Genomic DNA, 55,265 nt, shown 5'->3' with positions numbered 1-55,265 from the left:
TCGCTGGGCAAGTGAGACCGTAGCAACCAGAAACGCTGATGGGCGCTCCTCCGCCAGGGGGGCGCCCATCAGCGTTGTCGGGGTTACTTCCAGGCGTGCAGACGCGAGATGAGTCGCTCGTTCACCTCCGGCCAGTCCTCCGCGATGATCGAGAACATGACGTCGTCGCGGACGGTGCCGTCAGCACGCCGGTAGTGGCGTCGCAACGCCCCCTCGTACCGGGCGCCGAGACGCGCAATGGCCTGCTGCGAGCGATGGTTTCGGGTGTCGGTCTTGAGCTGGACCCGCCCGGCCTGCAGCGTCTCGAACGCGTGCCGGAGCAGCAGCCACTTGGCCTCGGGGTTCACCGCGGTGCCCCACACCTCGGGCGTGTACAGCGTGGCGCCGATCTCAAGCCGTGCATCGCGGACGTTCACGCCGAGGTACGACGTCATGCCGACGATCGAACCCGCCGGCAGGTCCCCGTGATCGCGCTGCAGCCGCACGGTCCAGGCGTGCCAGTCCAGACTCTCGGACCAGGCGGCGAGCATCTGTGACATCTCGTCGATCGTGGTCGCTCTGAAGGGGAGGTGCGCCCAGACGATGTCGTGATCGAGTTGCCGGAACAGGTCGGGGGCGTCTGACGCCGGATCGGCGGGCGTCAGGCACACGACGTCGCCGCTGAGCTCGGTGCGTGCGGGGATCGGCCAGTCCAGCTCCGGCCAGGGCACGTCGTTCGGTCGTGGATCCGACACGGGCTCAAAGCGATCCAGGTCGTCGATCGGTGTCATGCTGGAAGCATAGATGCAGCGGCGGGCGGACCCCGGTGCGGCACAGTGGTCTTGCGCATCGGGGTCCGCCCGTCGGCGGTGGATCAGATCAGCTGATCGAGCAGGTCGCGGTGTCGATGTTGCGGACCCCGCCGTTGCCGGTCACCGACAGGGTGCCGTCGCCTTCCGGGGTGAGGATGCGCTCGGCGGGGGAGACATCGGCCCGGCACACCTCTCCGCCGCCGTTCGAGATGACGACCTGGGCCGTGCCGCCGTCACTGGTCAGCTTGGCGCTCAAGTCCTTGCCGAGGGCGACCGCGGTGTCGGCGGGTTCGGTCGCCACCGGTGGCTCGGTGGTGGTGGTCGGTTCCGGAACTGTGGTGGTCGTCTCCGGAGTCACGGGCTTCGGGGCCTCGGTGGTCGTGGTGGCAGGGCTCGTGGGCGCGGCGGTCGTCGTGGCGGGGGCCGAGTCGTCCTCGGCGGTTCCTGTGGGAGCGATGGGTTGCGCCGCAGACTGACCGGACTGTGTGGGAACCGACTTGTCGGCGCCGGTGGTGGCCGGCGCACTCAGCGACCGGGCTTGCTCGGCGGGGCCTGACACCTTGGCCGACATCGCCTGAGCCTCCCCGGCAGTGGCATTGTTGGCCGTGGTGTTCGGCGGCGCATCTGTGCCGCTTTGTTGACCATCGGAGCAGTTGGTCCGGTACACCGTCGGCTGGTTCAGCTTCCAGCCGATCCAGTTGCTGGAGAACTCCTTGGTGACCCGGTTCACCGAGTAGATCCTGACAGTGAAGTCCCACCCGGTGTGCCGGCCGACATTGTTGCCGCTGACGGGGGTGAAGTACAGGCGGTCGCCGACGTTGAACGCGCTCGCGTCCTTCATGTCCTGCAGCGCGACCGTTCCGTCTTTCTGCACCACGAACATCTTGTAGTCGAACGCCTTGTTGACGTGTTGGATGCTGACCTGGGAGTCGTAGTTGGCAACCGCCAGATAGGTGCCGTTCTTGTAGGTGTCGCACCAGGCCGTATCCGATGCCGGCAGCACGTTCGCGGCCGCGGCGAGCGACCCCGAGGTCGCGGTGACGGCGTCGGTCGACGCCGCGCTGGTCCCGATCGCCTGGCCGGCGCCCAGGGCGGTGACGGCGACGGCACCTGCCGCCAGTAGTGCGCGCAGGCGGAAACGCCTCGACGGATCAGACATGGCTGTTCTCCTGTGCTTCCGAAAGCTCTTCGGCCGCAATGTCCTCGGCCTGGACGAGTGTTGGGGTTTTCTTGGTGGGTCGGTTCGGACCGAAGGCGAGCATCAACAGGGCCCCCGTGAGTGCGCCGCCGAGAAAGACCGCCGTCCCGCTCGACAGCCACGCGACGGCGTATCCCAGACCGGGCACGTGAAACAGAACCCGCTTGGCCTCGGTGATCGAATACGGCAGCGGATCGGACACTCGGTTGGCGTCGCCCTTGAGGGTGACCTGGGCGCCCCCACCGGTGGTCGGCTCGATCGCCACGACACGGTGGGTGATCGACGTGCCCCGGTCGTTCTCGACGCTGATGACGTCTCCGACGCGAATCTCCGAGGCCGGCACGGTCTTTGCCATGGCGAGTGCGCCGGTGCCGATCGCGGGTGCCATCGAGCCGGAGCGGAACACCAGCGGGGTGATCCCGAAGAGGAACGAGGCGGCCGCGGCGAGGATGCAGACGACCCCCGCCGCCGCCCCGACATTCAGTGCCACCTCACGCCACCGCGGCCACGGTTGCCTACGGCCCGCCTGAGTCGCCTCCGCAGTCGGCGTGTCTGTTGCTGCTCGCGACATCGTCAGGCCCCGATGGCGGCGAACTGGATGACGGCGCCAGACGACTTGCCCGACGCCGCCTTGGTCACCGCGTTGGACACCGCGACCTGGACACACACGGTCTCCTTGCCGGTGCTCGCCGGGAGCGGGCGGCCAGTGGTGATAAGGGGCTTCGACGTGCCGACCTGCAAAGTGGTCGAGCCGATCTTCGTACCGCCGGAACAGGTCTTGGCATTGCCCGATCCTGCTACCGTCGCGCCGCTGAACGCAGTCACCGTGAGGAAGGGTGCCAGGGTCGAGTCACCGGACGCGTTAGCCGACGCCGTGTAGGTGAACGCAGCGTCGCCGGTGTTCTGCACCTCGAGGGTCGCCGCTGTGGAATCCAGCGGCATCATGCCCGATGCGGTCAGCGAGGTGAACGAGTAGCTGGGACGTTGGCCACTCACCTTCATCTCGACGTTCTTCGCCGGAGCCGCAATCGTGAACGTGCCGGTGGTTGCGGTCGCGGTGTCGGACCACGCGGCGAGCGTGCCGATGGCGCCGAGGCCGAGGATCATCCCGAGGGACAGGACCGCACGAGTGCGGGTCCATCCGCTGCCGCCGGCCCGCGCCTTGCTGCGCTTTTCCTGCTGTTGAGACATCTGTGCTGCCCTACTTCGTTTCGGTGGTTTCTGCGGGCCCCACGGGCGAGGAGAAGTCCGTGTCGGCAGGGATCCGGTTGTCACGGTGACCGTCACAGTCGCTGTCACGCGAGCGTCGTGATCGGTCTCGGAAGCCGCCGGCGATCATCCACACTGCATAGATGGCCAAACCGCCACCGGCGAACTTGATCAGCGTCGCTCGTGAATCCGCCCCGCTGAAAAGGAGATTCACCCGTCCCAGGTAAGGCACCGCGTACCAGACGCGGCCCCGGATCTGCCCGGGCTCGAGTGCCCACGGGTCGCGCACGTTGTTGGCGTCGCCGCGGGTGTAGATGCGCCGCTCACCCTGTCCGTTGTAGAAGATGCCGTCGATCCGGTGGGTCACCACCTCGGCGTCACCCGACTGTGGCTGGAAGGTGATCACCTGGCCGGTCTGGAGCTGGTCCGCGGGTGTCGGCTTGACCACGATCAGCGTGCCCGGCGGCATCGTCGGCTCCATGGACCCGGTGAGCACCGTGAACGCGGTCGACCCGCTCAACCGCGGGACGACCACCATGGCCGCGAGCACGCCGACCATGACGGCGAGCAGCATCCACGAGGCGATGGTGCGGACCCACCACCACACGGTGGTCTGGTCGTCGTCTTCGGACGACTGCGCGCTCTTGCTGTGGCGACCCACGGCGGTGCTCATCGGTCGACCGCCGCCTGGAACGTGAACGTCGCGGTGCCCGACTGCCCGGCCGGGGCGTTCTGCGGCGCGGTCGCCTTGAGGCACAGCACCTGCGAGGCGCCCGGATCCACGTGCCGCGCCGCGAACGACGCCTGGGCCATGGTCCCGCTGTAGAGCTGGGTGCCCGGATCACCCGATGCGGCGCAGTCGGACTGCGATCCGACGACGGCGACCCGCAGATTCAGTGCCGGTGCGTTCGCGCCGTTGAGGGCCACCTGCTGGAGCTGGTAGCTCATCCCGACGTTGCCGGAGTTGTAGACGGGGAGTGCCTTTTGGACGCTGTCGCCGGGAGCCATGTTCGTCATCCCGAAGCCCGACAGGTCGAAGGCCTTGACGCCCTCGACACCCGCCGAGATGTCCAGCTTGCCGGCGGTCAGGGTGGCGCCCGGAAGGTTCGCGTCGGAACGCCACAGGGCGCCGGTCTGCTGGACGGAGGCGAACCCCACGGCCAGGACCGACGCCGCTGCAAGCGCCCACTTGTATTGGGACTTCACGGGTTCTCTTACTGAACCTGCTGAAGGGTCACCGTCGTGCCGGCGAGTGACGCCGACTTGCCGGCGCCGTCGGTGTTGCCGGTGTCGGACTTGAAGGTGATCGTCGCGCCTGCGTTGACGACCTGGTTGTTGTTGGCCGCGGTCAGGTTCGACAGGTCCACGTTCGAGGCCGGGGTCACATCGAGGTAGGTCCCGAGATCGCCGGAGAGTGCGCCACCGGTCGCGGTGATCTTGGCCTTGAGGTTGGTGCCCGACAGGCCCAGCTTGTACGAGCCGGTGTAGGTCACCGAGTCGCCCGGCACCAGCGTCACGGCGCCGATGTCCGGAATCGCGGCGCCCGGCGCGGCCGCAGTGCCCCACTTCCAGGTGCCGGCATCCTGCTGGGTGATCGACAGGCTACCGGCGGTCACCGAGCCGCCGCCCAGTGAGGGGCCGCTGCCCGTCCACGCGGCCATGGTGCCGGCGCCGCCGGCGAGGAGAACAGCAGCAGCACCGGCGGCGAGGGCGCCCTTGGTCGTCTTCTTCATTCTCGAACTCGTCTTTCGTCGTGGCCCACAGTTGGGTCAGGTAGGGGATCGGACTGCATCAGGTGCGCCCTCGGCGTGCGGGCTCGGTTACGTGACATCCGGGGATGAGCCGCGCCGGTGCGGAGGTGGCCAGAGACTGGTCAGACCGTCTGCCCGTGCGGTGCGCTCATATCTATCACCCGCGAGGCGTCGAGCCGAAGGGATTAGGACACATGTCCAGATGAATTAATCCTTTTGAACGACACCGGGTCTTCGGTGGGGAAGGCGTCCGAGGTGTCGACGGCCGCGCAGCCGTGCAGCGACGAGATCGTTACAGGCCGTGAGGCGTTTCTGTGGTGATTCACGGATGATGTGGGACCTGAGACAATTGCACGACCGTTCCAGATCCTCGTGCGCGTCGGAGCCGGTAGCTTCGCGCATCCGCGGAACGGCGCCGGTACCGTCCGGCCGCTCCGTTGTCCTGTCCGGTGTCGCCTCCCCGGTGCCGACCGGTTCAGCCCTGCTCGTACATCCCGTCGAACACCGAGGCGAAGTTCGCCGCCACCACCTTGCGCTTGATCTTCATCGTCGGCGTCAGCTCGCCGTCCTCCTGCGACAGTTCGCGCCCGGCGATCGCGAACTTCTTGACCTGTTCGGGCGGTGCGAGTTTCGCATTGGCGGCGTCGACCGCCTGCTGCACCAGCGTGCGCACCTCCGGATGCGTCGACAGTTCTGCAATCGAGTCGGGCAACCCTCGTTCGGCCGCCCACGGAAGTACCCGCTCGGGATCGAGCGTGACGAGGACGACCGGGTAGGGGCGGCGATCGCCGTACATGATCGCTTGGCTGATCCACGGCGAGAGCTTGAGGTCGTTCTCGAGGTTCGCCGGCGTCAAATTCTTGCCGCCGGAGGTGACGATGATGTCCTTCTTGCGTCCGATGATCGAGACGTACCCGTCCTCGTCGATAGCGGCGAGGTCGCCGGTGCGCAACCAGCCGTCCGCGACAGCGCCGAACGACTCGTCCTGCATCTTGTAGTAGCCGTGGAAGATGTTGGCGCCCTTCAACAGCAACTCGCCGTCATCGGCGAGCCGGGCTTGGACGCCGGGCAGCGGCCGGCCGACCGTGCCGAAGCGATGATGCTTGACGGTGTTCACCGTTGCGCCGGTGGAGGTCTCGGTCATGCCGAAACCCTCCATCAGCGGCACACCGCAGCCGTAGAAGAACTCGAGGATCTCACGCGCGATCGGGGCGGCGCCGGTGACGGCGAGATCGAGATTGCCGCCGAACAGATCTCGAACTGGTTGGAAAAGAACGGTATCCGCGGCATCGAACTGCGTCCGGACCTCGTCGCGAACCGTCTCGCTGGCCGCGTCCATGTCGCGCACCCGCACGCCGAGCTTCGCCGCAGCCAGGATCCGCTCACGCTCCGCATCCGGCTTCGACCCGACCGCGAGCGAATAGATCTTCTCGAACACCCGCGGTACGGAGGGCAGATGGGTGGGGTGGGTCTGCAGCACCTCGGTGATGATGCGCGCCGTGTCGCCGCCCCAGTATGCGATGGCGCCGCCGTGGTCGAACGTGTTCAGCTGGAACAGCAGCGCGAACGCGTGGGCGAGTGGCAGATACAGGTACAGGACGACGTCCTTGCCAGATGCAGATCCCTCCAACTCCTGAAGCTCGTTGTCCGAGTGCATCATCGCGCGGTAGTTCGCGTGGGTGAGCACGCAGCCCTTGGGCGGTCCGGTGGTGCCGGAGGTGTACATGAACACATACGGATCGGCCGGGTCGACGGCCAAGCTGCGCCGCCGTAGCTCCTCGGCACCGCGCGCCTTGCCCCGCCGGCGGATCTCCACGGCAGGGACGGCGCCGTCGGCAGTGCCGTCGAGGACGACGACCCATTCGAGCGCCGGCAACCGGTCGCGCACCGCGGCGATCTTCGCGACCTGCGCGGCGTTCTCGCAGACGATCCCGCGCGCCTCCGAGTTGCCGACCACCCACGCGCATTCGTCGGGCGCATTGGTCGGGTAGACGGACACGTGCACACCGCCGGCGGCGACGATCGCCAGGTGCGCGACCGACCATTCCGGCCGGGTACCGGCGAGGACGGCGACCCGGTCCCCGACGTCGAGACCCAGGTCGATCAGTCCGGCGCCGAATGCGTCCACCTGCTCTGCGAGTTCGCGGTAGGTCATCGTTTCCCACCGGTCGGGTTCACGCTGCCAGCGGGCGGCCGCCCGGTCTCCGTACGCCTCGGCCGCGCGGAAGGCGAGATCGGCGATCGTCTCGCCGGCAACTGTCTGGTTCATCCGCCGCTCCGTTGTGCCGGGCGACCGGTGTGCTCGCCCCGGCCGCGGTGCCGCGATGCTACGCCCGGCTGGACGACTCCGCGGCCGGAACGGCTGGTCGGAGGACTAGACGGCGCAGAACTCGTTGCCCTCGGGATCGCGCATGACCCACCAATGACCGGCGGGACCCTTGTCGATCTCGGCGACCCGCGTCGCCCCCAGGCCTTCGAGACGGGACACCAGCGCGTCGAGTCCGCCCGGCTCACCGTGGATGTCGAGGTGCAGGCGGTTCTTGCCGGACTTGGCCTCGGGCACGTCCTGGAACAGCAGGCGGCGCCCACGCCCGACACCGCTGTGCTGATCGAACGGGTCATCGGGATGCCGGATCGCCGCATAGCCGCGGAAGTTCTTGCACCCCCGATGTTCGGCGACGGCCTGCTCGGGGAGCTGTCCGGCGGCGAGCAACTGCTCGATCAGCGCACTGGGGTCCTCCACCTCGTAGTCGAGTGCGGCCGCCCAGAAGTCCGCGAGCGCGGCCGCATTCGCGGTGTCGATGACCAGCTTCCAGCTCAGAGCCATGCGACAGTCATAGCGAATCCTCCGGCGCGCTGCAGGGTGAGAGTTCCCGTACCGACACAACCCGTACCGCCTGGACCGGCTTCGGCTTGGCGCCGCAACTGACCGGACGCGGTGGCAGGGCCTCGGACTTCACATTCACTTCCCAGCGCCGGCCGTCACGGTGGGTGACGACGGGAATCGCGCCCGATTCGTCGACGACGAGGTCATCGATGCGCGACGAAACCCTCTCGCGCACAGTCATCTCCGCGACCTGACCCGATGGTGTCCAGCAACTTCGCCCGCGCAAGCCCTCGGCCGCCACCTCGCCGCGGCGCGCGGCCTCGACCGCCCGTGCACTGCCGGCGGTGTCGAGTCGTCCGTACGTGTACCCGGAGGGCAGCAGGATCAGCGACGGCGCGAACCGGTGACCACCGGTGTGCGAGCACTCCCACACGTCGGCCTCCAGGCCGGCCAGGTGCGCCGCGACCGGACGGCCCAGCACTGCGCAGCACTTGTCCCGCTTGCCGTGGGCGCACACCAGTGTCAACGGATCGGTGACTGTCTGGCCCAACCGCGGTGCGCCGCCGCGGATGCGATGAAGATCCAGATCCAGCAGCTCGGCCGGGTCGCCGACCTCCAGGCGCTCGCACCACGAGTTCTCGGGGTGCGAGTGGGCGAGGAACACGGTCCGCCGGCGCGGGGTGGTGTCGCCCCGTCCGGGGCGGCGAATGAGCATCAGCCGCACTCCCGCCCGCTTGGTGCGCACGGTCAGTTCTTCGGAGAGGTTTTCGCCCAACGCTTTTCCGTCGAGCACGTCGTGGCCCCACGCGCCGGGGTGTTCGAGCAGCACCCAGCCCGTCACGTGCGCGGCGGTGCCCGGCAGCGGCTCGTCGGCCGCGGAGAAGGCGGAGCAGGTCTGCGTCGGATCCACCGTCACAGGAAGCACTGACCTTCGCCGCGGTACGTCGGCACCGCGTCGATCACGTCGCCGCCGCGAACCAGGTGAACCTGGTTGAAACGCTCGAACAACTCGCCGGACTTCGCGTGCCGCAACCACACCCGGTCACCGATCTGCAACCGGGCGGCGGCGTCCCCGTGCAGTGGGGTCTGCACCTCGCCGGCGCCCTCCTCCTTGTCGAAGCGCAGTCCGGCCGGCAGCGCCGGGGTCGGCACCCGATCCGCGCCGGGGATGCCGCTGGCGATGTAGCCGCCGCCGAGCAGCGTGGCCATCGACGGCATCGGCTTTCGGACCACCGGCATCGCGAACGCGCACGCCGGTTCCAGCTGGAGCGACCGGTAGTTGTCGAACAACCTCGGGTCGAACAACCCTGAGCCGGCGGCCAATTCGGTCACGGCGCCGACCGCGGAAGTGCGCTGAAGGCTGCCGGTGCCGCCGCCGTTGATCAGCTCCAACGGGGGCTCGCCGTGCGCCGCGAGGGTCGATTGGACCGCGGCGATCACCGCCGGGAAGCGCTGCGCGATCTCCTTCATCGACGCGGCCTGCATCAGTCGCACCGCCAACTGGCGCAGCGGACGCCCGGGAACGATGTCGCCGACACCGGCGATGTGACCCTCGTAGCCGAGCATCGAGGTCAGCCGGACACCGTCGGTGCGGCAGACGAGTTCGGCCAATTCCGCTGCCTGGCGGGGTTCTCGGACCGGGGAGCGCTTCGGCCCGATCTTGGCCACGGTGCCCCCGAGTGGCCACCACCCAAGGTCCACCTCCAGGCACACCGGCACGACCGCACCGACGGATGCCGCTGCGGCGCCGATCAATTCGACGTGAGCAGGGTCGTCGACCAGCAGCCGGATGGTGGCGGACGAGGCCGCCACCTTCGCGAGGGCCGCGGTGTCCACGCTCGGGTAGGCGACGAGGATGTCGTCGATGCCGTGCTCGGCCAGGTGCAGCGCCTCGGCCGGGGTGAACGCCAGCACGCCCGCGAACCCCGGGTTGTTGTCGAGCACGTGCCGGATCAGTGCCGTGCAGCGGATCGACTTGGAGGCCAACCGGATCGGGAATCCGCCGGCGGCCTCCACCAGGAACCGTGCGTTCGCGTCGAGCGCGTCGAGGTCGACCGCGGCCAGCGGGGCCGGGTGCGCCGCCAGCGCCGCATCCAGCCGCCGCAGGCTCGAGGAGGTGCGCATGTCAGCCCTTCGCCACGTCGGGCAGGGCGTCGGCGGCTACGACCACCACGCCGTCGGGGTCGCTGAAGACGATCTCGCCCGGGTTGAACGTGACGCCTCCGAAGCTGACCGGGACGTTCTTCTCGCCGGAGCCGGTCTGGGTGCTCTTGCGCGGGTTGGTCCCCAGCGCCTTGATGCCGATGGCGAGGGTGCGCAGGATCGCCGAGTCGCGAACACCGCCGTTGATGATCACCCCGGACCATCCGTTGTTCACGCCGCGTCCGGCGATGACATCTCCGACCAGTGCGGTGTGCACGCTCGCGTCACCGTCGACGACCAGCACGCCGCCGTTGCCGGGCTCGCCGAGGGTCTGCTTGACCAGCAGGTTGTCCTGGAAGCACTTGATCGTGGTGACGGGGCCGGAGAACGCGGCCCGGGCGCCGAACTGGATGAACTGGGTGTCGCAGCTGCGGATGGACGGGCCGATCTCGTCGGCGAGGTCGGCGGTGGCCACGGTGGCGTCAGACATGAAGATTCCGTTCCTGCTCGCGTGCGGGGGACGTTTGTCAAGCCTAGTCTCGCTCGGTGTTCCGGGCGTGCGCGCCCGGCCGAAGCGTACGGTCGCCGTATGCGGTCGCAGGAGGCGCGCGCCCGGTTCGTGGCGGCCCGAGTGGGCCGTCTGGGGACCGTCGGTGCGGACGGCACCCCGCACCTGGTGCCGGTGGTGTTCGTACAGCTCAGCGATGCGGTGTACACCGCGGTGGACCACAAGCCCAAGACAACGCGGCGACTGCGCAGGCTCGAGGACGTCGCCGCGACCGGACGGGCGGGCCTCGTCGTCGACCACTACGAGGAGGATTGGACGGCGCTGTGGTGGGTGCGCGCCGACGGCGCCGCGGAGGTGATCGAGGCGGAGACGGCCGAGGGCGCGGTCGCGCTCGACGCGCTGGTCGCCAAGTACCCGCAGTACCGGGACCGCCGTCCGGCCGGACCGCTGATCGCTATCCGCGCGCTGCGGTGGAGGTGGTGGTCGGCGGGTTGTCCGGCGCCGGCGCCCGGAATAGCGTGAGATCACCCGGCGGTTGCCGGTCCACGCCCGGGAGGCTGGTCATGGGTCCCTGGTACAAGCTCTACTACCGCGTCGGATTCACCCCGTGGGAGCGTGCCGGTGCCCGCTTCGCCGCGGTGCTCGACGTGTTCCTCGCCCGTGAGGGGCTGACGCCCGGGCGGGCGCTGGACGTCGGGTGCGGGACGGGACGCCACGCGATAGAACTGGCGTCACGAGGATGGCAGGTCACCGGGCTGGACCGGGTTCCGCTGGCCCTCGAGCGGGCGCGGCGTCGCGCGGCCGCAGCGCAGGTCGACGTCACCTTCGTCGAGGCGGATGTGACGAACCTTCCGGCCGGTGTGGGGGACGGGTTCGACCTGGTCATCGACCTCGGCTGCTTCCACGGACTCGGTGTCGCCGAACGCGACGCCTATGGCCGCGGGCTCGACCTCGCCGCCAGTCCCGGCGCGAACCTGCTGATGTTCGCGTTCGCGCCGCAGCGCCTCCCCGGGCTGCTGCCTCGTGGCGTGTCGCGGGCGGACCTGGAGCGGGCGCTGTCGAACTGGACGGTCGCCGGCGAGTCCGCCGCCGACGTGACCTCGCTGCCGGCGATGCTCGGCAGAGCCGATCCGCACTGGTTCCATCTGGTTCACCGATGAACAGACGCGGTCCGGGTCGCGGTGAGCGTTATCCGGGCAGATGTGACAGACTGTAGGCGGTCGTAGTGTTTGTGTTTGTGTTAGCCCACGCTCGCAAATCCTGAATGTTGCGGGCGGATGATTTCTCCTTCACGGGATGTCCTCGCCGCCGAGTGACGCCGGCCCGGACGGTCGAGAACCGTTGACTGTCCGAATCGACGCAAGAACGAGGAGAAATTCCATGGCAGAAGGCACCGTGAAGTGGTTCAACGCTGAAAAGGGCTTCGGCTTCATCGCGCCCGACGACGGCAGCGCGGACGTGTTCGTCCACTACTCGGAGATCAAGACCAACGGCTTCCGCACCCTGGACGAGAACCAGCGGGTGACCTTCGAGGTCGGCCAGGGCACCAAGGGCCCGCAGGCCACCGGCGTCAGCCCGCTCTGATCTGAGCGCCCGCGGCCGGGGAGACCCGGTCGCGGTGCCGTTCGGCCCCGCCCGCGGGGCCGACAGCGATCCAACACGAAGGCCCTCGCTCCAAGGAGCGAGGGCCTTCGTCGTCGTGTGGGTGTCAGCCCGCGGAGTCGGCCTTGCGGGCGGCCTCCGTCGGCGCCTGCTTGCTGCTCGAACGCTGCAGGAAGTTCGGGAACAGCGAGATGAGGAACATCAGCAGCGTCCCGACGATCACCAGCGCGATCACGATGAAAACGACTGCGATGCCGAAACCGGCGCCGATGCTCTCCATGTGCCTTACCTCTCCACTGTCTCCACGATGCTGTGTAGTAGAGGCAGCGTACCGTCCGGGCGATCAGGCGCGGCCGACGGCCCTCACAGATGCGGTCGCGCGTTGGCGACGATCGCGTCGTGCACGTATCGGGCGAGGCCCGGGGCCACGTCGTCGTAGTGGGCGCGGAAGCGTTCGTCCGCCAGATACATCTCGGCCAGGCAGGTCTGCATCTGGTGCGAGCAGTCGTAGAACTGCCCGATCTGCGCGCGATGACGCTCGGCGAGTTCCCCGGCACGCGCGCCGTCCGCCGGTGCGCCGTCGGAGAGTGCGGCCGCGAAGTCGGCCTCGAGGGCGTCGGTCTCGGCCTTGATCCGCTGCCAGTCCGCCTTGGTGAACTTCGCGGTCCGGGACTGCGACTGTGCCCATGCGCCGGTGTCGCCCCAGCGCTCCTGTGCCTCCGCGGCGTACTCCTCGCCCGGCCAGTCGTCGCCGAAGATCTCGCGTTGCTCTTCGGGGGTGAGCTGGATGCCCATCTGTTTCGCCTCCATCATCTTCTCCACGGCCGTGGCCATCTGACGCAAACGATCGATCCGAGCCGTGAGCAGCCCGTGCTGCCGACGCAGGTGTGCCATCGCGTCGACGTCCGGATCGTCGAGGAGTCGTCCGATTTCCTCCAGCGCGAACCCCAATTCGCGGTATGTCAGCACCCGGTGCAACCGCTCGACGGCGGCCGCGTCGTACACCCGGTACCCCGCGCTGGTGCGGTCGCCGGGGGTCACCAGACCGATCTCGTCGTAGTGGTGCAGGGTGCGCACGCTGACGCCGACCAGTTCGGCGGTCGCGCCGACCGTCAGGGTCCTGTCGCTGTCGTTCACGTCTGCCACCGTGCAGCCTCCCGCCGCGTGAGGGTCAAGTATCAGCCGAAAACGAGCATCGCCGGGGACCGGTTCGCGGGGTGTGGATGCGACTACAGTCGGCTTCGAGGCCGATGTCGGGCGTTCGCGGGAGCGGTGGTCCGACGGGCACGACGAACTACCTGTAACCAGTAGTACTGTGTTGTCGACCACGCCTGTAGAGCTAGGGGAATGCCATGCCTGCGCCGTCCGCCGAGACCTTCGCCCGTCTCGCCGAATCGATCGCCATCCCGGAGGCCGCCCAGCGCCCCACCAAGCCCGTGATCGAGGTGTTCACCGGCCGCGAGTTGGCGACCGTTCCGGTCGGCACCGCGCAGGATGCGGTCGACGCGATCGCGCGGGCCCGGGTCGCGCAGCGGCAGTGGGCCCAGCGCACGCCCGCGCAGCGCGCCAAGATCTTCGATCGCTACTACACGTCGGTGCTCGAGAACCGCGATGCGCTGATGGACATGGCACAGGCGGAGACCGGCAAGTCCCGCGCGTCGGCGCTCGAAGAGGTCCTCGACATCGCGATGACCGCCCGTTACTACGCGCGCACGGCGCCGAAGCTGCTCGCCCCGCGGCGGGTCCAGGGCATGCTGCCCGGGCTGACGAAGACGGTGGTGCGACACCAGCCCAAGGGCGTGGTCGGCGTGATCTCGCCGTGGAACTACCCGATGACGCTGGCGGTCTCCGATGCGATCGCGGCGCTGATGGCGGGCAACGCGGTGGTGATCAAGCCGGACAGTCAGACCCCGTACTGCGCGCTGGCCTGCGCGGAACTGCTGTACCAGGCGGGACTGCCGCGCGAGCTGTTCGCGGTGGTGCCCGGTCCGGGTTCGGTGGTCGGCACCGCGATCGTGGAGAACACCGAGTACCTCATGTTCACCGGCTCGACCGCGACCGGCAAGACACTCGCCGAGCAGGCGGGGCGACGGCTGATCGGCTACTCGGCCGAACTCGGCGGCAAGAACCCGATGATCGTCACCGCCGGCGCGAACCTGAAGAAGGTCGCCGAGGCGGCGGTGCGGGCGTGCTTCTCCAACTCCGGCCAGCTGTGCATCTCGATCGAGCGGATCTACGTCGAGAAGTCGGTCGCCGACGAGTTCACCCGGGTGCTCGGCAAGCGGGTCGCGGACATGAAGCTCGGCGCCGGCTACGAGTTCGGCCCCGAGATGGGCAGCCTGATCTCCGTCGCGCAGGTCGAGACCGTCACCAAGCACGTCAACGACGCGGTCACCAAGGGGGCCACCGTCGTCACCGGCGGCAAGGCCCGCCCCGACCTGGGTCCGCTGTTCTTCGAACCGACCCTGCTGACCGGCGTGACCGAGGACATGGAGTGCGCGGCCAACGAGACCTTCGGGCCGCTGGTGTCGATCTATCCGGTCGACAACGTCGAGCAGGCCATCGCCAAGGCGAACGACACCGAGTACGGGCTCAACGCCAGCGTGTGGGCGGCGTCCACGTCCCAGGGCGAGGCGATCGCCGCGCGGATCCATGCCGGCACCGTCAACGTCAACGAGGGTTACGGCCCGACCTGGGGCAGCACCGGCGCGCCGATGGGCGGCATGGGCGTCTCCGGTGTGGGTCGTCGGCACGGCGCCGAGGGCCTGCTCAAATACACCGAGGCGCAGACGGTCGCGACCACGCGCGTGGTGAACCTCGGCGGACCGACCTGGATGCCGAACACGCTCTGGGCCAAGCTGATGCCGCACGCGATCAAGCTGCTGCGGTTCCTTCCCGGTCGCTGACAGGACCGGACTCCGGGCGCGGCCACACGGCAGATCGCCTGTGGCCGCGACCTTTTCGTATTCTCAGTCGCGCCCGCGCCGGCGCAGGATCAGCCAACCGACCACGAGGCCGCCGAGGATCGCCGCGATCACCTTCGGCATGATGTTGCTGTCGGGCGCCTCGTAGTCCTCGTAGGCCGGATGCGGGTGGATCGGCTGCGGCTCCTCCTCGGGCGCGTCCCGGACCGCGTCCGCGGCGTCCGACGCCGCCTCGGCCACGGACTCGGTCGCCTCGCTCGCTGCGCTCTCGACCTCGCGGGTGTTGTCGTCCTGCTCCGCCATGTGTCACTCCTCGCCCGGGTCGCACCCGTGTCTCGTCCCCATCGCCGATCGCGTCCCGTTCCATCATGCGCTGAGCAGGCTCGGATCAGGGCGGCTCGGCGGTGGGCTCGGACCGCGAGTACCGGTGTGTGATCACGCTCACGCGGTCATCCTCCACGTAATCATCCGCAAAGGCGTGTAAGCAGCGGTAAATCGTCCGCGCATGCGAGAGATCGGTTACCGTGTCGCAACGTCGCGGACACGGAGGTGACACGACCGCTTCAGAGGATGCAGAAAACGATCACTCGGCCGAAGGGGATGTGGACGCATGAAGATCCGGAAGTTCGCCACGACATCGGTGCTGCTGGTGGCGGCCATGGGGGCGGCGGCGGGAACCGCGAATGCGGCACCGTCACCGGCGGCCGCGAAGGACGCCGCCAACGTACTGCACTGGAACCTCGCGCGACAGGGCGATCACGTGGTCCTGCGAACCGACTCCGGCTCGTTGACCAGCGAGGACGGTCACCTGGTGGTGCGCAATGCCGCCGGCAATGCCGCCGCGGCGGTGCCGCTGGCGTACGCGGTCATCAGCGAGCCGGGCAAGGTGTTCCCGGTGGCTGCGCGCATCGACGACGACACCGCGACGCTGACGCCGAGCCGGACCGCCGACGCCGGGCTGTCCGCGAAGGTCCCGGGACTGCACCCGGCCGACCTGAACTCGGCGGTCGCGGCGGTCAAGGACCCGATCGGGCTGACCTCGCAGATCGGTGGGTTCGTCGGTGCGGCCGCGGGCATCGTCGGCGGCTGCGTGCTGGGGGCCGCGGCGGCCGGGGTGGTCTCGGCGCCCGCGGTCGAGTTGCTCGGCGCCGGACCACTGGCCGGCTGCGTGGGCGGGGCGCTGTTGCTCGGCACCACCGCGGGCTTGGCCGGCACCGCGATCGGTGGGCTGGGTGGCGTCGCGGCCAACGCGCAGCCGTTCCTGCAGAAGCTGAACGAGCCCGCCAAGCCGGCCAAGTAGCGCCGGCGCGATGGTCGCGAACGCGCGAACAACAGATAACAGACTGGTCAAACCTCGCCACCGGGCCGGGGAACGCGCCTAACGTCGTACCGTCGTTCCCCGGGCGCAACGGCGCCGCGGCGGTAGCCACACCGGTGAGAGGTGAGGCACGTGAGGCAGTCCACGCGTGTGTTGGCGGTGGCGTTCGCGCTGTCCGGCGGCCTGGCCGTCGCGGCATGCGGCAGTGCCGGTCCGTGGACCCCGCCCGCGCACCCCGCCGTGGTGTCGCTGCACCGCGGCGGGGCGGGCGGGTATTTGATCGATGGGGGCGGCAGCCCGCTGTACGTGTTCGCGCGGGACATCAACACGGTCTCGGTCTGCAACTGGACCTGCAGCGCGCGCTGGCTGCCGTTGACCACCGCGGGCTCCCCGGATGCCACCCTCGGTGTCGACGGCGACCTGCTCGGCACGACCGACCGTCAGGACGGCACGACACAGGTCACGTACCGCGGACATCCGCTGTATCGGCTGGTCGGCGACCGGGACCCGGACAGCGCCGCCGGTGCCGGCCGGCTCGAGTTCGGGGGCCGGTGGTGGCTGGTGTCTCCGGCGGGGGACGCCCTGACCGGCGGCGGTCCGGTGCCCCTGCCGCTGCGAGGCGCGTGACGGCGATCGTGGGCGCAGGGTCGGTCGGTCACCCCACGCGCTTGTGATGCCGCTCGGCGATCCGATGGAACTCCCCGGTCACCAGCGGGGACCTGCCGATCACGATCACCCCGGCGACGATCGCGATGATTCCGACGACCTGCCCGACGATCGCGGGAAGACTGGTGTTCACCCGCTCGTCGAACAGCATGATGCCGAGCGCGATCCCGACGACCGGTTCGACGGCGGTCTGCGCCGGCAGTGAGGCGGACAGCGGCGCCGCGGCGAAGGCCATCTGGGTGAAGGTCAGCCCGACGACGCCGAGCCCGATGACCGTGTAGGGGATCCAGCTGGTCAGCAGCGCGCCGATGCCGTGGGTGAGCAGGTGGTCCGCGGCCTGGGTCAGCGTGTCCTGCAGGCCGAACAGCATGCCCGCGGCGGTGGCCAGCAGTGCCGCCTCGGTGAGCGAGCCGAAGCGCTTGAACAGCAACACGATCACCAGCACCACCGCGAGGATCGACCCGAAGGCGGCCGCCCAGCCGATCATGTCGGCCGATTCCGGTGACCCGCCGTCGGGCCGTCCGGCGGCGACGAACAGTGCCAGACCCGCGACGAGGACCACCGCCCCGATCCCGTCGAGCAGTTGCATGCGCCGGCGGTGGTACAGCGCGGTCAACGGAAGCGCGAACAGCAGGGTGCTGGCGAGCAGCGGTTCGACGAGGGCGACGGCGCCCTGCGCGAAGGCGGCGGCGCTGGCGATCAGGCCGCCGATCATCGCGACGATGCCCGTGACCCAGAGCGGCCGCCGGAGCAGGTCGACGAGCAGATAGGGGGAGAAGCGCAGCGCGACCGGTTCCTCCTCGGCGGCGTGCTGTTGCAGCACGAACCCGATGGCGAGCAGTACCGCTGCCGTCAACCCGAGGACGTAGACCACGAACGTATTGTCCGCGCGTTACCCGCAAATGACCATGCACGAACATGGTCACCGGTGTTCGACGTGAGACGGTTCTGTTGGACAGCAAGCCAATACGTCGCGAATATCCGGCAATATGTGACTCACGGTATCAATAGTGTTATGTCGCCGCGCTTTTCGATTCTCGTATAGGCGATGACCTGGGTTTCGGCGTAAACGGTCGGCCGGTTGAAATGGCCACGGCCGGTGTGTAACTGGACGACAGCCCATCTCGATCATGCAATTTCGGACCGCTTGCGATGTTCTCGATTCCGACAACACGCCCAGCGGGGCGACGTAACGTCGTACCTGCCATCCCGAGCGGTTGAGAAGTGCAACATCAGCACCAGCACCCGACACCACAGCCGGAGGAGGGGTATTGGCCGGCACAACTGGTCGATCGATTTTCGTGGCGCGGGACGCCGACCGGTCCCCGTCGCCGCGCGAGCAGCCCGGTGATGAGGGGCTGCGGATCAAGGCGCGCAACGAGAACTTCCCCGTCGCGTCGGTTCTGCTCCCGCGCGCACACCGGCGCCACCTGACCGCGCTGTACGGGTTCGCGCGCACCGTCGACGACATCGGCGACGAGGCGCCCGGCAACCGCATGGCCCTGCTCGACCAGGCCGCCCACCAGCTCGACCGCATCTACTCCGGGCGGCTGACCCCCGAGTCGCCCTACCGTGAGCTCTCCGCCACGATCCGCGAGTGCGATCTGCCCCGCGGGCCCTTCGACCGGCTGATCCAGGCGAACCGTCAGGACCAGGTGGTCACCCGATACGCGACGTACGCGAACCTGCGTTCCTACTGCGCACTGTCCGCCGATCCGGTCGGCGAGCTGGTACTCGGCATCTTCGGCGCCGCGACCCCCGCGCGGATCGCACTCTCCGACCGGGTGTGCACGGCGTTGCAGCTGCTCGAACACGCGCAGGACGTCGGCGAGGACGCGACGGCCGGGCGGATCTACCTGCCCACCGAGGACCTGATGCGCTTCCGCGTCGACGAGGCGGACCTGCTCGCGCCGGCCGCGACCCGCGGCGTGCGGGCGCTGGTCGGGTTCGAGGTGCAGCGCGCGGTCCGCCTGCTGGACGAGGGCACCGCGCTGGTCGCATCGCTGCAGGGCTTCGCCAAGGTCGCCGTCGCCGGCTATGTCGCGGGCGGCCTGGCGACCGCCGAGGCCCTCGCCGCCGCGGAATTCGACGTGTTGGGACGCGATCCCAGGCCGGGCAGGCGCCGCACCGCGACGCTGGCGCTGGGTCTGTGGAGGGGGAGGCGATGAGTGCCGCGACGAGCACGACGAGCAACGTCGAGGAGGCCTATGAGCGCTGTCGGCAGATCACCGCGGCGGAGGCGAAGAACTTCTCGTACGGAATCCGGCTGCTGCCGCCGCCCAAACGCGCCGCCCTGAGCGCTGTGTACGCCTTCGCGCGGCGCATCGACGACATCGGCGACGGCGACCTGCCCGCCCCGCAGAAGCTGGTGGACCTCGAGCTGGCCCAGCAGCAACTGCGCGCGCTCGACGAGCACCCCGAGGATCCGGTGCTCACCGCACTGGCCGACGCGGCCCGCACGCAGGGCCTGCCGCTGGGCGCCTTCGACGAACTGATCGAGGGGTGCCGGGCCGATGTGCTGGGCACGCAGTACCGATCGTTCGCGGAACTGCACCACTACTGCCGGTGTGTGGCGGGGTCGATCGGGCGCCTGTCGTTGGCCGTGTTCGGCAGCCACGACCCCGACGGCGACAGCGATCTCGCCGACGCGCTGGGTGTCGCGCTGCAGCTGACCAACATCCTGCGGGACGTGCTCGAGGACCGGCGGGACGGCAGGATCTACCTGCCGGCCGACGAACTCGCCCAGTTCGGCTGCACCCTCGATCTGGACGATCGGGGCAACCTGTCCGACCCGCCGGAGCGGCTGCTGGCGCTGTTCGAGTACCAGGCCGCCCGCGCCGAGGAGTGGTACACGGTCGGCCTGCGGCTGCTGCCGCAACTGGACGGCCGCAGCCGCGCGTGCTGTGCTGCGATGGCGGGCATCTATCACCGGTTGTTGCGCCACATGGCGATTCGGCCGCACACCATCCTGACCGAACGGACCAGCCTGCCCGACCGCGAGAAGGTCGCGGTGGCGGTCGGCGCATTGGCGGGAGCGATGCGATGAACGGCAAGGTGGTCGTGGTGATCGGCGGCGGGCTCGCGGGCCTGACCGCGGCCTGCGACCTGGCCGACTGCGGCGTGCGGGTGACGCTGGTGGAGGCGCGCGGCCGGCTCGGCGGCGCCACCTTCTCGTTTCACCGCGACGGGCTGACCGTCGACAACGGCCAGCACGTCGTGATGCGTTGCTACAGTGACTATCTGGCGTTGCTGGACAGGATCGGATCGAGCGACGGCATCGCCATGCAGAACCGCTTCCGGATGCCGGTGCTGCTGCCGGACGGCACCAGGACCACGCTGACCCGCACCGGCGGCCCCGCGCCGCTGCACCTCGGGCTGGGGCTGGCCCGCTACCGTGCGCTGAGCATGGCCGACCGCGCCCGCGTGCTGCGCGCGGCGACCGCGCTGCGCCGGCTCTCCCCCGACGATCCGGAACTGGACGGCCGCACCTTCGGCGACTGGCTGCGCGAGCACGGCCAGACCCAGGCGACCTCGGACGCTCTGTGGAACCTGATCTCGGTCGCCGCGCTCAACACGGACGCGGACGAGGCGTCGCTGGCCTCGGCGGTCATGGTGTTCCGCACCGCGCTGCTCGACCGCAGCGACGCCGCGGACATCGGCGTGCCCGTCGTCTCGCTCGACGAACTGCACGTGCGTCCGGCCGCGCGGTATCTGCGGGCGCGCGGCGGCCGGATCCTCACGCACAACGCGGTGCGGCACATCGAACCGTTGGACCGCGGCTATGTCGTGCGGCTCGACGGCGCGGACCTGCACGCCGACGGCGTCGTGGTCGCGACCCCGCCGGAACCGGCGGCGCGGATCTGCCCCGCGCAGACCGGACTGCGCCCGGACGAGCTGGAGCGGCTCGGCAAGAACCCGATCATGAACGTGCACATGGCGTTTCGGCGCAAGGTCACCGACCTCCCGTTCGCGGCGGTGCTCGACTCACCGGTGCAGTGGTTCTTCGACCGCACCGAGACCGCCGGGTACGAGGGCGGCCAGTACCTGACCATCTCGCTGTCCGCCGCGGACCGGTGGATCGGCACGCCCGCGCCGGAACTGCGCGGGATCTTCGAGCGCGAGCTGGTCCGGCTGCTGCCGGGGGCGGCCGACGCCGAACTCGAGCACTTCTTCGTCACCCGCGAGCGCCGCGGCACCTTCCGTCAGGCGCCGGGTACCGCGGGGTTGCGGCCCGACGCGCAGACCCCGCTGCCCGGTCTCGCGCTGGCGGGCGCGTGGACCGCCACCGGCTGGCCGGACACGATGGAGGGCGCGGTGCGCAGCGGGCACCGAGCCGCCGACCTGGTCTTCTCCGACATCTCAGCGCAGGACGCCACCCCGGCCTCGACTCATCCCGCAGGAGGCATCACCTCATGACGACCACACTGCCCGCGCCGGTCGGTGCGGCCCAGGCCCTGGTTCAGCCCGCACTGCGCAAGGCTGTCGCCGAACTGCACCCGTCCATGCGGCGGATCGTCGGCTACCACCTCGGCTGGACCGACGAGCTGGGCCACCCGGCCTCCGACGGCGGCGGCAAGGCGCTGCGGCCGACCCTGGCGTTGCTGTCCGCCCGTGCGGTCGGGGCCGACGCGGACGTGGCGCTGCCCGGTGCGCTGGCCGTCGAACTGGTGCACAACTTCTCGCTCGTCCACGACGACGTGATGGACGGCGACGAGGAGCGCAGGCACCGGCCGACCGTGTGGAAGCTGTACGGCGTGCCGGCGGCGATCCTGGCCGGCGATGCGATGCTGACGCTGGCGGTCGAGGTGCTCGGGCCGGCCGCCGACCCGGCCGCCGTGCGGTGCCTGACCGATGCCGTGCAGGAACTGATCGTCGGCCAGGCCGAGGACATCGAGTTCGAGGAGTGCGGTGCGGTCGACCTGGCGCAGTGCCTGGAGATGGCGGCCGGCAAGACTGGGGCGCTGATGCGCTGCGCCACCGAGATCGGCGCGGTGCTCGGCGGCGGGACCCCCGAGCAGGTGGCCGCGCTGCGCGCGTTCGGTGCGCACCTCGGGCTGGCCTTCCAACTGGTCGACGACCTGCTGGGCATCTGGGGCGCGCCGGCGGTCACCGGCAAGCCGGTGCTCTCGGACCTGCGCAGCCGCAAGAAGTCGGTGCCAGTGGTCGCCGCACTGAACTCGCAGACCCGGGAGGGCGCCGAACTCGCCCTGCTCTATGCGGAACCGGAGCCGAGCGACGAGGCGCAGCTGCGCGAGATGGCGCGACTGGTGGCGGAGTCCGGCGCGCTGGAGTGGACCCGACGTGAGGCGCGTGCGCAGGTGCTGCAGGCGCAGGGCTGCCTCGAACACGTCGGTGCGCCAACGGAAATAGATCTGTCCCTACGTGAATTGGCGGCTTTCATGACGGAGCGTGACCTATGACCGAACTGCGCGAGATCACCGACGATGTCGTCTTCGGCGACGCGGTCCGCGAGGCCACCGAACGGGCCCGGACCCATCTGCTCGGGCTGCAGCACCCCGAGGGGTGGTGGAAGGGCGAACTCGAGACCAACGTGACGATGGACGCCGAGGATCTGATGCTGCGGCAGTTCCTCGGCATCCGGGACGCGCAGCGCAGCGAGGAGTCGGCCCGGTGGATCCGGTCGCAGCAGCGGCAGGACGGCACCTGGGCGAACTTCCGTGGCGGTCCGGCGGACCTGTCCACCACCGTCGAGGCCTACACGGTGCTCAAGATGGTCGGCGACGACCCGGACGCGGCGCACATGGCCCGGGCCCGCGAGTACGTGCTGGCGCACGGCGGCATCGAGGCCACCCGGGTGTTCACCCGGATCTGGCTGGCGCTGTTCGGGGAATGGTCCTGGGACCGACTGCCGGTGCTGCCGCCGGAGATCGCGCTGCTGCCGAAGTGGTTCCCGCTCAACATCTACGACTGGGCCTGCTGGGCGCGCCAGACCGTGGTCCCGCTGACCGTGGTGTGGACGATGCAGCCGCGCCGCGACCTCGGCGTGAGCGTGCGTGAACTGCGCACCGGCACACCGGAACCGCCGCTGGCGTCGTGGCGCAGCTGGGCGGGCGCCTTCCAGCGGTTGGACAAGGTGCTGCACCTGCTCGAGAAGATCCCGAGGACGCCGCTGCGCCGGCTGTCGCTGCGGCGGGCCGAGAAGTGGATCCTGGCCCGGCAGGAGGCGGACGGCGGTTGGGGCGGCATCCAGCCGCCGTGGGTGTACTCGATCATCGCGCTGTATCTGCGCGGGTACGACATGGATCACCCGGTCCAGAACAAGGCGATGGCCGGACTGGACGACTTCACCATCCGGGAACAGACCCCGCACGGCTGGGTACGCCGTCTGGAGGCGTGCCAGTCGCCGGTGTGGGACACCGGGCTCGCGCTGACCGCACTGCTGGACGCCGGCACACCCGACGACGACCCGGCACTGATCCGGGCCGGGAACTGGCTGCTGGACCAGGAGATCAGCGTCAAGGGCGACTGGTCGGTGCGCCGGCCCGACCTCGCGCCGTCCGGTTGGGCGTTCGAGTTCGCCAACGTCAACTACGCGGACACCGACGACACTGCCGAGGTGGTGCTGGCCCTGCGCCGGCTGCGCCACCCCGACCCCGCACGCATCGACTCCGCGGTCGCCCGCGCCACCGCCTGGATCGAGGGCATGCAGTGCCGCGACGGGGGCTGGGGCGCCTTCGACGCCGACAACACCCGCACGCTCTGCGAGAAGTTGCCGTTCTGCGACTTCGGCGCGGTGATCGACCCGCCCTCGGCGGACGTGACCGGCCACATCGTCGAGATGCTCGCGGCCGGCGACGACGCCGACGCCGCGGTCACCCGGCGCGGCGTGCAGTGGCTGCTCGACAATCAGGAGCAGGACGGATCCTGGTTCGGGCGGTGGGGCGCGAACCACGTGTACGGGACCGGCGCGGTGGTGCCGGCGCTCGTCGACGCCGACGTGCCGACCACCCACCCCGCGATCCGGCGGGCGGTGCGCTGGCTCGAGCAGCATCAGAACGAGGACGGCGGTTGGGGCGAGGACCTGCGCTCGTACACCGATCGGAGCTGGATCGGCCGCGGCGAGTCGACCGCGTCGCAGACCGCGTGGGCATTGCTGGCCCTGTTGGCAGCGGGGGAGCGCGGAGTGGTCGTGCAGGCCGGCGTCGGCTGGCTGCTGCGCACCCAACGTGAGGACGGCGGCTGGGACGAGTCCCTGTTCACCGGCACCGGCTTCCCCGGCGACTTCTACATCAACTACCACCTGTACCGCCTGGTCTTCCCGCTCAGCGCGCTGGGCAGGTTCCTCTCCGTCGGTGACCGATGACGACCGCCGGCCCGCGCTCCCTCGTGGTCGCCACCGCGACGGGTGTCGAGGCCGCTGCGACGCGGCCGGGACTGGCCGGTGCGACGCTGGTGCGGGCCGGGGTTCGCGCCCGCCGGGGTGATCGGGTCCGGTCGGCACTGATCGCGAACAGCCCTGCGGCACTGGCGATCACCGGCGTCGCCGGCGCGCTCGTCGACGGCATCGGCGTCGGGGAGGTGGTGGTCGCCGACGAGGTCCGCGCGTCCGCGGGCACGCATCGGCTGGCGGCCGCGCCGCTGCTGGTCACCGCGCTGCGCGAGGCCGGGCTGACGGCGCACCTGGGTCCGATCCGGCAGAGCGGGCACATGGTCGGGCGCGGCGAACACGCCGCGCTGGCCGCGGACGGGTCGATCGCGGTCGACATGGAGTCCGGAGTGCTGCTGCAACTGGCCGACGGGGCGCCGACGGCGGTGCTGCGCGTCGTCTCCGACACCCCGGACCGTCCCCTGTGGTCCCCGTCGACGGTGTCCGGCGGGCTGACCGCGCTGCGTACGCTGCGTACCGTCGGGACGGTGCTGAGCCGGTGGGCAGCCGCGACCGGGGACCGCCGGTTGGTGATGGCCTCGCCGCGCTCGTTCTGCGCCGGGGTCGAGCGTGCGATCCGGATCGTCGACAGCCTGCTGCAGACCCGGCAGGCGCCGGTGTACGTACGCAAGCAGATCGTGCACAACTCGCGGGTGGTGCACGGGCTCGAGGGCAGGGGAGCGGTGTTCGTCGACGAGCTCGCCGAGGTGCCCGACGGTGCCACGGTCGTCTTCTCCGCGCACGGGGTGGCGCCCGCGGTGCGCGCCGATGCGGCGCTGCGCGGGCTGGACGTCGTCGACGCCACCTGCCCGCTGGTGGCGAAGGTGCACACCGAGGCGAAGCGGTTCGTACGGGACGGTCACACGGTGTTGCTGATCGGCCACGCCGGGCACGAGGAGGTCGAGGGCACCCTCGGTGAGGAACCCGCCGACACGGTGCTCGTGCAGAGCGTGCACGACGCCGAGCGGGTGCAGGTACGCGACCCGGAACGGGTCGCCTACCTGATGCAGACCACCTTGGCCGCGGACGAGGCAGCCGATGTGGTAAACGTTCTGCGCGAACGCTTTCCGAGTCTGCGCGGGCCGGATTCCGACGACATCTGCTACGCCACCACCAACCGCCAGCGCGCCGTGCGGGCGGTGGCTCGGCAGTCGGACCTGGTGCTCGTCGCCGGATCGGAGAACTCGTCGAACTCGCGGCGGCTGGTGGAGGTCGCGCAGCGTGAGGGCACCGAGGCGCACCTCGTCGACGACGCCGGACAGGTCTCGCTGGACTGGCTCGCGCGCGCCCGCACGATCGGGATCTCCGCCGGCGCCTCCGCGCCCGCGGAGGTGGTCGACGAGATCGTCGCGGCCCTCGGGGCACTGGGGAGGATACGGATCGACACACACGAAACAACCACGGAGAAAATCAATTTCACATTGCCGAAGGAGGTTCGTCAGCAATGAGTATGCCGTTGTACCAAAGCATGAGGATCGCTCGGTACCTGCTCGAGCAGAAGGTTCGGGGCAACAAGAAGTTTCCGCTGATCGTCGAATTGGAACCGCTGTTCGCGTGCAACCTCGCATGCGCGGGCTGCGGCAAGATCCAGCAGCCGGCCCATCTGCTCAAACAGCGGATGCCCGTGGAGCAGGCCGTGGCCGCGATCGAGGAGTCCGGCGCGCCGATGGTGTCCATCGCCGGCGGCGAGCCGCTGATGCACCCGGAGATCGACAAGATCGTCGCCGAGTTGGTCAAGCGCAAGAAGTTCGTCTTCCTGTGCACCAACGGGGTGTTGCTGCGGAAACGGCTGGAGCGCTTCGACTTCAAGCCGTCCCGCTACTTCGCGTTCGCCGTGCACGTGGACGGTCTGCAGGAGCGGCACGACGCGTCCGTCTGCAAGGAGGGCGTGTTCGACGAGGTGGTCGAGGCGGTGCGCGAGCTGAAGAGCCGCGGCTTCCGGGTCACCACCAACACGACGGTGTTCAACACCGACACCCCGCAGTCGGTCATCGACGTGCTGGACTTCCTCAACGATGACCTGCAGGTCGACCAGATGATGGTCTCGCCGGCGTACGCCTACGAGAAGGCGCCCGACCAGGAGCACTTCCTCGGCGTGCAGGAGACGCGCGAGCTGTTCCGCAAGACGTTCGCCGACGGCCGGCGCAAGAAGTGGCGCCTGAACCATTCTCCGCTGTTCCTCGACTTTCTCGAAGGCAAGGTCGACTTCGACTGCACCGCATGGGGAGTGCCGTCGTACTCGCTGTTGGGCTGGCAGAAGCCGTGCTACCTGATGGCCGACGGCTACGTGAAGACCTACAAAGAGCTGATCGAGACCACCGACTGGGAGAAGTACGGTCGCGGCCGCGATCCGCGCTGCGCCAACTGCATGGCGCACTGCGGGTACGAGCCAACCTCGGTGCTGGCGACGCTGGGTTCGCTCAAGGAGACCATCCGCGCCGCCCGAAGCAGTTAGCGGCGGGTGTACACCGTCTTTCTGGTCGACGATCACGAGGTGGTGCGGCGGGGGCTGACCGACCTGATCGAGGCCGACGAGGAGCTGACGGTGGTCGGCGAGGCCGGCAACTGTTCGCATGCGCTGGCGCGGATCCCGGCGTTGCGGCCGGATGTCGCGGTCCTCGACGTGCGGCTGCCCGACGGCAGCGGGGTGGAACTGTGCCGCGAACTGCGCTCGCGCATGCCGCAATTGCAGTGCCTGATCCTCACGTCGTACACCGATGAGCAGGCCATGGTCGACGCGATCCTCGCCGGCGCGGCCGGATACGTGATCAAGGACATTCGCGGACTCGACCTGACGAAGGCGATCCGCGAGGTCGGGGCGGGCGGGTCGCTGCTCGACGAGCGCGCGACGGCCGCGCTCATGGCGGAGGTGCGTGGCGAGCACGAGCAGCGCGGAGCGCTGGCGAAACTGAGCCCGCAGGAGCAGCGGCTGCTCGACCTGCTCGGTGAGGGACTGACCAACCGGCAGATCGCCGGGCGGATGCACCTGGCGGAGAAGACCGTCAAGAACTACGTGTCGCGACTGCTGGCGAAGCTCGGGGTGGAGCGCCGAACCCAGGCGGCGGTGATGGCGACACGGCTCGGGCGGCGGCACTGATACACGCGGGTCGGTTCGGTAATCGTCACGAGCGTGTCGTGAGATCGGCAGTTTCGCATATCTGTCATGTCATAGTGGGCGCATGCGGTCGACCTGCTCCCTGTACATCGATGTCGGATACCTGCTCGCGTCCGCCGCGACCCGCGTCACCGGCACCTCGCTGCGCAGCGGGATCCATCCCGAGTACGCGAAGCTGATCAGCTCGTTGGTCGACGCGGCCGAGGCGCGGTCGGGCCTGCCGGTGCTGCGGGTGCACTGGTACGACTCGGCGAAGAACGGGGTACCCGACGCGCAGCAGGAGCGGATCGGCGAGATCCCCAAGGTCAAGCTGCGGCTCGGCCGGTTCGGCGTCGACGGCAAACAGAAGGGCGTCGACCTGCGCATCGGGCTCGACCTCGTCGCGCACGCCCGCAACAGCGCGTCCGACGTGTTTTTCCTGGTCTCCGGCGACGACGACCTGACCGAGGCGGTCGAAGAGGCACAGGTGCACGGGGTGCAGGTCGTGCTGCTCGCGGTGCCCAACGCCGACGGCAGGCCGCACGGCGTGAGCCGGTACCTGATCCGGGCGGCCGACGAGATCGACACGGTCGACGGCGCGGCCGTCGACGGTGCGGTGATCAAGGTCGAGCACCCGCCGGTGCGCGAGCCGGCCGCACCGGTGCAGGCGCCTGAGCCGCCTCTGCCGACGGCCGCGGCCGCCGTGCGCCCGACCCCGCGCGACCTCGCCGCCGCGGCCGCGCACTGTCCGACAGCACCGCCTCCGACGAGCGTGCTGGCGTACAGCTCGTCGACCGGCTCTCCGGCGCACCTGCTGCCCGAGTACCAGGAGCAGGAGGAACAGGATCGGTTGCTCGACGAGGTCGTGATGCGGGTGCTGTCGTCGATCCGGACGAGCGCGTCGTCCGAGGAGCAGCAGCAGCTCCAGAGCGCGCGGCCGTCGATCCCCTCCGACATCGACCGCGCCCTGCTGATCGACGCCTCCGACGCGCTGCAGGTGTACGACCTGGACGAAGGGATCCGCTACCGCCTCCGGGCGCGCTTCTGGGAGAAGCACGACGAGAGCTGACGGGCGGGGCGAGTCGAAGCACTCACCGCACCCGGTACACGTCCTCGACCGACCGCCGGGCGGTCTGCCCGACCAGCGGCGGGTGCCGAGGACCGCCGAACCGGATGGCCACCTGCGGGTACCGGCAGGGCGACCCGGCCACCGCGGTCGTGGCCCGCACGATCTCGCGGCTGGCCGGGACTTCGGTCACATGGGTGAGTGGGCAGGTGGCGAGGTGCAGGACGGTGGCCTCGAGCAGCACCGACGACAGTGCTTCGCCGACGTGCAGCCAGTCCCGCGGCGTGTCCGTGCAGGTGCTGAGCACCCCCAGTGCGGCCTGGTCTTCGTCACCGTCCGCCTCGAGGGTGCCGGCAGGGAAGGTGCGGGCGATCTCGACGGCGGGAGGGCCGTCGACCGCCGCGGGCAGCAGGTTGCGGGGGATCCCGTCGTCCCGGCTGTGCCCGCTCCACCACAGCAGTTCGGCCCGGTAGGCGGGGTCGTACCGGTGAAGTGCGGCGCTGGTCCGCGAGGCACGGGCCAGCTCGTCGCGTGCCTCGGGGCCGAGCAGGGTCATGGTGGCGCCGTGCCGCCGCGCGGCGCGATCGAGGTCGTGCAGCGCGACCTCGCTGGGCCGGCGGAACGGGCGGCGGTCGGTGCGGCGGTGTTCGATTGCGAGGAACAGTGCGGCGTCGCGGGGATCGAGGTCCTCGACGCGATCGAACGTGATGTCGGCCAGCAACGACGGATCCGCCGGGTCGGGGAAGCGTCGCACCGTCGGTGCCAAGCCGAAGTGCGGCAAGGCGATCCGCAGATGGTGCAGTGCCGCACCGCAACTGATGATCGCCTGCCGCCCGGTCGGATCGGTCGTGTCGAGCAGGCGGCGCTCGTCGACGTACAGGTGCAGGCCGGCGCTGTCGTAGACGAACCGCCACGGCTGACTGTTGTGCAGCGACGGGGCGCGGCAGGCCCATTCGACGGAGGTGCAGATGAGTTCTTCGCGGGGTGCGAGTGCGGTGGTCATGCTTCGAGAATCACCCCGCCACGCGCGCCGCGGTAGGGGCGGAAGACCCCTGTCCCAGAGGTCCGGTCAGTCGAGCAGTTGCCGCAGCACGTACTGCAGGATCCCGCCGTGCCGGTAGTAGGCGGCCTCGGCGGGGGTGTCGATCCGCACGGTCGCGGTGAACTCCCGGACGTTTCCGCCGTCGTCGGCCGCGCGAACGTTGACGCGCCGAGGGAACGGCCCGTCGGACCCCGCGTGCGCGAGCCCGCTGACCGTGTACTTCTCTCGGCCCGTCAGGCCCAGCGACTCGGCCGACTGCCCGTCGCCGAACTGCAACGGCAGCACGCCCATGCCGATCAGATTGGACCGGTGGATACGTTCGAACGATCGCGCGAGCACCGCCCGCACCCCGAGCAGCAGCGTGCCCTTCGCCGCCCAGTCGCGTGAGGACCCCGAGCCGTACTCGGAGCCGGCGATGATCACCAATGGCACCTTGTCGGCCTGATAGGCGACCGCCGCGTCGAAGATGCTCATCTGTTCACCGTCCGGCAGGTGGACCGTCACCCCGCCCTCGGTGCCGGGCGCCAACTGGTTGCGCAGCCGGATGTTCGCGAAGGTGCCGCGGATCATCACCTCGTGGTTGCCGCGCCGGGACCCGTAGGAGTTGAACGACTTCCGCTCCACCCCATGTTCCTGCAGATAGCTCCCCGCCGGGCTGTCGGTCTTGATCGACCCGGCCGGCGAGATGTGGTCGGTGGTCACCGAGTCGCCGAGCAACGCGAGCACGCGGGCGTCGACGATGTCGGTGAGCGGTTCCGGGTCGCGCTCCATGCCGTCGAAGTACGGCGGGTGACGCACGTACGTCGACTCGTCGTTCCAGTCGAAGTGCTGCCCGCTCGCCACCTCGAGTCCGCGCCACCGTTCGTCGCCGGTGTACACGTCGCGGTAGCCCTCGCGGAACATCTCCGAGCGCAGGTTCGCCGAGACCACCTGCTCGACCTCCTCGCCGCTCGGCCAGATGTCGCGCAGATACACCGGGGTGCCGTCGGGCGCGGTCGCGAGCGGGTCGCGCAGCAGGTTGATCCGCATCGTGCCGGCGAGCGCGTACGCGATCACCAGCGGCGGGGAGGCGAGGAAGTTCATCTTCGCCTCCGGATGAATGCGTCCCTCGAAATTCCGGTTGCCCGACAGCACCGAACACACCGTCAGATCGCCCGCGTCGACGGCGTCGCTGACCTCGGGGATCAGCGGTCCGGAGTTGCCGATGCAGGTCGTGCAGCCGTAGCCGACCAGTGAAAATCCCAGTCGATCAAGGTATTCGGTGAGACCGGCGCGCTCGTAGTAGTCGGTGACCACACGCGATCCCGGTGCCAGTGTGGTCTTGACCCACGGCTTGCGGTCCAGACCGCGCTCGACGGCCTTCTTCGCCAGCAGCGCCGCGCCGACCATCACCGACGGGTTCGAGGTGTTGGTGCACGAGGTGATCGCCGCGATCACCACATCACCGTGGTCGACCTCGGCGGTCGTGCCGTCGGCGAAGGTCACCGCCTGGGCGGACGACGGCCACGCGTGGTCATTGCCGCAGCCGCACGGCTTGTCCGGACCATCCGCCGCGCGGTCGTGACCCACGGCGATCGGATCGCTCGCCGGGAACGATTCCGAGGACGCCTCGTCGAGGCCCGCCTGCAGCGCGCGGCTGCGGGACTGGCCGCACAGCAGCGACGCGACCGCGTGCGGGGCGCCGGCGAGCGGGATGCGGTCCTGCGGGCGCGCGGGTCCGGCGATGGACGGTTCGACGGTGGACAGGTCCAGGTCGATGCGCAGGCTGTAGTCCGGCTCGTGGTCGGGATCGTGCCAGAGGCCCTGCTCTTTCGCGTAGGCCTCGACGACGGCGATGTGCTGGTCGTCGCGGCCGGTCAGTCGCAGATAGTCCAGTGTCACCTGGTCGATCGGGAAGATCGAGCAGGTCGATCCGTATTCGGGGCTCATGTTGCCGATGGTGGCGCGGTTGGCCAGCGGTACGTTCGCGACGCCGGGGCCGTAGAACTCGACGAACTTGCCGACCACGCCGGTTCGCCGCAGCAGCTCGGCCACGGTGAGCACCAGGTCGGTCGCGGTGGTGCCCTCGGGCAGCCGGCCCGACAGCTTGATGCCGACCACCTGCGGGATCAGCATGCTCACGGGCTGCCCGAGCATCGCCGCCTCGGCCTCGATGCCGCCGACGCCCCAGCCGAGCACCCCGAGGCCGTTGACCATCGGAGTGTGCGAGTCGGTGCCGACCAGGGTGTCCGGATAGGCGAGCGGCGGCCCGCCGTCCGGGTCGTCGCGGGTGAAGACGACCCGGGCCAGGTGTTCGAGGTTGACCTGGTGACAGATCCCGGTGTCCGGCGGCACGACGGAGAAGTCGTCGAACGCCTGCTGCGCCCAGCGCAGCAACTGGTATCGCTCGGTGTTGCGGGTGAACTCCAGCTCGGCGTTGGCGGCGAAGGCGTCCGGCCTGCCGAACACGTCCGCGATCACCGAGTGGTCGATGACCAGTTCGGTGGGGATCAGCGGGTTGATCCGGCCCGAGTCCCCGTCGAGCGCGGTCATCGCGTCGCGCATCGCGACCAGGTCGACCACACACGGCACGCCGGTGAAGTCCTGCATCAGCACCCGGGCCGGCCCGTAGGCGACCTCGGTGGTGCTGGTCTGCTCGGGATCCCAGGCGGCCAGGGCCCGCACCTGTTCCGCGGTGACCAGCCGCCCGTCCTCGCGCCGGGCGAGGTTCTCCAGCAGCACCTTGAGGCTGTAGGGCAGCCGGTGCGCGGTCGGGATCTTGTCCAGTCGCCAGATCTGGTACTCCGCGCCGCCGAGGGTGAGTCGGTCCCGGGCGGAGAAGCTGTCGCCGGTCATCGCGCCTCCTGTCGAGACGCCGCCGGCCGTGACGGATTCGCTACGCCGACGGCGCCGGCCTCAAGTCCCCACTCTATGACCGTCCGCAAGTGTCAGGGGTCGTTCGCCGCAGCGCGGGACCTTCGTCACCGGGTACCGCACGGCGCGGGTGGGAGAATGGCGCGATGACGGTCCGGTCCGGTCGTGTCGAGGCGTTGCTGCAGGCGATGCTGGACATCGGTGCCGGTCTGGAGCTGGACGAGACGCTGCGGCGCGTCGTACGGGCCGGGATGCGACTGACCGGGGCGCGTTACGGCGCGCTCGGTGTGCACGGCGCGGGCCAGGTGATGAGCAGGTTCCTCTACGAGGGCATCGACGACGAGACCGTCGCGCAGATCGGCCGGCTCCCCGAATGCCGCGGCGTGGTCGGCTACCTCTACGACCATCCGCAGCCGCTGCGGCTCGACGACCTGCACACGCACCCGGCCTCCGTCGGGTTCCCTGCCCACCATCCGCCGATGCGCACCTTCCTCGGCGTGCCGATCGAGGTGCAGGGCACGGTGTTCGGCACCCTGTACCTCACTGAAAAGGCCGACGCAGCGGTGTTCACCGATGAGGACGAGCGGACCGTGCAGTCACTCGCGGGCGCCGCCGGTGTCGCGATCACCAATGCCCGGATGTTCGAAGAGACACGCGCGCAACGACAGTGGCTGACGGCCATCAACACGATCACCACGGATCTGCTCGCCGGCGGCGACCCCGCCGCGACGCTGCAGCTCGTCGCGGACCGGGCCCGCGAGCTCACCGGTGCGGATCAGACCTTCCTGGCGGTGCCCCTCGACCCGGACGCCGCCCCCGCGGAGGTCGACGAGCTGGTGATCGCGGTGGCGTCGGGGCCGGACTCGACCGCGATGTCCGGCCGGGCGATCCCCGTCGACGGATCCAGTTCCGGGGACGCGTTCCGCAGCGGCGCGCCACGCCGCCACGACCGTCTCGCACGAGACCCACTGGGGGACAACGGTGGCAGATACGGACCGGCGCTGGTGCTGCCGCTGCGGGCGCCGCGGGCGATCACCGGGGTGCTGGTGACCCTGCGGTTGCGCGGTACGCTCGCCTTCGACGAGGACGAGTTGCGCGTGATGACCTCCTTCGCGGATCAGGCCGCGCTGGTGCTGGAACTGGCCGAGGCGCAGCACGAACGGCAGGAACTCACCGTGCTGACCGACCGCGACCGCATCGCCCGGGACCTGCACGACCGGGTGATCCAACGACTGTTCGCGGTGGGCCTCGCGTTGCAGGGCACCGTGGCGCGGGCGCATTCCCCGGAGATCCGGGGCCGCATCGACGAGTCGGTCGACGACCTGCAGACGGTGATCGAGGACATTCGCATCGCGATCTTCGACCTGCACGGTGGTGGGATCACCGGCGCGGCCGGACTGCGGCGGCGCATCCACCAGGCCGTCGCGGACCTGACGGCCGGCACCACCGTGCACACGACACTGCACCTGACCGGACCGCTGGCCGCGGTGCGCGCGCCGCTCGCCGACCACACCGAGGCGGTCGTGCGGGAGGCTGTGGCCAACGCGGTCTGGCATTCCGGAGCCGCGGCCTTGACGATCGAACTCGTCGTCGCAGAAGACCTCTCGATCACCGTCACCGACGACGGCTGCGGGATCGGGACGCCGGCCCGGCGCAGCGGATTGGACAACCTGGTCGCACGGGCGCGCGAGTGTCGCGGCACCTTCACCGTGACCGAGCCCGACGGCGGCGGCACCCGGCTGCACTGGGCCGCACCGCTGCCCGCGTGATCTGCAGGATCAGGGGCCGAAAGGCCCTACCCCGACCGCGCGGTGGGGACCACTCTCGGAGGTTAGCAGGACGGCTTTCGAGGAGGCGTGGTGATGAGGATTCTCGTAACGGCTGCAGCACGATACGGTTCGTCGTCCGAGATCGCCGAGCGGCTCGGCGCCGCGCTCCGCGTGCAACTGTCCGGTACGCGGGCCACCGTCGACGTCCGCAGGCTCGACGAGGTGCACGGCCTGGACGGATACGACGCGGTGATCCTCGGCAGCGCCGTCTACATGGGCAGGTGGACGCGCTCGGCGCGGACCTTCGTCGCCGCAAACGCCGACACCCTGGACACCGTCCCGACGTGGCTGTTCTCCTGCGGCTCCGGCGACGACATCCCCACGCCCGCAAGCAGGTGCGCGGACGGCGAACGGATCCGCGACATGATCGGTGCGCGCGATCACCGGGTCTTCACCGGACGGCTCGACGCGCCGCGTGCGTACCGACGCGAACGGCTGCTCGCCGCGATGTCCCACGGCCGCCGGGTCGAAGACGGCACCGTCGCGAGGGTGGACACCTGGGCGGTGTCGATCGCTTGGCAGCTGTCGCGGCTGGAAACGTCCGGCGACGCGGCCGTCGCCCGCTGAACTCGGCGCCGGTCGCGGCGGCTGTCGGAGCCGGCTCGGACCCGGTCCGGAGCCCTTCTCAGAACCCCCCCGCGACGCGCACGACCGCGCGGCCGGTGTGCCGCCCGCCCCGGATGTCGTCGAGCACCGCGGGGGTGTCGACGGCCGCGACCTCCGAGATGACGTCCGAAAGATGCTGCGGCCGAAGATCGGTGCCGAGTCGGACCCACAGCGCGCGGCGGCTCGCGATGTCGAGCTGAACGGAGTCGATTCCCAGCAGCGAGATGCCGCGCAGGATGAACGGCAGCACGGTCGTCGGCAGCGCCGCACCGCCGGTGAGGCCGCTGGCCGCCACCGCACCGCCGTAGTCGATGGTGGACAGCACGTACGCCAGCGTCGTACCGCCGACGCAGTCGACCGCGGCGGCCCACTGCTGCTTGCCCATCGGCCGGATCTTGGCGTCGGGATCCTCCGGCAGCCGACCGATCACCCGCGCCGCGCCCAGCCCCGTCAGCAACTCGGTGGCCTGCGGCTTCCCGGTCGACGCGACGACCTCGAACCCGGCCGCCGCGAGCAGGTCGACGGCGACACTGCCGACCCCGCCGCTGGCACCGGTCACCAGCACCGGACCCGAATCGGGGGTCAGGCCGCGGCTCAGCAGCGCCTGCACGCTCATCGCCGCGGTGAACCCGGCAGTGCCGAGCGCCATCGCGTCGCGGGCGCTGAGGTCGCCGAGCGCAACCACCTGCTCGGCGGGCACCCGGGTCGACTCCGCGTAGCCGCCGTGCCGGCCGGTACCGATGTCGTAGCCGTGGGCCAGCACCCGGTCGCCGGGGGCAAAGTCGGGACTGTCGGACGCGACGACCTCGCCTGCCAGGTCGATGCCCGGCACCAGCGGATATCCGCGCGCGACCCCGCCGCGCGGGTCGAGCGCCAGCGCGTCCTTGTAGTTGGCACTCGAATACTCCACCCGGATCGTCACCTCGCCGGCGGGCAGGAAGTTCTCGTCGACGGTCTCGGGCGCATACGCCGTGCCGCCGCCCTCGCACTCGCGGATCACCATTGCCGAAAACGTCTCGCCCATGTCGCCTGCCTCTCGTCGCGCCCTACTCGTCGGTAATGTACGGGCCCCGCACGATCTCTCGCGTGCTCGTATCGATGCCGCTACCGTATTCCTCGTGGACACCGGACCGTTGGCTTCGCGCCACTCACAGAGGGGCAATCCGGTGGAGGGCTGATCCCGCGCAGCCGGGCGGCACACCGCCCGCATCCGATTCGGGGACCACCGACGCGCGTGCGCTCAGACATGCCCGTCCATCCATCCCCCGATCGAACCCAGCGAGGAGCCTTCATGGCCGCCACCTTCAACCACACCATCATCGCCAGTCGTGACCGCGAGCGATCCGCCCGTTTCTATCGCGACCTGCTCGAACTGTCGCCCGCACCGTCGTGGGGGCCGTTCACGAACATCCGACTCGTCGACGGCGTACTGCTGCAGTTCGCCGAGCCTCCGGTGGAGATCCAGATGCAGCACTACGCCTTCCTGGTCGACGACGACCTGTTCGACCGGGCCTACCGTCGACTCTGCGACGACGGCATCGAGCACTGGGCCGACCCGCAGATGCAGTTGGCGGGGCAGACGAACACCGAACACGGGGGCCGCGGCGTCTACTTCAAGGATCCCGCCGGGCACGGGATCGAGCTGATCACCCGCCCTTACCTGTAGCGGGCGCGAATCGGACTTCTGGGATCTTCGTCGCCTGCGGTGGGCTTTCGCCGCGCGCGCGAGCACCGCCGGGGCCATACTGCAGAAGTCGGATGATGTGGCACGCGCCGATGGCGTCCTGCGGTCGGCGAGCGTCCAGGTGGGAGGTGCGCCATGGCGTCTGCGTCGGATCGCTTGGCGGTGGGCTCGCGGGTGACCACCCGGTACTCGGCAGATCCCGATGTGCCCGAGGACAAATGGCCACCCAAGTCCGGCAAGATCGTCGACGAGTACCAGGCGGCCGCCGAGAGCGACGCCTCGGACTTCGGCCGGGACTGGGCCATCGCCAAGCACTGGGCGGTCATGCTCGACGACGGCGCGCTGGTCTTCCGCGACGACGACGAGATCGAACCCGAGAACTGAGGCCTACCGCTTCATCGCCTGGGTGATCAGCGTCCGGCCGAAGTCGCGCATCAGCGCGGTGCTGCGGTGCGCCTCCTCCATGACGTCGACGAACGCGGCGACGAACCGGTCGACCTCCGCCTCGCCGATGGTCAGCGGCGGGATCAGCTTGATGACCTCCATGTTGTCGCCGGAGACCTGGGTGAGGACCCGGTGACGGTGGAACAGCGCATGCACGATGGTCTGCGCGAACAATCCGTGGCGGGCACTCTGCAACGCGGTCCAACTGCTGCGCAACTTCCATGAACTGGGGCGGCCGAATTCGATGCCGATCATCAGCCCGCGTCCGCGCACGTCCGCGAGCATCTCGTAACGGTCCACCAATTCGGCCAGCCGCGAACGTAATTGGTCGCCGACCTTGCGCGCGTTGTCGACGACCGCCTCGTTCTCCATCACGTGCAGGGTGGCCAGGCCCGCGGCCATCGCCTGGGCGTTGGACCCGAAGGTGGAGTCGTGCACCAGGACCCGGTCCATCGAGGAGTACACCTTCTCGAAGATCGCGGTGGAGGAGATCATCGCGCCGACCGGGACGTAGCCGCCGGACAGTGCCTTGGCCACGGTGACGATGTCGGGTGCGGCGCCGTCGTCGAGATAGGCGAAGAAGTCGCCGGTGCGGCCGATCCCGGTCTGCACCTCGTCCGCGATCAGGAGTGCGCCGTGCCGGTGGGCGAGCTCGCCTGCGGCCCTGAGGAATCCGGCTGGCGGAACGGCGACCCCCTTGCCCTGTATCGGTTCGACGACGAACGCCGCGACGTCGCCGCGCCGCAGCTCGACTTCGAGCGCGGCGAGGTCGCCGTAGGCGATCGCGGTGTCCGGCAACAGCGGACCGAAGCCGCCGCGGAACTCCTCGGCGCCGTTGATCGACAGTGACCCGACGGTCAGGCCGTGATAGGCGTGATCGCAGTAGACGATTCGTGGTCGGCCGGTGGCGTGGCGGGCGAACTTGAGCGCGGCCTCGACCGCCTCGGTGCCGCTGTTGCCGAAGTAGACGCGGTCCAGGTGCGGTGTCTTGGCGGCCAGCGCCTGTGCGAGCAGGCCGGGGAGTGGCGCGCAGTCGAACTGGGTGAGGTCGGACAGCTCGGCGTCGAGGACGTCGTGCAGCGCGCGGCGGACCACCGGGTGATGGCGGCCGAGGGCGTAGACGCCGAAGCCCGCCAGCATGTCGAGGTAGGCGGTTCCCTGGGCGTCGTAGAGATACGCGCCTTGCCCGCGCACGTAGGTCTTGTCGAACCCGATGGCGTGCAGCATGCGCGGGAGCTGGGGGTTCATGTACTGCGCATGCAGCGCGTAGCCGTCGTCGCGGTGAGCCTCCAGCAGCTGCCGCAGGTCGAACGCGTCACCGGTCATGGACGTCGCCTTTCTCCCGCCGTCCGGCAATTTTACGAGCGAGGGACCGTCGCCGACGGGGAATCGCGACCGGATTCGGCGCAGGTGCGCGGACGGGGCGGTGCACGGAGGGTGTACAAGATCGAGTTCGTCTCGGGCAGAGGCGAAAAGCGCCCGGCGGCGCGTTCCGAGTACCCGAAAATGCGGGTGAAATGTCCGATTTTCCGGTGAGCATCATCACATCACGATAAGGTCACGAGACGGTCACCCGGCGACCGTCAGTCGGCGATGACCTGCAGAAATGCGGGTAGAAGTCTCACGATGTGGACGCATTGTGGGACAGCTGTCCGGGTTTGACGTCGCAGTAAAGCTCCGTAGTGTCGATCCCGGCTCAGCAACCAGAGCCACTGTCGGACCGCCGCTTTCTGAACCTGCCCGCGGATCCGATACCCGTAACCGGAGACGAACGGGCAGGGGCGAGGTCATCACGACCGAGCGCGGTGATGGGCCCGCTGTGGGCCGCCACCAGACGCAGATCTCGTCAGCGGGTGCGAAAGGACTACCTAGATGACCCCGAACCGTGTGTTCAAGGCCACCAAGGCGAAGAAGACCCTCGGCCTCGTCGCCGCCACCGGCGCGCTGGCCCTCATCCCGATGGGCCTGATGACCGGCACCGCCAGCGCCCACGACTGGGACGCCGTCGCGCAGTGCGAGAGCAGTGGCAACTGGAGCATCGACTCGGGCAACGGGTACTCGGGCGGGCTGCAGTTCAGCCCCAGCACCTGGGCCGCCTACGGAGGCAGCGGCTCGCCAGCCAACGCCTCGAAGTCCGAGCAGATCGCCGTGGCCGAGAACGTGCTGGCCGCGCAGGGCCCCGGCGCCTGGCCGGTTTGCGGCGCGTACCTCTGACGCCCGCTTCCTGAACAGACACGTCAGCCCCCGACCGCCGATGCGGTCGGGGGCTGACGTGTCTGCGTCTACGAGCCGGTCGGCACCGCCGTGCGCTCCTGCTCCGGTGCGTCGTCCGGGTCCGAGCGGTCACGGTGCCCGGGCCACCAGGCGGCGTGACCGATCAACGCGGTGATCGCCGGCGTGAAGAACAGCGCCATCACGAACGCCGCGATCACGATGCCGATCGAGATGGCGAAGCCCATCTGCGAGAGCGTGGTGTTGCCCGCGAGCATCATCGACGCGAACGTGCCGGCCAGGATCACGCCGGCGGCGGCGACCGTCGGGCCTGCGTGTCGCACCGCCATCGCCGCCGCGTCGCGCGGATTGCGCCCCTCGCGTGCCTCCTCGCGCAGCCGGGCGATCATCAGGATGTTGTAGTCGGTGCCGAGCGCGACCACGAACAGGTACATGATCACCGGCAGCATGAAGATCAGGCCGGGTTCCCCGCGGATGTGCTGGAACACCAGCACGGTCGCGCCGAGGGTGGCACCGAAGCCCAGTCCGACCGAGGCCATCAAGTACCACGGTGCGACGAGGCTGCGGAGCATCACCGCGAGGATGATCATGATCAGTACGGCCGCGACGGGGAACACGACGGTGTAGTCGTGGTTGACCGCCGACTGGATGTCGGCGTAGACGGCGGTGATGCCGCCGACCAGCGCGGACGTGCCGGACGGCGCCGCGTCGTGCGCCGCGGTGCGCAGTGGGCCGCTGACGGTGTCGATGGCCGCGTTGGACTCCGGCGAGTCGCTCAGGCTCACCCGGAACTCCGCGACGTCCCTGTGCTCGGACAGCAGCGGCGGCGTGACCTGCCCGACGCCGGACACCCCGGCCAGCGTGTCGTGGTACCGCACGAGGTCGCCCTCGGACAGCGGTGCGCCGTCGTCCGAACGCAGGAACACCTGGGTCGGCTCGGTCGCGCCGGCGGGCAGGCCCTTGAGCAGTTCCTTGGCGTAGACGGTCGACTCGGCCGAGGACGCCGTCGACCCCGCCGACAGGTCGAAGGTCGGCTGGAAACCGAACGCAGCGATGGCCAGCACCGCCATGACCCCACCGGAGGCGATCGCGACCCGCCCCGGATGCTTGCCCAGGATCGATCCGAGCGCGGCGAAGCGGGCGCCGGTCGGCTCGCGCCGCCACGACTTCGACGGCCAGAAGACCTTGGTACCGAGCAGTGAGACCACCGCGGGAATCAGCGTGAGTCCGGCCAGCAGGGTCACCGCGACGGCGATCGCCAGCGCGGGGCCGAGCGCCCGGAACAACCCCAGCGTCGACAGTGTCAGCGCGAGGAACGCGATGATCACCGCGCCGGCCGCGGAGGTGATCGCCTCGCCCACCCGGGTGACCGAGGCGATCATCGCGGTCTTCGGGTCGTCGCCGTCCCGCAACCGCTCGCGGTAGCGGAACATCAGGAACAGGATGTAGTCGGTGCCGACGCCGAACAGCACGACGATCAGCATCGAGGTGACCGAGCTGTCGATCTTCAGGTCGAACAGCTTGCTCACGGTGGCGATCAGGCCGGTTGCGATCTGCGAGATCGCCCCGATCACGATCACCGGCAGCAATGCGATGACGGGGCTGCGGAAGATGATCAGCAGCAGGCCGAGGATCAGCACGATGGTGGCGATCGCGATGATCGCCTCCGCCTTGTTGCCCGACGACGACTGGTCGAGCGCCTGCGCGGCCGAGCCGGTGATGCCGGCCTTGAGGTCGGTGCCGCGCAACTGATCCTGCAGATCCGTGCGCAGCGTCTTGACCGCATCCTGCTGGGACTTGTCGGTCGGACTGTCGACCTTCACCATCTGGATGCCGATGGTCTGGATGAGCCCGTTCGGCGACGGCGGCCCGGCCTGCACCGCGGTGACGGCCGGAACGTGTGCGGCGTCGAGAGATTCGGCGATCGCGCCTACCTTCGCGGTGTCGGCCGGGGTCAGCCGGGCGCCGTCGCTGCGCTCGACGACCACGATCGCGGCGGGCGACTCGGCGTGCGGGAAGGCCTGCTCCTGCAGGTTCATGGCCTGGATCGACTCGTAGTGACTCGGCAGAAACGATGCCTCGTCGGTGGTGGCGGTCAGTTTGGGGGCCAGGGCGATCACGGCGATCGCGGCGATGAGCCACACGCCGATCACCCGCCAGGGATGATGCACGACGACGCGCGCCAGTCGAGCGAACATTGGGTGCCTTTCGTAGGTCACGAGGGTTCGGACGTCTCGAGCGTGGTGATCGGGTTCAGCGTACGGGGGTGCGGGCGAACAGTCGTCTCGCCCAGAGGTATCCGCCCACACCGATGGCCACGCACCAGGCGATGGCCAGGACGGAGGTGGTGCCGTCGACCGGTCGGTCGACCAGTAGTCCGCGGACGGTGTCGATGACCGGGGTGAACGGCTGATACTCGGCAAACCACCGCAGCGCGGTCGGCATCGAGTCGACCGGGACGAATGCGCTGCCCAGGAACGGCAGTAGCAGCAGGATCATCGGCAGGTTGCTGGCCGTCTCGACGGACTTCGCGACCAGACCGAACGCCACCGACAGCCAGGTGAGCGACACCGTGAACGCGACCAGCAGCCCGATCGCGCCGAGCCAGCCGTCGATGCCGACAGCGGGCCGGAAGCCGACCGCGAGCGCAACCGCGAGCACCACGGACATGGCGAGCAGCGTCTGGATCACGCTGCCGACGACGTGCCCGGTGAGCACCGCCGTGCGGCTGATCGCCATGGTGCGGAACCGGGCGATGATGCCGGTGGTCATGTCGGACGCCACCGAAATCGAGGTGCCCTGTACGGCCGATGCGATCGTCATCACCAGGATCGCCGGCGCGAGGAAATCGACGTAGGCGGCCCGACCGGTGGCGCCGTCCGCGGCGGTGCCCAGGCCGGCGCCGAGCGTGCCGCCGAAGACGTAGACGAACAGCAGCAGGAACACCACCGGCATCCCGACCAGCATGACGGTCAGCGAGGGGTAGCGGATCATGCGACGCAGGTTGCGGCGCAACATCGTTGCCGCGTCTCGCCCCGGCCGTGCCAGGGCGGTCGTGGTGGGTGCGAGTATTGTCATCGGGACACCTCCGTGGCGGGACGGTCGGTCAGGTTCAGGAACACGTCGTCTAGGTCGGGGCTGTGCAGGGTGAGCTTGTCCACATCGATCGCGTGGTCGTCGAGCCGGCCGAGGACGGTGCGCAGGGAGTGCACGGAGCCGTCGCTCGCGACCTCGAGTGCCAGCGCCTCGTCGTCCCGCGCCGACGACGCCAGTACGGCGGCGGCCCGGTCGAGGTCCGCGGGGTCGGCGAACTGCAGCAGGATGTGGCCGCCGGGCACCAGCTGCTTGAGCTCGGCCGCGGTGCCCTTGGCGACGATCCGGCCGCCGTCGAGGACGGCGATCCGATCAGAGAGCTGGTCCGCCTCCTCGAGGTACTGCGTGGTGAGGAAGATGGTGGTACCGCCGGCCGCGAGGTCGCGGATGACCTGCCACATCGTGCGGCGGCTTCGCGGGTCGAGCCCGGTCGTCGGCTCGTCGAGGAAGATGACCCGAGGGTTGCCGACGAGCGTCATGGCGAGGTCGAGGCGCCGCCGCATCCCGCCGGAATATGTTGTGGGCGCGCGGTTTCCCGCTTCGGTCAGGTCGAAGGTCTCCAGCAGCTCGGCGACCCGCCGACGTCCCTCGGCGTGGTCGAGGTGGTGCAGGTCCGCCATCAGGCGCAGGTTCTCGGCGCCGGTGAGCAGGTCGTCGACCGCGGAGAACTGGCCGGTGACGCCGATCACGCCGCGCACGCCGTCGGCGTCGCCGTCGAGGTCGTGCCCGGCGACGGTGATCCGGCCGCCGTCCGCGGGGATCAGCGTGGACAGGATCTGCACGGTGGTCGTCTTGCCTGCGCCGTTCGGGCCGAGCAGGGCGAAGACGGTCCCGGCCGGCACCCGCAGGTCGATGCCGTTCAGCACGGTGTAGTCGCCGAAGGACTTACGCAAGCCGACGGCGGAGATCGCGGTGTCCAGAGCGGTCGAGTTCACGAAGGTGCTCCTCATGATCGTCGGATGGTGATGTCGCCGTGCGCGGTTCGCGCCCGGACCTCGACCGTGTCCGCATCCGGGTCGGGGTGTTCGGAGGGTTCCATCTGGTTGCGGACGGAACCGCTGAAGGTGTTGACGTCGAGCCAGGCGGCGAGGCCGTCGGCGATGCCGATCTCGAGGTCGCCGTTGGCGGTGTCGAGATCCAGTGCGCCGCCGGACATCTCACCGATGCGGATCCGGCCGTTCGCCGACTTGGCCGTCACGGTCCCGCGGGCGCGGTCGACGGTGATGCTGCCGTTCGCGGCCCGGACGCGCAGCCCGTCGTTCCCCGCGGCGATGTAGGTGTCGCCGTTGGAGTTCTTGACCGTCGCCGGTCCGTTGAGCTCGCCGAGCCGCAGGGAGCCCGAACCGTTGGTGACCTCGCAGCGGCCGTCGGCGCGGTCGACGGTGACGTCGCCGGTGACGGTGTTCAACACGAGCGGACCGACCTCGTCGAGGTCGACGTTGCCGGCGGTGGTCTTCATCTGGCATTCGCCGAGGCGCCCAGTACCGGTGAACGACGTCGCCGAGCCGTGGCCGCGCACGTGGGACCCGGTGGGGAGCGCGATGTCGATCTCGACGGATCCGCCGCCGCCGAGAAACCCGAGGATGCCGCGCAGGCCGCCCGGCAGGGTGGGCTTCGGTGCGGTGACGGAGAGTCGGCCGCCTGAGTACCGGACGGTGGTGTTCTCGGCGGCCTGGATGTCGGACTGGTTGCCGTCGCGGCGAGGACGGACCTCGACGACGGTGTCGACGCGGTCACTCGCGGTGATCCGCACGGTGCCGACCAGGAGGTGGATGTCGGCGTGGATTGGTTCTGGTGTGTCGAAGGTGGTCATGGTTACTCCGGTGCGGTTGGCGGGGCGGGAGTCGGCGGTGGCGGGGCGCATGTCACTGCACCCAACCGGTGAAGTGCTGCGGTCCCCGGGAGGTGCGCCGGGCGGAGGTGCCGGGCTCGCCCTGTCGTGGACGGTCGACGGCGGTCGCGACCGCGCGCACGAGCCAGGCGTTGACCGAGAGGCCGTCGCGGCCGGCCACCTCCTCGACCCGGATCTTGAGCTGCTCGGGCAGACGCAGGCTGATCCGGGAGGCCGGCCCCTCCTCGGTTTCGGGCGGTTCGCTCCAGCCGGGGTCGGGAGTGGACGGTTCGGACGGCGGCGCGGTCACCACGAACTGCGGGTCGCGACCGCGCAGTCGCAGTTCGACGGAGCCCGGAGCGAGGTCGCGGGTGATCTCGTCGGCGGCCGCGGAGAGCGCGTCGAGCAGCGTGATGCGCAGCGCCGAATCCAGTGGTGCGGTGAGTCGTTCGGCGAGCGCTCGCGCCTCGTCGCCGCCCGCCTCCGCGGCGACGAGCAGTTCTCGTCGGATGTTGTCGGCAAAGGGTGTGAGGTCCATGACGTCACTATGACATCAATGTGACGTCATGACAATACCGAATGTGACGTCGTCATGGCGTAGTCGGTGAACGCGCAGGTGGCGCGCGGGGAGGTGCCGTCCGGGCTGACTATGAACGGCGCAAGTCAGTACGCTCAGAGCTATGGCGATGAAGCTCGACGGACCGCTCGCCAACCGCGCGGACTGGCAAGCCGGTGACCGCTGCTCGATCGACCGCGCGCTGCAGGTCGTCGGCACGCGCTCGGCGATGCTGTTGCTGCGCGAGGCGTTCTTCGGGACGACGAGGTTCGATGACTTCGCACAGCGGGTCGGCATCACCGACACCGTCGCGTCCTCCCGCCTGAAGGAACTGGTCGAGGCGGGCTTGATGGTCAAGGAACCGTACCGGGAGCCCGGCCGACGCACCCGCTACGAGTACGTGCTCACCGAGATGGGTCGCGACCTGCTGCCGGTGGTGCTGGCGCTGATGCAGTGGGGGGACAAGTACCTCCAGCGCGGTGGTGCCCCGCTACGCGTGGTCGAGGGCAGCACCGGCGCGTCGGTCGGCGTGCGGGTGTGTGGAGACGACGGCCGGGAACTCGGACTCGACGAGTTGCGGGTGAAGGTCAACCGTTAGCCGATTGTGCGCCTGACGTTTTCGGCATGGATGCGATGTGTTTGCTTTGTGCAAAACCTGGTACGGATCGCTAGTCGCGCCGTTAATCTCGCGAGAATGACCAATGGTCGGGGGTATCGCAATCGCCGGGTGACCGGCGTCGGATTGGCCGCGGCGGCGGCCGTACTCGCGGCGGCGCTCACGCCACCGGCAGCGGCTGCCACGCTGCCGCAGCCGAATGCGGTCTCGGTGACGGGGGACCGCAACGAGCAGACTGCCGTCGAGAAGGTCGCGGCGACAATTGTCGGCCCGGTCGCGCCCGGCATGGCCGTCGCCATCGTCAAACGCGATCCGAGGTCGGGGGAGCCGATCACCACCACCTACTACTTCGGGCAGGCGGACAACGCCACTCCGGGGACTGTGGGACAGGTCGGCCCGCAGACACAGTTCGAACTCGCCTCGGAGACGAAGCTGTTCACGGGCGCCCTGCTTGCGAAGCGGGTGCACGACGGGCAGTCGCAGTTGACCGACCACGCGCAGAAGTACGAGACCGGCCTGACGTTCCCCGTCAAGGATGGCAAGAACATCACCCTGGGTGAGTTGGTCACGCACAGGTCCGGACTCACGGACGATCCGCCCAACGACTACGTGAATCGGAAGGCGCAGTACAACCGCGCTGATCTGTGGCAAGGACTCGAGAATCCCAAGGCGCTGGCAACGTCCCCGGGCTCGACGTGGTTGTACTCGGACTTCGGATTCGGAACGCTCGGGACCCTGATGGCCGACGCCTTCGAACCGGGTCAGCCCCAACCTCCGTTCGCGGACGTGGTTCAACGCGAGTTGACCGGACTGCTGGGCATGCCGTCGACGGTCCTGGAGAACCAGGCTACGAATCTCGCGCAGCCGTACGGCCCAGATGGCACGCCCGCGCCGCTGTGGGACAACATCGCAGCGATGGCGGGGGGCGGCGGGCTGGTCAGCACCGCCGCGGACATGGCGACCTGGAATGCGACGACACTCGGCTACGGCAACAGCCCGCTGAAGCCGGTGCTGCAGTCCATGCTCGACACCATCCCGGGCGTCGGGCAGAAGATGGGTATGGCCTGGCAGTTGTACCCCGCCCAGAACGGGATCAGGCATCCGTATGCGTTCAAGGACGGTGACAGCACGGGATCGTCCAATGCGACCTACCTGATTCCGTCCGACGGATTCGCCGTCACGGTCTTGACCAACGGTGGCCACGGCAGCGACAGCGACAGCAGAGCCCCGAAGGCGGTGAACCAGGCAGCGTTCGATCTGATGCAGGAGTTGCAGCCGGGTGTTCCGACGACCGGGAGCAGCACCGGATCGCCGACGTTCGGCTCCTGATCGGGGCTGGGGTTCGCATCGGCTCAGGTGTCGGGCCGATGCGAACCAGTCCTACTGCGCGTGCTCCGGTTCGGGCAGCGTGCGGGGAGCGCCGAGTTGCCAGGCCAGTGCGGTTGCGGTGATCGACTGCGCGCACAGCAGCCCGACCAGCACCACGATCTGGAACTTGGCGGCCGCGGACGCACTGGCGCCGCCGAGCAGCGCGCCGACGAACGCGCCCGGCAGCGTCACCAGCCCGACCGTGCGGGTCTGGTCCAGCCCCGGCACCAGCGCCTCGAACACCGAGTAACGCGCGATCGGCAGCACCGCCTGACGTGCGGTCGCGCCGATCGCGAGCCACCCTTCGACCTCGTCGCGGCGGGACACCAGGCCCTCGGTGAGCCGGCGACCGGTCAGCACCGCGGCCACCATGCAGTTGCCGAACACGATGCCCGACACCGCGACCAGCGTGCGCACGTCGCGGTCGAGCGTCGGCATCCCGACGATGATTGCGATGGTCACGCTCGCCCCGGCCGCGCACGACAGCACCACCGCGCGGGCGGCGCCGCTGTGCACCCGCAGCCGGCGGGCGGCGGTGAACGTGGACACCCCGAACATCACGCTCATCACCAGCACGACCGCCCACGGCGCGGCGAACACCCCACGCAGCGCGGCGGCGATGATCGTCAACTGCACGACCGCCCGCAGCGACGCGGTGAGCACGGCGCGCCGCTGGGGCACACCGGCGACGGTCAGCACGGTGACCGCGATCGCCGCGAGGATCACGAGGCCGACGCCCAGCCGGACGTACTCGGTCATGGTGATGTGTCTACACCCGTGCGCGAGTTGCGGGGTCCGGCCCACGCAACTCGCGCACCGGGCGCAGAGCGCGCCTCAGCCGACGGTGGCCAGCGCGGCCGCCAGACCGAGCACCACCGCCATGACCGCCACCTCGGCGACCGCGCGGCGCAGCGACAGCGCGGATGACGTCCGGTGCGCCGCCGCCTGCTCGACCCAGCCGCGGCGGAACCGCCACCCGGCGCCGAGCAGACCCACCAGGATCACGGTCTTGGCAACCAGGATCCGGCCGTAGCCGGTGGCGACCAGCGCGCCGAATCCGTCGAGCTGCAGGGCCGCGTCGACCACGCCGGACACGACCAGCACGGCGACCGACCACAACGCGACCGCCGAGTACCGCGGCAGCGTCCGGGCCCACGCGCCGCGCGAGCGGACCGTCAACGCCATCGCCGCGAGCAGTCCGCACCACAGCGCCGCCGACAGCGTGTGCGCCAGTGCGAACACCGCCCCGGGCGCGCGCTGCGACAGGTGCCCGGTCAGTGGCAACACGACCAAGGCGAGTGCGGCGCAGACCAGTTCGACCGTGAGGGGACGATCGGTACCGCCGATCCGGGCCGCGGCCGACGACACCAGCAGCACCGCCACGCTCGCCGCGACCAGCAGCATCAGCCGGCCGGTGCTGATCTGCGTCAGGTAGCTGCCGAGGGTGCCCAGGTCCAGTCGGCCGTAACCGACACCCGCGGACTCGGCCGCCAGCCCGACCGCGAGGCCCAGCACGGCGAGCAGCCACACCGCGCCGGTCCCGATCAGCGGCAACCGGGCCCGGTTGCGGAGTTCCGCGCGCCGCCGCGGGTCGTCGAGACGGTTCACGCAGGCCAACCCGACGGCCAGCACCCCGGCGCAGTCGGCGACCACCCGCAGCAGACTCGACGGCGGTGGCGTGTCCGGGCGGGCCAGCAGCCAGGCCAGCCCGAATCCGGCGAACGCGGTGGGGACGGCCGCCGCGAGCCACAACTGCCGGTTCGGACCGGCCGTCCCCACACGCGTCATCGGTTCATTGCTTCCGCATCACTGCTTGCGGGGCCGCAGCACGAACCACAGCGCACCCGCGAACACGACCACGCCGCCGACGATGAACGGCCACACCGGGACGCCGCCGGCGCCACCGCCGGAGCCGTTCGCCTCCGACGGCTTCGGGCCGGGGGTGCCGTTCTCGGCCTTGGTCAGCGTGAACGTGCGCTGCACGCCGACCACGTGACCGTCGGCCGAGGTGACGCGCGCGGCGACCGTGTAGGTGCCGGCCGGACCGAGCGCGCCGACCGGGACGCTGATCGTCGCCCCCTGCACGGTCGGCTTGCCCTTCGACCACAGGTGCCCGTCCGGCCCGACCACCGTCATCGCCTCGAACGCGGTCTGCAGCGCCTCGTTGAAGGTGATGCTCACCGTCTGCGGACTCTGGTCGACCTGGGCGCCGTCGGCCGGGACGCTGCCGACCGGCACCGAGTGCGCCGAGGCGGTCCCGGCGCCCAGCGCCAGCGTCATCAACACCAGGGCGACGAGCGCGCCCAGCGCGCCGGACATCCGCCTGATCATGACCGCTTACCCCGCACCAGCGCGCCGATGCTCAGTGCCAACGCCAGCGCGCCGAGCACCAGGCCGGCGCCACCGAGCCAGCGGGCGGTGTCGTCGGACTCCGCGGACTGCGCCGACGAGTCCGAATCGCCTTCGGACCGGCTCATCTCGGCGCTCATCCCGTGCTCGTCGGATCCCTCGCCGAGCGTCAGCGACGGCGCGGGGTGGTCGGGCTCGGCACCGTCGACCTCGGCCGGTTGGTTCCAGCTGACGATCTTGCCGTCGGAGTAGGTCTGCTCGGCGGGGAAGCTGACCGACTTCTCCTTGGGCAGCGGGCCGGCGGAGAGCTCGAACTCGTCGAACTGACCGGGCGCGACCATCACGCCCGGATCGGCGGTCCAGGTCACCGAGGTGGCCTCGTCGGTCTTCGGGTCCTTGGTGACGACGGACGTCCAGCCGGTCATCGGCTTGGTACGTGCCGACTTCAGGTTCGGCAGGGTCACGGTGAGCTTGGTGGTGCCCGCGGTGTCCGACTCGGTCGGCACCTTGAACGTCAGCACGCCGTAGCCGCCCTGCGCGACGCCGGGAGCGGAGACGGTCACGTGCGCGGAGGCGACGCCGACCGACGCCAGCATCACCGCGCCGGCCGCGGTCGCCGTGCAGAAGGCACGCGAAAGGAAGGTCTTCATTTGTGGGGTCTTTCTCGAAAGTGGTTGTGACGGTGTCGTTGTCAGGCGAAAACCGTCGGCGGACCACGTCTCGAGATGCTGTGGGACAGCCGCGCGCCGACCAGGCGACGCGGAGCCGAGGAGGGGACGGTGAGGGTCGCGACGCGCGGTGCGGGCGGCGCGCAGGCGCCGAACGCCGCGCGGATCACCGAGGTGATCGGGCCGTACAGCCGCTCGGCGATGCCGATAAGCGCCATCGCCACGACGGTCGCGAGGGCGTGCGCGCCGAGCATGGTCAGCGCGGGCAGCGAGGACACCCCGGGCACCGTGCAGGCCTGGTGTGCGGCGTCGGTGCCCATCGTGGTGCTCAGCGTCAGGTGGCCGACGAGCTGGCCGGTCGCCAGACCGCCGAACAGCGCGGACCGGCCGCGGGACAGCGCCGGGACCTCGGCGACCGCGACACCGACGGCAGCACACGCGAGAACCGTGAGCAGCAGTGTCGACAGCGACGGCACGGCGCCGCCGCCGTACCCGTGCGCGGCGACCGCCAGCGTGGTGGTGAGCCCGCCGATCGCGAGGCCGCGCAGGCGCGCTGCGGGACTCTGGGCGACGGCGGGGGACACGATCGGACTGGTGGGGTCAGCGGACGCCGAGACGGGCCAGCAGGTCGGCCTCGATCCCGTCGAGTTCACCGGCGATCGCAGCGTGCGCGGAACGGCGGCGGGCCGTCGGCATGTGCTCGGCCGCGTCGACCGCGGTGGACAGGTCGGTGAGCCGCGCGGTGATGACGGTGGCGAACTGCTTGGTCTCGGCGTCGTTCGGGTGGGACGCGGTGATCTCCGCCAGCGACCGCTCGGCGCCGGAGATCCGCGCGCTCAGCCGGGCCCCGTGGCCGGTGAACTGGCCGAGCTCGTCGACCTGGACGCCCATCTGCTCGGCGCGGTACAGGTCGATCCGGCCGCGCAGCGCGGTCGCGCCGCGGTATGCCAGCGGCGCCAGCACGGGGACGAGCACCCGCGCGACACCCAGGTAACGGTTGATCTTCTTGAGACTGAGCTTGCCGGCCTCGGCGGTCGCCTGCTGCGCCTTCGCGATCGCCAGCTCGTTCTTCTCGGTCTCGCGCAGGCTCTTGATGTCGGCGCGCTGCGCCTTCGCCGCTGCCTTCGCCGTCTTGTGGTCCGCCCGGGCGCCCGCCTTGATCCGCTTGCGGTCGTTCTTCGCGCCCAGCTTGGCCTCGAGCTTGGCCTTGTGCTTGAGCGCCTTGGCCTCGGCCTTGCGCGTGGCGCGCCGCGACGTGCGCTTCTTCTTGCCGAACAGACCCACGAGAACGCCCTCCATGTGTCGCTTGCCGACCGCGTGCCTTGTCGGACGGTGGACGCCGCCCGGGCGGGCATACGTCGAGTCCACAGTATTGGAGACGGTGGACTGTCTGCCATGGAGGCTAGTGTTCGTGTTCGTGAACTCACCCTCGCGACCGCCGATCCTGCTCGACGCGGGCGCGCTCACGCGCTGCCGGCACCGGATCCGGCGCGATGTGGTGGCGGGCCCCCAGGCGTCTGCGCAGCCGGTCTCGCCGGGTGTGCGCCAGCGACAGGAGGGCGCGCAGGCACAGCGCGAACGGGTCCGCGAGCGGCTGCGGTCGCAGTGGCCGGGCACCTGGCGCACCGTCGACGCATCCGCCCGGGCCGACGAGCGTGCCCGCGAGACCCTGCAGGCGTGCGCCGAGGGGATCGACCGGATCTGGGGAGCCTGGTTGCCCGCCGAGCCGGACGTCGGCCGCCGTGGCGGCGTGGAACTGCTGGTCCGGGACGAGCAGCGCGGCGGCTACCTGCCGGTGATCGTGGTCAACCACAAGGTCACCGATCCGGGCCGGGGAGCCACCACCTCGCCGCTCGACAGCTGGCAACCGGCTGCCGACGAGTCGCACAAGGTGCGCAGCCAACCGCGCGACCACGTGCGTCTGGCCCACGTCACCCGGATGATGCAGCGCGCCGGGATCGCCAGCCCGGCGCTGCTCGGCGGGGCCATCGGCTTCGACGCCGACTGTGTCCTGGTCACCGACCTGTCGGGCGACGACGGCATCCTCGCCCAGTACGACCGGCGTTTCGAGGACCGGATCGCGGTGGCCCGGGGCGAGGTCCCGACCGAGCCGTCCCGGATCTCCGAGTGCGCCCACTGCCCGTGGTGGCCGGACTGCGAGCAGGTGCTGCTCGCCCGCCACGACGTGAGCCTGGTGGTTCGCGGTGCGCAGTCCGAGGCGCTGCGCTCGGCCGGGGTGACGACCATCGAACAACTGGCGAACTGGATCGGCGACGCCCCGGACGACTGGCCGGGCAACGGTTTCGCGGACGCGGTCATCTGCGCGAAGGCGTGGCTCGCCGGGGTTCCGCTGGTGCGGCGGTTCGACGCGGTGTCCGTCGCGCGGGCCGACGTCGAGGTCGACGTCGACATGGAGAGCTATCAGGAGCACGGGGCCTACCTGTGGGGGACGTTGACGACGATCGACGGGGTGGATCACGGCTATCGCCCGTTCGTCACCTGGGATCCGCTGCCCACGACGGACGAGGCGCGGTCATTCGCACAGTTCTGGGAGTGGCTGATGGACGTGCGGGCCACCGCGGCCGCCGACGGTAAGACCTTTGCGGCGTACTGCTATTCGAAGATGGCCGAGAACCGTTGGCTGATCGGCTCCGCGCAGCGCTTCGCCGGGATGCCCGGTATCCCGGCGCTGGCCGAGGTGCAGGCTTTCATCGCCTCGCCGCAGTGGGTGGACGTCTACGAGGCGGTCAGTTCGCAGTTCGTGTGCCCGAACGGCAAGGGGCTCAAGAAGATCGCGCCGATCGCCGGATTCTCCTGGCGCGACGCCGAGGCCGGCGGCGAGGCGTCGATGGGGTGGTACCGAGAGGCGGTCGGCTACGACGGTGCGCCGGACCTGACCCAGCGCGAGCGGCTGCTCGAGTACAACGAGGACGACGTGCTCGCGACACGGATGCTGCGCCAGTGGATGAGCGAGCGGGCCGTCGCCGAGGTCCCCGGGCACGGCGACCTCGACGCCGCCGCGGCGAGCTCCGGCACACTCACGGAAGGCGCCGCCGAGACGCTGTTCTGAGCGGCGTCGCAACCGACACTGCCCGCCGCCGCGTCGACCGTCCGGCACTCGCACAATGCCGCACGGTGAGTCACCATGGATTGAGAGCGCTCCGGGTGACAGGAGGGTCGGTCATGGGTCGATTGCCCGAGCATGTGGTCATCGTCGGCGCCGGCATGGAGGGTCTCGCGACGGCCTGGCATCTGCAGGAGCACGGGGTCGCGGTGAGCGTCGTCGACCGGGTCGGGGTCGCCGCCGACTCGTCGTGGGGCAACGCGGGCTGGCTGACCCCGGCGTTGACGCTGCCGCTGCCCGACCCGGCGGTGCTCTCCGAGGGGCTGCGGGCGCTGGTGCGGTCGTCGTCGCCGCTGTACGTGCCGCCCAGTGCCGACCCGCGGCTGCTGCGGTTCCTGGCAGGATTCGCCCGGCACTGCACACCGGGGCGCTGGCGCGCGGCCATGCGCGTGTTCGTCGAGGTCAACCGCCTGGCGCTGGGTGCGTACGACGAGCTGGCGGCCGGCGGGGTCCGGGAGCACGCCCGCCTGGCCGACCCGTTCCTCGCTGCGTTCGCCACCGAGGCCGAGCGCGACGTGCTGGCCGCCGAGCTGCGCACCGTCGCCGAACTGGGCGGCGAGGTCGAGTTCGAGCTGATGGACGCCGACCGGTTGCGGACCATCGAGCCCGCCCTGGGCGACGGCGTCGGCGCCGGGCTGACGCTACGCAACCAGCGCTTCCTGGACCCGCCGCGGTTCATGGCCGCGCTGGCGGAGGCGGTGCGTCGGCGCGGCGGGGAGATCGTCGAGGGTTTCGAGGTGTCCGCGGTGCGCGACGACGGCGACGGGCGCGGGGTCGAGCTGACGTCCACGGCGGGCGGCTACCGTCGCGGCGACCAGGTGGTGCTGGCCACCGGCGCGCGGTTGAACACGCTGGCGCGGCCCTTCGGGGTGCGTGTGCCGGTGCAGGCGGGTCGCGGCTACAGCTTCAGCGTGCAGCCCGATCACCCGCCGAAGAACCCGATCTATCTGGCCGCGCAGCGGGTGGCGTGCACGCCGCTGGCCGGTCGGCTCCGGGTCGCCGGGATGATGGAGTTCCGCCGGCCCGACGCCCCTGCGGACCCGCGCCGCATCCGTGCCGTCGTCGACGCGGCGCGCCCGATGCTCACCGGGATCGACTGGGAGCAGCGCCAGGAGGAGTGGGTCGGATCGCGGCCGTGCACGCCGGACGGCCTTCCGTTGATCGGCGTCACCCGCTCGCCGCGGGTCCACGTGGCCGGGGGACACGGGATGTGGGGGATCGCGCTGGGTCCGCTGACCGGGCGCCTGCTGGCCGCGGCGATCACCGGTGACCGTGTGCCCGAAGTGATGCAACATTTTGATCCGTTGCGCTGAATGCGCCGCGGTCGGCTCAGTACTGTTGGGGGAGAGATGGCAACCGAAGCGAAGGGCCTCGACCAGCACCTGCAGATCACGTCCGTGCGGGTGCTCCCGGATGCGGAGATGCTGGGGGCGTGGGCGTTGGGGCTGACCGGGACGACGCGCGACGACGCGCACGTCGACGGCTCGCTGATCGTGGACTGGTCGCCGAACCGGCACCGCTTCGTCTACGACCCGATGCACAGCGAGGTCACGCTCGACGGCGCCGAGGCGTCCGCCGATCAGGTACGTCGGGTCATCACCGAACTGAGCGAATCCGCAAGTGAAAAGGCGGCATTCGAGGCGATCGTCAAGCTGGCGAAGGCTCGGCACCGGCAGCCTCCCGGGCGCGTCGCCGAGATGGAGGAGCAGATCCGCCACGGGTGACCGACCGGGTCGGCATCTCGATCTGTTTGTCTCCGAGGAACGTTCGAGTCGGCCGACCCCGCTCCGTGCGGGGCCGGCCGGCCGATCACTTCCCGTCGCCGTTGACGGTGCTCGAGATGCCGCTGGATCCGGTGGCGATGTCGCCGAAGGCGGTGAAGATGTCGCCAAGGTTGCCGAAAATGGAGCCGAGGTCGCTCGAGGACATGGGTGGTTCTCCGTTCAGTGGGGTTGATTCCTCGCCGGGCCGCACCCGTCGAGGTCGAGGATCGTGCCGGCGGATGATCACGCAAGCACGGATGATTTCTATCATGCGATCAGTCAGGTTAGCCATACCTAACTAGTGTGGTGTAGGGCACAGCGCCGGAAACGCTCCTGGCAACGGCCGGATCATCATCACGGGGTCAGGCCTTGGAGGCGAGCCACTGATGCAACCACTCGGTCGCGGTGGTGCCGTTGCCGGCCACGACGTAGCGGGTGTAGTCCTGGTGGATCCCGGAGTTCAGGAACTGCTGCAGGTTTCGCGCCCGTGCGGCGTTCGCGGGATCGCTCAACTGGTGTTCGAGCGTCGGCAGGCCGCCGGCGCGGAGCAGGTCGTCGATGATCGGCGTCGCCTCCGGGCCGTACTTCTCCTTGTCCGAGGACTTGGGGTCGGAATTCTGCACGAAGTAGCCGGCGATGCGGTCGACGAAGTCTTCCTTCGGGGTCGCGCAGTACAGGTCGCCGGTCGAGCAGAACGTTCGCACGACCGGACTGACCCAGCCGA

58 protein-coding genes and 2 pseudogenes (2 of these 60 only partly in view) are annotated in these 55,265 nt (G+C 69.9%); 27 read left to right on the top strand and 33 right to left on the bottom strand.

Annotated elements, in window-relative coordinates:
- A protein-coding gene (locus G4X40_RS10620; protein WP_277832285.1) for a hypothetical protein crosses the window boundary here: on the top strand, positions 1-15 show its 3' end. Its footprint begins 657 nt before the window's first position; the window shows 15 of its 672 coding nt (coding positions 658-672); its start codon lies off the left edge, out of view; it ends in the stop codon at positions 13-15.
- A gap of 68 nt (positions 16-83) precedes the next feature.
- Here G4X40_RS10620 and G4X40_RS10615 read toward each other — a convergent pair whose 3' ends face one another.
- From G4X40_RS10615 to rraA, 12 genes are all read right to left on the bottom strand, one after another.
- The gene (locus G4X40_RS10615; protein WP_277832283.1) at positions 84-770 is read right to left on the bottom strand and encodes a GNAT family N-acetyltransferase; all 687 of its coding nucleotides are present in this window, start codon (positions 768-770) and stop codon (positions 84-86) included.
- Positions 771-858: 88 nt separating this feature from the next.
- Positions 859-1,950 carry a hypothetical protein gene (locus G4X40_RS10610; protein WP_277832281.1) on the bottom strand — a complete coding sequence of 364 codons (1,092 nt, stop codon included), beginning with the start codon at positions 1,948-1,950 and terminating at the stop codon, positions 859-861.
- Positions 1,943-2,479, bottom strand: coding sequence for a signal peptidase I (locus G4X40_RS10605; RefSeq protein ID WP_277832280.1), 537 nt, complete (start codon positions 2,477-2,479; stop codon positions 1,943-1,945). The genes G4X40_RS10610 and G4X40_RS10605 overlap by 8 nt, the downstream gene beginning before the upstream one ends.
- Positions 2,480-2,562: 83 nt before the next feature.
- Complete coding sequence (locus G4X40_RS10600; RefSeq protein ID WP_277832279.1) at positions 2,563-3,180, bottom strand: SipW-dependent-type signal peptide-containing protein; 618 nt, start codon at positions 3,178-3,180, stop codon at positions 2,563-2,565.
- Positions 3,181-3,190: 10 nt separating this feature from the next.
- On the bottom strand, positions 3,191-3,871 hold the full coding sequence (locus tag G4X40_RS10595) for a signal peptidase I (protein ID WP_277832277.1): 681 nt from the start codon (positions 3,869-3,871) through the stop codon (positions 3,191-3,193).
- Complete coding sequence (locus G4X40_RS10590) at positions 3,868-4,404, bottom strand: hypothetical protein (protein ID WP_277832276.1); 537 nt, start codon at positions 4,402-4,404, stop codon at positions 3,868-3,870. The genes G4X40_RS10595 and G4X40_RS10590 overlap by 4 nt, the downstream gene beginning before the upstream one ends.
- Positions 4,405-4,412: 8 nt before the next feature.
- Positions 4,413-4,931 (bottom strand): alternate-type signal peptide domain-containing protein, encoded by a 519-nt coding sequence (locus tag G4X40_RS10585; RefSeq protein WP_277832275.1) that lies wholly within the window; start codon positions 4,929-4,931, stop codon positions 4,413-4,415.
- Positions 4,932-5,424: 493 nt separating this feature from the next.
- Entirely contained in the window at positions 5,425-7,218 is a 1,794-nt protein-coding gene (locus tag G4X40_RS10580) for an AMP-dependent synthetase/ligase (RefSeq protein WP_277832274.1), read from the bottom strand.
- Positions 7,219-7,323: 105 nt separating this feature from the next.
- Positions 7,324-7,776: a VOC family protein gene (locus G4X40_RS10575; protein ID WP_277832273.1), complete on the bottom strand. Its 453-nt coding sequence runs from the start codon at positions 7,774-7,776 to the stop codon at positions 7,324-7,326.
- Between the two features lie 7 nt (positions 7,777-7,783).
- Entirely contained in the window at positions 7,784-8,692 is a 909-nt protein-coding gene (locus G4X40_RS10570) for a sucrase ferredoxin (RefSeq protein ID WP_277832272.1), read from the bottom strand.
- Complete coding sequence (locus G4X40_RS10565; RefSeq protein WP_277832271.1) at positions 8,689-9,900, bottom strand: alanine racemase; 1,212 nt, start codon at positions 9,898-9,900, stop codon at positions 8,689-8,691. The genes G4X40_RS10570 and G4X40_RS10565 overlap by 4 nt, the downstream gene beginning before the upstream one ends.
- A gap of 1 nt (position 9,901) precedes the next feature.
- Positions 9,902-10,408, bottom strand: a complete 507-nt coding sequence (rraA, locus tag G4X40_RS10560) for a ribonuclease E activity regulator RraA (protein ID WP_277832269.1) — start codon at positions 10,406-10,408, stop codon at positions 9,902-9,904.
- Between the two features lie 99 nt (positions 10,409-10,507).
- Between rraA and G4X40_RS10555 the strand changes: the two genes are divergently transcribed.
- The 3 genes from G4X40_RS10555 (at position 10,508) to G4X40_RS10545 (ending at position 12,010) form a co-directional block, all read left to right on the top strand.
- Positions 10,508-10,948, top strand: coding sequence for a TIGR03668 family PPOX class F420-dependent oxidoreductase (locus G4X40_RS10555; RefSeq protein ID WP_277832267.1), 441 nt, complete (start codon positions 10,508-10,510; stop codon positions 10,946-10,948).
- 41 nt (positions 10,949-10,989) lie between these two features.
- Complete coding sequence (locus tag G4X40_RS10550) at positions 10,990-11,586, top strand: class I SAM-dependent methyltransferase (protein ID WP_277832266.1); 597 nt, start codon at positions 10,990-10,992, stop codon at positions 11,584-11,586.
- Between the two features lie 220 nt (positions 11,587-11,806).
- Positions 11,807-12,010: a cold-shock protein gene (locus G4X40_RS10545; protein WP_277832265.1), complete on the top strand. Its 204-nt coding sequence runs from the start codon at positions 11,807-11,809 to the stop codon at positions 12,008-12,010.
- Between the two features lie 124 nt (positions 12,011-12,134).
- On the opposite strand, the gene G4X40_RS10540 is transcribed toward G4X40_RS10545, so the two are convergent.
- On the bottom strand, positions 12,135-12,308 hold the full coding sequence (locus G4X40_RS10540; RefSeq protein ID WP_277832263.1) for a hypothetical protein: 174 nt from the start codon (positions 12,306-12,308) through the stop codon (positions 12,135-12,137).
- A gap of 83 nt (positions 12,309-12,391) precedes the next feature.
- Positions 12,392-13,174 carry a MerR family transcriptional regulator gene (locus G4X40_RS10535; protein ID WP_408642168.1) on the bottom strand — a complete coding sequence of 261 codons (783 nt, stop codon included), beginning with the start codon at positions 13,172-13,174 and terminating at the stop codon, positions 12,392-12,394.
- A gap of 206 nt (positions 13,175-13,380) precedes the next feature.
- On the opposite strand from G4X40_RS10535, the gene G4X40_RS10530 reads away from it, so the two are divergent.
- Complete coding sequence (locus tag G4X40_RS10530; RefSeq protein WP_277832259.1) at positions 13,381-14,934, top strand: succinic semialdehyde dehydrogenase; 1,554 nt, start codon at positions 13,381-13,383, stop codon at positions 14,932-14,934.
- Between the two features lie 63 nt (positions 14,935-14,997).
- On the opposite strand, the gene G4X40_RS10525 is transcribed toward G4X40_RS10530, so the two are convergent.
- Positions 14,998-15,255: a hypothetical protein gene (locus tag G4X40_RS10525; protein ID WP_277832257.1), complete on the bottom strand. Its 258-nt coding sequence runs from the start codon at positions 15,253-15,255 to the stop codon at positions 14,998-15,000.
- 307 nt (positions 15,256-15,562) lie between these two features.
- On the opposite strand from G4X40_RS10525, the gene G4X40_RS10520 reads away from it, so the two are divergent.
- A complete protein-coding gene (locus tag G4X40_RS10520) occupies positions 15,563-16,252 on the top strand; it encodes a hypothetical protein (RefSeq protein ID WP_277832255.1) in 690 nt (229 codons plus the stop codon).
- A 150-nt stretch (positions 16,253-16,402) separates the two neighbouring features.
- Complete coding sequence (locus tag G4X40_RS10515; protein ID WP_277832253.1) at positions 16,403-16,897, top strand: COG4315 family predicted lipoprotein; 495 nt, start codon at positions 16,403-16,405, stop codon at positions 16,895-16,897.
- A gap of 28 nt (positions 16,898-16,925) precedes the next feature.
- Here the strand turns inward: G4X40_RS10515 and G4X40_RS10510 are convergent, their stop codons facing one another.
- The gene (locus G4X40_RS10510) at positions 16,926-17,810 is read right to left on the bottom strand and encodes a DMT family transporter (RefSeq protein ID WP_277832251.1); all 885 of its coding nucleotides are present in this window, start codon (positions 17,808-17,810) and stop codon (positions 16,926-16,928) included.
- 397 nt (positions 17,811-18,207) lie between these two features.
- Here G4X40_RS10510 and hpnC point away from each other — a divergent pair, with 397 nt between their 5' ends.
- The 10 genes and pseudogenes from hpnC (at position 18,208) to G4X40_RS10465 (ending at position 28,486) form a co-directional block, all read left to right on the top strand.
- On the top strand, positions 18,208-19,104 hold the full coding sequence (hpnC, locus tag G4X40_RS10505; protein ID WP_277832250.1) for a squalene synthase HpnC: 897 nt from the start codon (positions 18,208-18,210) through the stop codon (positions 19,102-19,104).
- The gene (locus tag G4X40_RS10500; protein ID WP_277832249.1) at positions 19,101-19,982 is read left to right on the top strand and encodes a phytoene/squalene synthase family protein; all 882 of its coding nucleotides are present in this window, start codon (positions 19,101-19,103) and stop codon (positions 19,980-19,982) included. The genes hpnC and G4X40_RS10500 overlap by 4 nt, the downstream gene beginning before the upstream one ends.
- Entirely contained in the window at positions 19,979-21,352 is a 1,374-nt protein-coding gene (hpnE, locus tag G4X40_RS10495) for a hydroxysqualene dehydroxylase HpnE (RefSeq protein WP_277832247.1), read from the top strand. Before G4X40_RS10500 ends, hpnE begins: the two co-directional genes overlap by 4 nt.
- Entirely contained in the window at positions 21,349-22,356 is a 1,008-nt protein-coding gene (locus tag G4X40_RS10490; protein ID WP_277832246.1) for a polyprenyl synthetase family protein, read from the top strand. The genes hpnE and G4X40_RS10490 overlap by 4 nt, the downstream gene beginning before the upstream one ends.
- Positions 22,353-24,260 (top strand): squalene--hopene cyclase, encoded by a 1,908-nt coding sequence (shc, locus tag G4X40_RS10485; RefSeq protein WP_277832245.1) that lies wholly within the window; start codon positions 22,353-22,355, stop codon positions 24,258-24,260. The genes G4X40_RS10490 and shc overlap by 4 nt, the downstream gene beginning before the upstream one ends.
- Positions 24,257-24,727 (top strand): annotated as a pseudogene (locus G4X40_RS22890) (hypothetical protein); the annotation flags it as partial. The gene shc and the pseudogene G4X40_RS22890, both read left to right, overlap by 4 nt.
- Before the next feature lie 66 nt (positions 24,728-24,793).
- Positions 24,794-25,771 (top strand): 4-hydroxy-3-methylbut-2-enyl diphosphate reductase, encoded by a 978-nt coding sequence (ispH, locus tag G4X40_RS10480; protein ID WP_277832413.1) that lies wholly within the window; start codon positions 24,794-24,796, stop codon positions 25,769-25,771.
- A complete protein-coding gene (gene hpnH, locus G4X40_RS10475; RefSeq protein WP_277832243.1) occupies positions 25,768-26,778 on the top strand; it encodes an adenosyl-hopene transferase HpnH in 1,011 nt (336 codons plus the stop codon). Before ispH ends, hpnH begins: the two co-directional genes overlap by 4 nt.
- Before the next feature lie 6 nt (positions 26,779-26,784).
- Complete coding sequence (locus tag G4X40_RS10470) at positions 26,785-27,420, top strand: response regulator (RefSeq protein ID WP_277832241.1); 636 nt, start codon at positions 26,785-26,787, stop codon at positions 27,418-27,420.
- A gap of 82 nt (positions 27,421-27,502) precedes the next feature.
- The gene (locus G4X40_RS10465; protein ID WP_277832239.1) at positions 27,503-28,486 is read left to right on the top strand and encodes an NYN domain-containing protein; all 984 of its coding nucleotides are present in this window, start codon (positions 27,503-27,505) and stop codon (positions 28,484-28,486) included.
- A gap of 22 nt (positions 28,487-28,508) precedes the next feature.
- Here the strand turns inward: G4X40_RS10465 and G4X40_RS10460 are convergent, their stop codons facing one another.
- Entirely contained in the window at positions 28,509-29,486 is a 978-nt protein-coding gene (locus G4X40_RS10460; protein ID WP_277832237.1) for an Acg family FMN-binding oxidoreductase, read from the bottom strand.
- Between the two features lie 66 nt (positions 29,487-29,552).
- Entirely contained in the window at positions 29,553-32,360 is a 2,808-nt protein-coding gene (acnA, locus tag G4X40_RS10455; protein ID WP_277832235.1) for an aconitate hydratase, read from the bottom strand.
- Positions 32,361-32,524: 164 nt separating this feature from the next.
- Between acnA and G4X40_RS10450 the strand changes: the two genes are divergently transcribed.
- Together G4X40_RS10450 and G4X40_RS10445 are read left to right on the top strand one after the other, a co-directional pair.
- Complete coding sequence (locus G4X40_RS10450; protein ID WP_277832234.1) at positions 32,525-34,147, top strand: sensor histidine kinase; 1,623 nt, start codon at positions 32,525-32,527, stop codon at positions 34,145-34,147.
- Positions 34,148-34,240: 93 nt separating this feature from the next.
- Positions 34,241-34,774, top strand: a complete 534-nt coding sequence (locus G4X40_RS10445) for a flavodoxin domain-containing protein (RefSeq protein ID WP_277832233.1) — start codon at positions 34,241-34,243, stop codon at positions 34,772-34,774.
- 58 nt (positions 34,775-34,832) lie between these two features.
- Here the strand turns inward: G4X40_RS10445 and G4X40_RS10440 are convergent, their stop codons facing one another.
- Complete coding sequence (locus G4X40_RS10440; protein ID WP_408642167.1) at positions 34,833-35,837, bottom strand: acrylyl-CoA reductase family protein; 1,005 nt, start codon at positions 35,835-35,837, stop codon at positions 34,833-34,835.
- Positions 35,838-36,104: 267 nt separating this feature from the next.
- Between G4X40_RS10440 and G4X40_RS10435 the strand changes: the two genes are divergently transcribed.
- Both G4X40_RS10435 and G4X40_RS10430 read left to right on the top strand, forming a co-directional pair.
- Positions 36,105-36,479 (top strand): VOC family protein, encoded by a 375-nt coding sequence (locus G4X40_RS10435; RefSeq protein WP_277832232.1) that lies wholly within the window; start codon positions 36,105-36,107, stop codon positions 36,477-36,479.
- A 153-nt stretch (positions 36,480-36,632) separates the two neighbouring features.
- Entirely contained in the window at positions 36,633-36,881 is a 249-nt protein-coding gene (locus G4X40_RS10430) for a hypothetical protein (protein ID WP_277832230.1), read from the top strand.
- 3 nt (positions 36,882-36,884) lie between these two features.
- Here G4X40_RS10430 and G4X40_RS10425 read toward each other — a convergent pair whose 3' ends face one another.
- Entirely contained in the window at positions 36,885-38,267 is a 1,383-nt protein-coding gene (locus G4X40_RS10425; protein ID WP_277832228.1) for an aspartate aminotransferase family protein, read from the bottom strand.
- Between the two features lie 546 nt (positions 38,268-38,813).
- Between G4X40_RS10425 and G4X40_RS10420 the strand changes: the two are divergent.
- Positions 38,814-39,152, top strand: a pseudogene (locus tag G4X40_RS10420) (transglycosylase family protein); the annotation flags it as partial.
- A gap of 71 nt (positions 39,153-39,223) precedes the next feature.
- On the opposite strand, the gene G4X40_RS10415 reads toward G4X40_RS10420, so the two are convergent.
- From G4X40_RS10415 to G4X40_RS10395, 5 genes are read right to left on the bottom strand one after another with little or no spacing between them, the layout of a single operon-like run.
- Complete coding sequence (locus tag G4X40_RS10415) at positions 39,224-41,371, bottom strand: MMPL family transporter (RefSeq protein ID WP_277832224.1); 2,148 nt, start codon at positions 41,369-41,371, stop codon at positions 39,224-39,226.
- 55 nt (positions 41,372-41,426) lie between these two features.
- Positions 41,427-42,251, bottom strand: coding sequence for an ABC transporter permease (locus G4X40_RS10410; protein WP_277832222.1), 825 nt, complete (start codon positions 42,249-42,251; stop codon positions 41,427-41,429).
- The gene (locus G4X40_RS10405) at positions 42,248-43,201 is read right to left on the bottom strand and encodes an ATP-binding cassette domain-containing protein (protein ID WP_408642166.1); all 954 of its coding nucleotides are present in this window, start codon (positions 43,199-43,201) and stop codon (positions 42,248-42,250) included. Before G4X40_RS10405 ends, G4X40_RS10410 begins: the two co-directional genes overlap by 4 nt.
- 11 nt (positions 43,202-43,212) lie before the next feature.
- Positions 43,213-44,079, bottom strand: coding sequence for a DUF4097 family beta strand repeat-containing protein (locus G4X40_RS10400; RefSeq protein WP_277832218.1), 867 nt, complete (start codon positions 44,077-44,079; stop codon positions 43,213-43,215).
- Positions 44,080-44,131: 52 nt separating this feature from the next.
- Positions 44,132-44,635, bottom strand: a complete 504-nt coding sequence (locus G4X40_RS10395; protein WP_277832217.1) for a hypothetical protein — start codon at positions 44,633-44,635, stop codon at positions 44,132-44,134.
- 142 nt (positions 44,636-44,777) lie between these two features.
- On the opposite strand from G4X40_RS10395, the gene G4X40_RS10390 reads away from it, so the two are divergent.
- On the top strand, positions 44,778-45,251 hold the full coding sequence (locus G4X40_RS10390; RefSeq protein WP_277832215.1) for a winged helix-turn-helix transcriptional regulator: 474 nt from the start codon (positions 44,778-44,780) through the stop codon (positions 45,249-45,251).
- Positions 45,252-45,347: 96 nt separating this feature from the next.
- Complete coding sequence (locus tag G4X40_RS10385; protein WP_277832213.1) at positions 45,348-46,598, top strand: serine hydrolase domain-containing protein; 1,251 nt, start codon at positions 45,348-45,350, stop codon at positions 46,596-46,598.
- 51 nt (positions 46,599-46,649) lie between these two features.
- Here the strand turns inward: G4X40_RS10385 and G4X40_RS10380 are convergent, their stop codons facing one another.
- From G4X40_RS10380 to G4X40_RS10355, 6 genes are all read right to left on the bottom strand, one after another.
- Positions 46,650-47,396: an ABC transporter permease gene (locus G4X40_RS10380; protein ID WP_277832212.1), complete on the bottom strand. Its 747-nt coding sequence runs from the start codon at positions 47,394-47,396 to the stop codon at positions 46,650-46,652.
- 75 nt (positions 47,397-47,471) lie between these two features.
- The gene (locus G4X40_RS10375; protein ID WP_277832210.1) at positions 47,472-48,425 is read right to left on the bottom strand and encodes a CopD family protein; all 954 of its coding nucleotides are present in this window, start codon (positions 48,423-48,425) and stop codon (positions 47,472-47,474) included.
- Between the two features lie 18 nt (positions 48,426-48,443).
- A complete protein-coding gene (locus G4X40_RS10370; protein ID WP_408642165.1) occupies positions 48,444-48,968 on the bottom strand; it encodes a copper resistance CopC family protein in 525 nt (174 codons plus the stop codon).
- A complete protein-coding gene (locus G4X40_RS10365; protein ID WP_277832207.1) occupies positions 48,965-49,636 on the bottom strand; it encodes a YcnI family copper-binding membrane protein in 672 nt (223 codons plus the stop codon). The genes G4X40_RS10370 and G4X40_RS10365 overlap by 4 nt, the downstream gene beginning before the upstream one ends.
- A 41-nt stretch (positions 49,637-49,677) precedes the next feature.
- Positions 49,678-50,238, bottom strand: coding sequence for a hypothetical protein (locus tag G4X40_RS10360; RefSeq protein ID WP_277832206.1), 561 nt, complete (start codon positions 50,236-50,238; stop codon positions 49,678-49,680).
- A gap of 16 nt (positions 50,239-50,254) precedes the next feature.
- On the bottom strand, positions 50,255-50,938 hold the full coding sequence (locus G4X40_RS10355; RefSeq protein ID WP_277832205.1) for a DUF6474 family protein: 684 nt from the start codon (positions 50,936-50,938) through the stop codon (positions 50,255-50,257).
- A 127-nt stretch (positions 50,939-51,065) separates the two neighbouring features.
- Here G4X40_RS10355 and G4X40_RS10350 point away from each other — a divergent pair, with 127 nt between their 5' ends.
- From G4X40_RS10350 to G4X40_RS10340, 3 genes are all read left to right on the top strand, one after another.
- Complete coding sequence (locus G4X40_RS10350) at positions 51,066-52,724, top strand: TM0106 family RecB-like putative nuclease (protein ID WP_277832203.1); 1,659 nt, start codon at positions 51,066-51,068, stop codon at positions 52,722-52,724.
- Between the two features lie 113 nt (positions 52,725-52,837).
- Complete coding sequence (locus G4X40_RS10345) at positions 52,838-54,091, top strand: NAD(P)/FAD-dependent oxidoreductase (protein WP_277832201.1); 1,254 nt, start codon at positions 52,838-52,840, stop codon at positions 54,089-54,091.
- A gap of 36 nt (positions 54,092-54,127) precedes the next feature.
- Positions 54,128-54,502, top strand: coding sequence for a hypothetical protein (locus G4X40_RS10340; protein ID WP_277832199.1), 375 nt, complete (start codon positions 54,128-54,130; stop codon positions 54,500-54,502).
- A gap of 85 nt (positions 54,503-54,587) precedes the next feature.
- On the opposite strand, the gene G4X40_RS10335 is transcribed toward G4X40_RS10340, so the two are convergent.
- Together G4X40_RS10335 and G4X40_RS10330 are read right to left on the bottom strand one after the other, a co-directional pair.
- A complete protein-coding gene (locus G4X40_RS10335) occupies positions 54,588-54,833 on the bottom strand; it encodes a hypothetical protein (RefSeq protein ID WP_277832197.1) in 246 nt (81 codons plus the stop codon).
- Between the two features lie 70 nt (positions 54,834-54,903).
- Positions 54,904-55,265: the 3' portion of a cutinase family protein gene (locus G4X40_RS10330; protein WP_277832195.1), read on the bottom strand. Its footprint extends 547 nt past the window's final position; 362 of the gene's 909 nt are visible here — the last part of the coding sequence; the start codon falls outside the window, past its right edge; the stop codon is at positions 54,904-54,906.

This window comes from Speluncibacter jeojiensis, from assembly GCF_029589495.1.
In the GTDB taxonomy this organism is placed as follows: domain Bacteria; phylum Actinomycetota; class Actinomycetes; order Mycobacteriales; family Mycobacteriaceae; genus Speluncibacter; species Speluncibacter jeojiensis.
This window is presented reverse-complemented; position numbering and strand designations above follow the sequence as displayed.

Excerpts from the sequence above, each read along its gene's own strand:
- G4X40_RS10615 (WP_277832283.1), bottom strand. The coding sequence starts at position 770 with ATGACACCGATCGACGACCTGGATCGCTTTGAGCCCGTGTCGGATCCA.
- G4X40_RS10610 (WP_277832281.1), bottom strand. The coding sequence starts at position 1,950 with ATGTCTGATCCGTCGAGGCGTTTCCGCCTGCGCGCACTACTGGCGGCA.
- G4X40_RS10600 (WP_277832279.1), bottom strand. The coding sequence starts at position 3,180 with ATGTCTCAACAGCAGGAAAAGCGCAGCAAGGCGCGGGCCGGCGGCAGC.
- G4X40_RS10595 (WP_277832277.1), bottom strand. The coding sequence starts at position 3,871 with ATGAGCACCGCCGTGGGTCGCCACAGCAAGAGCGCGCAGTCGTCCGAA.
- G4X40_RS10585 (WP_277832275.1), bottom strand. The coding sequence starts at position 4,931 with ATGAAGAAGACGACCAAGGGCGCCCTCGCCGCCGGTGCTGCTGCTGTT.
- G4X40_RS10580 (WP_277832274.1), bottom strand. The coding sequence starts at position 7,218 with ATGAACCAGACAGTTGCCGGCGAGACGATCGCCGATCTCGCCTTCCGC.
- G4X40_RS10575 (WP_277832273.1), bottom strand. The coding sequence starts at position 7,776 with ATGGCTCTGAGCTGGAAGCTGGTCATCGACACCGCGAATGCGGCCGCG.
- G4X40_RS10565 (WP_277832271.1), bottom strand. The coding sequence starts at position 9,900 with ATGCGCACCTCCTCGAGCCTGCGGCGGCTGGATGCGGCGCTGGCGGCG.
- rraA (WP_277832269.1), bottom strand. The coding sequence starts at position 10,408 with ATGTCTGACGCCACCGTGGCCACCGCCGACCTCGCCGACGAGATCGGC.
- G4X40_RS10555 (WP_277832267.1), top strand. The coding sequence starts at position 10,508 with ATGCGGTCGCAGGAGGCGCGCGCCCGGTTCGTGGCGGCCCGAGTGGGC.
- G4X40_RS10550 (WP_277832266.1), top strand. The coding sequence starts at position 10,990 with ATGGGTCCCTGGTACAAGCTCTACTACCGCGTCGGATTCACCCCGTGG.
- G4X40_RS10545 (WP_277832265.1), top strand. The coding sequence starts at position 11,807 with ATGGCAGAAGGCACCGTGAAGTGGTTCAACGCTGAAAAGGGCTTCGGC.
- G4X40_RS10540 (WP_277832263.1), bottom strand. The coding sequence starts at position 12,308 with ATGGAGAGCATCGGCGCCGGTTTCGGCATCGCAGTCGTTTTCATCGTG.
- G4X40_RS10530 (WP_277832259.1), top strand. The coding sequence starts at position 13,381 with ATGCCTGCGCCGTCCGCCGAGACCTTCGCCCGTCTCGCCGAATCGATC.
- G4X40_RS10525 (WP_277832257.1), bottom strand. The coding sequence starts at position 15,255 with ATGGCGGAGCAGGACGACAACACCCGCGAGGTCGAGAGCGCAGCGAGC.
- G4X40_RS10520 (WP_277832255.1), top strand. The coding sequence starts at position 15,563 with ATGAAGATCCGGAAGTTCGCCACGACATCGGTGCTGCTGGTGGCGGCC.
- G4X40_RS10500 (WP_277832249.1), top strand. The coding sequence starts at position 19,101 with ATGAGTGCCGCGACGAGCACGACGAGCAACGTCGAGGAGGCCTATGAG.
- hpnE (WP_277832247.1), top strand. The coding sequence starts at position 19,979 with ATGAACGGCAAGGTGGTCGTGGTGATCGGCGGCGGGCTCGCGGGCCTG.
- G4X40_RS10490 (WP_277832246.1), top strand. The coding sequence starts at position 21,349 with ATGACGACCACACTGCCCGCGCCGGTCGGTGCGGCCCAGGCCCTGGTT.
- shc (WP_277832245.1), top strand. The coding sequence starts at position 22,353 with ATGACCGAACTGCGCGAGATCACCGACGATGTCGTCTTCGGCGACGCG.
- hpnH (WP_277832243.1), top strand. The coding sequence starts at position 25,768 with ATGAGTATGCCGTTGTACCAAAGCATGAGGATCGCTCGGTACCTGCTC.
- G4X40_RS10465 (WP_277832239.1), top strand. The coding sequence starts at position 27,503 with ATGCGGTCGACCTGCTCCCTGTACATCGATGTCGGATACCTGCTCGCG.
- G4X40_RS10460 (WP_277832237.1), bottom strand. The coding sequence starts at position 29,486 with ATGACCACCGCACTCGCACCCCGCGAAGAACTCATCTGCACCTCCGTC.
- acnA (WP_277832235.1), bottom strand. The coding sequence starts at position 32,360 with ATGACCGGCGACAGCTTCTCCGCCCGGGACCGACTCACCCTCGGCGGC.
- G4X40_RS10450 (WP_277832234.1), top strand. The coding sequence starts at position 32,525 with ATGACGGTCCGGTCCGGTCGTGTCGAGGCGTTGCTGCAGGCGATGCTG.
- G4X40_RS10445 (WP_277832233.1), top strand. The coding sequence starts at position 34,241 with ATGAGGATTCTCGTAACGGCTGCAGCACGATACGGTTCGTCGTCCGAG.
- G4X40_RS10440 (WP_408642167.1), bottom strand. The coding sequence starts at position 35,837 with ATGGGCGAGACGTTTTCGGCAATGGTGATCCGCGAGTGCGAGGGCGGC.
- G4X40_RS10435 (WP_277832232.1), top strand. The coding sequence starts at position 36,105 with ATGGCCGCCACCTTCAACCACACCATCATCGCCAGTCGTGACCGCGAG.
- G4X40_RS10430 (WP_277832230.1), top strand. The coding sequence starts at position 36,633 with ATGGCGTCTGCGTCGGATCGCTTGGCGGTGGGCTCGCGGGTGACCACC.
- G4X40_RS10425 (WP_277832228.1), bottom strand. The coding sequence starts at position 38,267 with ATGACCGGTGACGCGTTCGACCTGCGGCAGCTGCTGGAGGCTCACCGC.
- G4X40_RS10415 (WP_277832224.1), bottom strand. The coding sequence starts at position 41,371 with ATGTTCGCTCGACTGGCGCGCGTCGTCGTGCATCATCCCTGGCGGGTG.
- G4X40_RS10410 (WP_277832222.1), bottom strand. The coding sequence starts at position 42,251 with ATGACAATACTCGCACCCACCACGACCGCCCTGGCACGGCCGGGGCGA.
- G4X40_RS10400 (WP_277832218.1), bottom strand. The coding sequence starts at position 44,079 with ATGACCACCTTCGACACACCAGAACCAATCCACGCCGACATCCACCTC.
- G4X40_RS10395 (WP_277832217.1), bottom strand. The coding sequence starts at position 44,635 with ATGGACCTCACACCCTTTGCCGACAACATCCGACGAGAACTGCTCGTC.
- G4X40_RS10390 (WP_277832215.1), top strand. The coding sequence starts at position 44,778 with ATGGCGATGAAGCTCGACGGACCGCTCGCCAACCGCGCGGACTGGCAA.
- G4X40_RS10385 (WP_277832213.1), top strand. The coding sequence starts at position 45,348 with ATGACCAATGGTCGGGGGTATCGCAATCGCCGGGTGACCGGCGTCGGA.
- G4X40_RS10380 (WP_277832212.1), bottom strand. The coding sequence starts at position 47,396 with ATGACCGAGTACGTCCGGCTGGGCGTCGGCCTCGTGATCCTCGCGGCG.
- G4X40_RS10375 (WP_277832210.1), bottom strand. The coding sequence starts at position 48,425 with ATGACGCGTGTGGGGACGGCCGGTCCGAACCGGCAGTTGTGGCTCGCG.
- G4X40_RS10370 (WP_408642165.1), bottom strand. The coding sequence starts at position 48,968 with ATGATCAGGCGGATGTCCGGCGCGCTGGGCGCGCTCGTCGCCCTGGTG.
- G4X40_RS10365 (WP_277832207.1), bottom strand. The coding sequence starts at position 49,636 with ATGAAGACCTTCCTTTCGCGTGCCTTCTGCACGGCGACCGCGGCCGGC.
- G4X40_RS10345 (WP_277832201.1), top strand. The coding sequence starts at position 52,838 with ATGGGTCGATTGCCCGAGCATGTGGTCATCGTCGGCGCCGGCATGGAG.
- G4X40_RS10340 (WP_277832199.1), top strand. The coding sequence starts at position 54,128 with ATGGCAACCGAAGCGAAGGGCCTCGACCAGCACCTGCAGATCACGTCC.
- G4X40_RS10335 (WP_277832197.1), bottom strand. The coding sequence starts at position 54,833 with ATGGCTAACCTGACTGATCGCATGATAGAAATCATCCGTGCTTGCGTG.